The following is a 49,352-nucleotide window of genomic DNA, read 5'->3' as shown; positions in this document are numbered from 1 at the left end:
AGAGCACGCTCCTCCACCCGCCGCATCAGCCGCACCGTCCAATCCATCCACGTTCTACTGACCTGCGACTATTCAGGATGAAAGAGGTTCACTGAGGCAGGGCGGAATTCGCCTCCTCCACTCTCGGCTTCCGGGCCTGCTGCGGCAGGAGATCACCGCCGACTGTGAACGCGCCTACGGAAAGCCGGGCCTGGACGAACAGCCTGTCGTGCGGCCCGCGTCGATTCTGGTGGCGACCCAGATTGTGGAGCAGTCTCTCGACTTCGACTTCGACCTCGTGGTGAGCGACCTCGCTCCACTGGCCCTGCTGCTACAACGCGCGGGCCGCGGACGGCGTCACACCCGCGGAGCGACCGGACGGCCCCGTTGGGCACTCCCGGAGGACCGGCCCACTCTGGTCGTTCTGGAACCCGCTGGGCCGGACGGGGCCACTGAGCCCCCACGGTCCTGGGGAGATGTCTACGATCACTCGCTGCTGCTGCGCTCCGCCGCCTTGCTTCGGGGAAGGGCAGGGCAAGGGATCGCTGTTCCCGGGGACGTGCAGGACCTCGTAGACGCTGTGTACGAACAGGACTTCGCCGACCGGTTGGAGGAAGCCGGCCAGGTGGAGGCCGAAGCAGCCGCACGTCGACTGCAGGCGCTCGATCAACGCCGAGCGGGTGCTCGGTTAGCGGAGGAGACGCTCGCAGCGATGACAGGAATCAGCCCACCGTATGCCGTACGCGGTGATCTGTCCCGACTCAGTCGGGGCACCGCGGAGGTCACTGCGGACCTGCTCACCACCCGGCTCGGTGCGGATACCGGACGCCTGCTCCTCCTGTTCACCCAGGAGGGGGGCGGCGTCACGCTCGATGAGGAAGGACGACTTCCCATGCCCGGCAAGGGCGCACCGGACCGCACGGCGGTGCGACGGATCGTCGCCCGCACCGTGCCGATCCCCGGCAGCTGGCTGCCCCCGGCTGACGACCCGTCCGACCTTCCTCCGGCCTGGCGCAGGCACACCCATCTGCGCGACCTCGTCCTTCTGCCCATGACCCGGACACAGCACGATGCCGAGGACGCTTCCTGGCATGGCCAACTCGACGGCAGACACATCCAGTTCACACGTGCGACCGGAGTTGAACGAATCTGACCGAGTCCAACGAAGCGCTTGTGCTCTCCCATGCACTCTTGGATCCTTGAAGCGCACCTACTCCCCCGGACTGTAGGGGGCCGGGAGAGTAGGCCGCATCAGCCCGCTTGCGCGGGCACGAGGGGATTGCCGGCGGCGGGCTGTCCCACGCACTCGGTTCACCCCTGCTCACGCAGGGCCCTCGTCGCCATTGTGCCAACCCGACCACCACAGGAGCGTGATCTTCACGGTGTCCGCCTTTCCTCTTGACGAAGCGCCGTGGCTACCGGTCCTGTGGACGCAGGCCGCACGAGCGGCCGGCGAGGACCTGCCGCCGCTCGTCGGCCTGCGCACCCTGCTGGCGCGCAGCCACGAGATCAGCGCACTCGCCATCACTGAGCCACCCGCCCACTCAGCAGTCCTGCGCCCGCTGTACGCGCTCGCCGGGAGGGTCTGCGGGCTGGACGAGGACGCGGACGCTTCAGGCGTGGACTGGTCCGATCGCCGCCTGGAGATCCTGGATGCGGGCCGAATGCCCGCCGACGGCATCACCGCCTACTTCGACTCGTGGGCGCACCGGATGGATCTGTTCGGCGAGCGGCCCTGGATGCAGGATCCGCGCCTTGCGGGACAGTGCGATCTGACGCGCTCGGCTGGGGTCAACAAGCTTGTGGCGACCCGGCCTTCCGGGAACAACCATGCCTGGTTCACCCACGTCCAGGACAGCGAGCCCGATCCCGTCCCAGCCGGCGAAGCCGCCCTGAGCCTGCTGACCTGGCACTACTACGGCCCTTCCGGACGAGGCTCCGCCCGCACCGTAGGCGGAACCTCCAGCGCGAACATGAAGGCCGGCCCGCTGCGCGGCGCACTCTCCTACCACCCCCAGGGCTCCACCCTCTTCGAAACTCTCCTGGCGGGCCTACTGCGCCCGGAGCCACAGGTGCGCCGTACAAGAGACCGCTGCATGTGGGAGTGGGAGGAGCTGGCCGACCCGGACGCGCCGCCGCCCGCCGTACAGGGGCCCTGCTCGCGGCTGACCGCCGTCTCCCAGCACGCCTTGCTCCTGATCCCCGACCCGGGCGATCGGAAGGTCGTAACGGATGCCCTCATCACCTGGGCCTACCGTGACGGGCGTCTGCCGCGCGACGATCCGTTCTTGATCTGGCAGATCAGCCAGCAGGGCAATCCCTATCCCCGGCCCGCGGATTCCGGACGTGCTCTGTGGCGGGACATCGACAGCCTGCTGCTCCGTAATCCGGGTGGCGCTGCCCAGGCCCGACGTCCTGAGGTCGTCTCGCACGCCCAGGAGGTCTCCGACGCGCTGGCGAGGCCGCTGGCAGTTCGTGCCTTCGGTTTCGAGCAGGACGGACAGGCCAAGGACCGGCAGTTCGTAACCGGTCTGACTCCGCCAGTCCTTGACCGGTCAGAAGAAAGGAACGCAGCCACCGCACCGGCGGTTGGCCGGCTCCGGCGCACCGGTGAACTGTATGGCCGGCGCGTGGAGTACGCGGTGCGCCGTGCCTGCCAGCTCTACACCCGTGAATCCAGGGCGAAGGAAGCCGACAGCTGGACCGAGCGGGCCGCCGCCCTGTACTGGCCGGAGGCCGAAAGGGAATTCTGGTCGCAGTTCGAAGCCCTTGACACCACGGGCGCCCTCCTCGTCGAGGCGGGACTCGACCGCGACGCCGTCCGGCGTGCCTTTCTGCGGATCGCGGAACGTGCCTACGCGAGCGTCACCGAACTCGTCTGCCACACACAGCGGGGTGCACGTGCCGTCGCCGACGCCCGTACAGAACTCTACGGCGGCAACCGACGCCCCCGCTCCTGAATCAACCCCTTACCGACAGCCTCACCTGCGCCCACACGCAGCGGCCGTCCAAGGAGGAACCGCCCTATGACCACCACTGCCCCACCGACCGACCGCCTCGCCCTATACCGAAAGTACGTCGCAGAGATCACCGCGCGATGCGGCACGGATCCCGGCGTACGGGTCGCCCTGCGCAAGGGACTGCGCCGCGGGCTGGACGACGTCAGTTCCCTGCACCGGATCGTCGCCCCCTGGCTGCCTCAGCAGCGCTCGGAAGCCGAAGAGCGTGCCTTCTACGCCGTGGCCGCGATGATCTCCGACCGCCCTCGCCACTCCTTTACCATCCTCACCAGCGATGACGAATCGGAGCCCGATGGGCAAGACCGAACGGCCACCGCCGAGAACGAACCCGCCAGATCAGCGCCAGAGAACGAGGTACAAGCTCCTGCACACGGGCAGTCGGCGCAGGTCCGGACACGCAGGGACAGCCTGGGGGCCTCGTTCGCCCGCGCCGTTGCGGCACGGGCCGGGCAGGCAGGGGTACGTCAGGACACGGCCGAGGCCCGCCTGAACCTTCTGACCCGGCAAAGTCTGGACGGACTCCACCGACATCTGCCCGGCAGCGTCCGCTTGCTACGCAGCCACGACATCGACATCGACTTCGCCGTCCTCCTCCGTGACCTCGCGGTCTGGCCCCAGTACTCCAAGGCCATCTCCCGGCGCTGGCTCCAGGACTTCTACCGCATCCACAACGCCGCCATCGAAGCCGCTGCGAAGCGCCGCGACAGCGAGGACGACGAGACCGGCGACTCCAACTGACCTTTTACAGAACCGTTTTCATGCTGGCCGCAGAGGCCGGCACTCATCCACTGCACGGAGGACCTCCCATGCCTGTACGCGCCCGATTCCTCGACATCCACATCATCCAGTCCGTGCCCTTCGCGAACCTCAACCGCGACGACACCAACTCCGTCAAGACGGTCCTGTACGGCGCGAAGCTGCGCACGCGGGTCAGCAGCCAGTCGTGGAAGCGGGCGGCACGCGTCGAATTCGAGAAGATCACGGGTAACAGCACTCTGCGCACCCGGCGCATCGGTGAGGCCGTCACCCGTGAACTCGCCGGCCGTGGATGGCCGCAAGAGCTCGCCGAGCGTGCGGGCGCCCACATCGCCGCCTCGATCGGCAAGTTCGAGGTCGAGGAAGAGGGAGAAGGTAAGCAAAGGGCCCTGGTGCCCAACCATGTGGTCACCAACGCGATGATCTACGTTCCCCAGGCCGCCGTGGGCGAACTCGCTGACTACGCCGAGGAACACCGCGAGGCCCTGGAAGCGGCCAAGGACATCACCAAGAAGGGTGATGCCAAGGCCTCGGCCCTGCCCAAAGCCGGTATCGACGCGATCCTGCGCAGCCGCAATGACGTGATCAACCTCTTCGGGCGCATGCTCGCCGAGATCGACCGGGCCGGTGTCGACGGCGCGGTCCAGGTGGCTCATGCCATGACCACGCACGAGGCCGACGCCGACCTCGATTACTTCACCGCGGTCGACGACCTCACATCCACCTGGCAGGACGCCACCGGCAGCGCCCACATGGGTCATGCGGAGTTCAGCGCCGGCACCTTCTACCGCTACGCCACCATCGACCTCGATGAACTCACCCGCAACCTCGCCGGCACCGAGGCCAACGCCGACGTCCACGAAGTACTCACCAGCTTCCTGACCGCGTTCACTCTCTCCGTGCCGCAGGCCAAGAAGAACTCCACCGCCCCCCACACCCTGCCGCACCTCGTCCACTTCTCGGTGCGCGGCGACAGGCCGGTCTCCTTCGCCGCTGCCTTCGAAAAGCCCGTCCAGCCCGGCCCCCATGGCGGCAACGGCGCCCCTGCCGTCACCGCCCTCGCCGAGTACGCAGCCGCAGCCGCTTCCTTCCTCGGCACCAGCCACCTCATCTCTCGCAGCTGGACCAGCCCAGAACTGAAGGACCTCCCCGACGCCCTCGGCCAGCGCTTCGACGGACTCGAAGCCCTCATCGCCGAGACCATCGGCCACACCCGGACCACCGGCGACGAGGACGGCGTCGCGTGACCACCCCCCGTCCGGCCCAGGTGCCGGGCCTCCTACTCCGGCTCACCGGGCCTCTGCAGTCCTGGGGTGAACACAGCCACTTCAACGACCGCGACACCCTGCCCTTCCCCAGCCGCTCGGCCCTCACCGGCCTCCTCGCCGCCGCGCTGGGCCGCCAACGCCACCACAGCCTCGACGACCTCAACCTATCGATCACCGTCCGCGCCGACCGCCCCGGCAACCACCTGCGCGACTTCCACACCGTGGGAGGCGGCCTCGCCGGCGACCGAACAGTCGTCACCGCCGACGGCAAGCGACGCGACAGCGACACCTCCACCCTCACCAGCACCCGCTGGTACCTCCAGGACGCCGCCTTCACCGTGGCTCTCACCCTGCCCGACCACGCCCAGCCCCCCACCGCCTGGGCCAACGCCCTCCAGTTCCCGCGCTGGCCCCTCTACCTCGGCCGCCGCTCCTGCCCCCCGGCCGGCCCTCTCCTCCTCGGCCGCAGCACCGACGCCCTCCACGACCTCTTCCACCTCCCCCTCGCACTACCCGCACCCCGCACTGCGGCCACCCACGGCAATGACAGCGAACACGGCACGATCCCGGTGCTGTTCCTCTCCGACCAACCCCTCATCGGCCTGTCCGTGCCGACCAATCACACCGGCAGCGACAGCGATGCGGGACAGGAGCACTCCACCGTCCTGGACGTCCCCGTGGACTTCGCCAGCCGACACCGGCGCTACCGCGTCCGCCCTCTCTACCGGCGCACCCTCGCCCTGCCCACTTCCCACTGCGCGGGATACGGCACCGATCAGCTGGCCAAGCTGGCCGCCTACACGTCCCCCACCTTCACACCGGCCGCCCATCTCGCTCCGGAAGGAAGCATCCAGTGACGCTCTACCTCACCCGGCTCGCCCCTCACCCCACCTCCCGCCTGGCCCAGCAAGAACTGGGTGCAAGCAGCCACCACGCCTCCCTGCACCGCCGCGTGATGTCTCTCTTCCCCGACGGCATCCCCGAACAGGCCCGAACCCATTTCGGCGTCCTGTTCCGCGTCGAGGACACCCCGCGCGGCTGCCACCTCCTTGTGCAGTCCAACGAGCCCCCCGCCCCCGACCGCCTCCCCGCCGGGTACGGCACCCTCACCACGCGCCCCCTCGACACCCTCCTCGACGCCCTGAAACCCGGCCTCACCCTGCACTACCGCTGCACCGCCTCCCCCGTGCGCAAGCCCGGCGCCACCACACGCGCCCACTACAACCTGCCCGCCGCCGTCCCCCTCAACGGCCCCGCCGCAGACGAGTGGTGGCAGCGCCAGGCCGACAAGGCCGGGCTCAAACTCCTCACCCTGCACTCCCAGCCCGTCGATGCGGCCCGTGATCGGCAAACCCCCGACGGCACCGCCCCGGCCGACCGCACCAAGAACAGCAACCGCATCCACCACCACCGCGTCCGCTTCGACGGCACCGCCACCATCATCAACCCCGATGTACTGCGCACCGCCGTCCACAGCGGCATCGGACGCGGCAAGGCCTACGGCTGCGGACTCCTCAGCATCGCCCCCGCCCCGGACCCCGCATGACCCGAACCACCGCACCGGCTCCCGACCACAACGGCGGGGGCCGTCGCCGTCTGGCCGCCCCCACCGTCGCCATGCTGCCCCGCGTCATCGACAGCCTCTCCTTCCTCTACCTCGACGTCGTCCGCGTCCACCAAGACGACACCGGCGTCTGCGCAGAGATCACCACCCAACAACGCGGCAACGAAACCGTCTATCTCCCCACCGCCTCCCTGGCCTGCGTCCTCCTCGGCCCCGGCACCTCCATCACCGCGCCCGCCCTGGCCACCTTCGCCCGCCACGGCACCACCGTCCTGATCACCGGCATGGCCGGCGTGCGCTGCTACGCCGCCACCGTCCCCGGCACTCTCAGCACCACCTGGCTCGAACACCAAGCCCGAGCCTGGGCCGACGAGACCCGCCGCCTCGCCATCGCCACCGCCATGTACGAACACCGCTTCGGCCCAGGCCAGGCCCCGCCTGGCGCCACCCTGCAACAGCTCCGCGGGCTCGAAGGGCAACGTGTCAAAGCCCTCTACAAACTCCTCGCCCGCCAGCACCGCATCGGACGCTTCCGCCGCTCCTACGACCCCGACTCCTGGGACACCCAGGACCCCGTCAACCTGGCCCTGTCCGCCGCCAACACCTGCCTGTACGGCATCGTCCACGCCGCCATCGTCGCCCTCGGCTGCTCACCCGCCCTCGGCTTCGTCCACAGCGGCAACCAGCAAGCATTCGTCTACGACATCGCCGACCTCTACAAAGCCGAACTCACCATCCCCCTGGCGTTCTCCCTGAACGCCTCCACCCAGCCCGAATCAGAAGCCCGCCGCTCCTTCCGCGACGGCCTCCGCCTTTTCCGCCTCATGCCCCGTATCGTCCGCGACCTCCAAACCCTCCTCGCACCCGACGATGACCGCCCCGACCCCGGCGAAGATCTCGACGAACAACTCGTCGACCTCTGGGATCCGGTCACAGGCCCTCTCCCCGGCGGCACCAACCACGCCCCCTCCTGACCCACGCGAGGAGTATGCAGAGCTATGCCTGCCATGACCGTCATCTCCGCCACCGCAGTCCCCAACCACCTCCGTGGCGCCCTCACCCGCTGGCTCCTCGAAGTCACCCCCACCCTTTACATCGGCACCATTTCAGCCCGCGTCCGCACCGAACTCTGGGACAACCTCACCGCCTGCCTCACCGAGGGAAGCGCCGTCCTGGCCTACCCCGCAGCAAACGAACAAGGCTTCACCCTCCACACCGCCGGTCCCCAACACCGCGACCCCGTCGACTTCGACGGCCTCACCCTCATCGCCTTCCAACGCCTCCCATCAAGTCAAGAGAACGCAAAGCCCGCATAGAACCGCAGGTCGCGAAGGGGTCCGCTCCGCGCAGGCGGAGGTGAACCGTCCAGCGCCGAACAGCTCCTCGTCCTCCGCCTGTCCGCTCCGCGCAGGCGGAGGTGAACCGGTGTCGACTACGACTCCGATGCCCGCGACTACGTCCGCTCCGCGCAGGCGGAGGTGAACCGTGCCCGTAGTACTTCAGGCAGTCGGCGGTGGAGTCCGCTCCGCGCAGGCGGAGGTGAACCGTCGTAGTCGTGGGGCTGCTCCCCAGTCCGCGTGTCCGCTCCGCGCAGGCGGAGGTGAACCGGAGGATGTTCCGCCGTCGTGGCCGACGTTCGCGTCCGCTCCGCGCAGGCGGAGGTGAACCGTCTCCATCGCCCTGGCCACCTCCGTGATGGCCGTCCGCTCCGCGCAGGCGGAGGTGAACCGCCCGGCGATGAGACCGACCGGTCCGCGCACTGGTCCGCTCCGCGCAGGCGGAGGTGAACCGCCGGCCTTCTCGATGGTGTACATGCCGTCGGTGTCCGCTCCGCGCAGGCGGAGGTGAACCGCTGACCGCCCGCTTCGACGACACCACCGCCACCTCCGCTCCGCGCAGGCGGAGGTGAACCGCTTCACGACGCCGCCCCCTTGGTGTCGGGCTTGTCCGCTCCGCGCAGGCGGAGGTGAACCGCTGGTCACTGATACGGGCCGTGGCACTGTCCAGTCCGCTCCGCGCAGGCGGAGGTGAACCGTGTTCGGCCGGCCCGACGAGCAGGCCCCCGGCGCCCGCTCCGCGCAGGCGGAGGTGAACCGGCCTGCCGGCGCAGCAGCTTCAGCTGGGCGGCGTCCGCTCCGCGCAGGCGGAGGTGAACCGTACGCGGCCATCGCCGTCGTCCCCGCGGACCCGTCCGCTCCGCGCAGACGGAGGTGAACCGGCTCCGGCGATGGCCCGCTCGTCCAGGGCGCGATCGCTCCGCGCAGGCGGAGGTGAACCGCCGTGGACGACGAACTGCGGGCCCGGGTGTCGGTCCGCTCCGCGCAGGCGGAGGTGAACCGGTTGCTCGTCCTGAGCAGCTCGTTGTTGCGACGTCCGCTCCGCGCAAGCGGAGGTGAACCGACCGACCAGATCTTCCAGTCCGTGCAGTCCGCTGTCCGCTCCGCGCAGGCGGAGGTGAACCACCCTCGCCGTCATCAGAGCCTCCGGGGCACGGTCGCAACCGGCAGTCCCCGCTCCTAAGAAAGAACCGCTTCCATCAACATCAGATTCCGCCCCTCCCCAAAACGACCATGTGCAAGCCGCTCTCCAGGCAGCCATGTCCGCTGGTCAGCCACCCGGATTGTGTCTAGCCCGGCAGATCACAAGCTGCCGGATTCGATTGCCCTACCACTAGATCGCAGCCTGCCCAAACTACGTACTGCTCGGAAACTCAGAGCCATGCCGTCCCCCGATCTTGAGGATCACGCATGCCCGTGCAGTTCATGAACGCCAAGCAGACCGCCGAGTACCTGAACATGTCGATCACCTGGGTGTACCGAGACGCGCCGAAACTCGGCTTGGTCCCGTACAAGTTCGGGCAGGGCCGCAGTGCAAAATTGCAGTTTAAGGTCAGCGATGTGCACGCCTGGGCACATCAGCAAAAACTGGGCTGAGCCCAAGCCGCAGGCTCCCTGGCCCCGCAGGTGGGGTCAGGGAGCCTGCGTCGTCTTTCAGGCCGCGAGCGCCATGTCCAGCAGTTGGGCTGCCTTGCCGATCGATCCTGGAAGAAGGTGCCGGTAGATCTTGAATGTGACGTCGACGCTCTTGTGCCCCATCCACTCGGCGACGTCGGTGATGGGGATGCCATTGCTCAGGCAGTTCGAGGCGTAGAAGTGCCGGTTCCCGTAGAGAACCATCCCAGCCGGGATATCCACCCCGCCTGATGCCCGGATCCGCCGCCACTGATTGTCCATCCCCCAGTGCGGATACGGCTTACGCGGGTCGGTCGGCTGGCGCAGCAGATAGCCGTCGACCGTGCCGTGCTTCTCGGCGTACCACTCGATCGTCTCCCGGATCCGCGCGGGCAAGGGTACATCGCGGTACTCCCCCGCCTTCCGGTGCTTGAGCGGCCCGTACTGGCGGGTGGAGAGGACGACCTGCTCGCTTACTCGGTAGACGTCATCAGCCACGATGTTGTTCAGGTTCACCGCGTAGGCCTCGCCGTTGCGCAGGCCGCAGCCGCTCATCAGGTCGACAACGAGAGTGAAGGCGTCATCGCCTGCCGCACGTATGCCGCGCAGTTGCTCCAGGGACGGGATCACCGTCCGTGCCGGGTCGTACTGCGGCGGCTTGACGCCTTCCAGTGGGTTGTCGAAGAAGATGCCCAGTCGCTGCGCGTCGAGGAGGACGGCGCGCAGTTTGTCGAAGGCGTTGGACTGGGTGGCAAGACCGGCGCCGTTGCGTTCCATGGTGCGGATGAAGCCGTCGACCACCTTGTGGTCGAAGGAGTTCATCCGGCGGCTGCCGAGCGCCGGGTAGAGGTGATGCTCCAGCAACGAGTCGAGATGCCGTACTGACGCAGCCGCCAGGTGCCTCTGGCCGGCCTTCCACTCCTCGGCGTACTCCTCGAACCGCATCTTCCCGTACTTCTGGATGCGTTCCGCCTTCGACTGGGAGCGTGACGTCGCCCTTTTGTGGTTGTAGACCTCCAACAGACGGGCGATGGCCTTGTCCTGGGTTCCGAAGCCCGCTTCCTCCGTCTGTTTGCCCGCCGCGTTGCGGTATCGGATCTTGTACGCGTGCGGGCACCTGGACCAGCGGGACTCAGGGTGCTCGCAGTCCTTGAAGAAGGTGCCCATACCTCGGGCGAGCGCGCGTGCCGCCATGTGGTGATGTCTCCTCGGCGTCCGATGCTGACCTTTTGCTGACGCCCGAGGGTGCGCGATACCTCTGAACTGGGAAGAACCGCCGATCACGTGGTATGTGGTGGAACTTCGTCGGGCGCACCCAGGACGACATCGCCCGGGCCCGGGAGGACTGGATGACCGGAACGGCCTTCGGGGATGTCAAGGGCTACGACGGAGCCCCACTCCCCGCCCCCGAACTGCCGCCGGTGCCACTGAAACCACGGGGCCGAGTGCGTTGAGCTGAGCTGACGGTCATCGATGTACGCACGCCCGGCGAGTACGCCTCCGGCCACCTGCCCGGCGCGCACAACATCCCCCTCGACCGCCTCGATACCGCTCTGCCCGCCCTGAAGGCCGCCGCGGACCGCGGTGACCTCCTCATCGTGTGCGCCTCCGGCACGCGCTCCGCGACGGCCTGCCGCCGTCTCGCCGACGAGGGCGTCACCGCCGCCAGCCTGAAGGCGGCACCAGCGCCTGGACCCGGCTGGGCCACGACACGCACCGCGCCGCGGGCGCCCGCGCCCACTGGGCCATGGACCGCCAACGCCCTGCGGGCGAGGCCGGCGGCATCACGCAAGGTCCGCCTCGTTGCCGGCTCCCTCGTCCTCACCGGGCTGGCCGCCGGTCTGCGGTGGGCCAAGGCCCGGGTGCTCTCCGCGGGCGTCGCCGGCGGCCTGGTCTTCTCGGCCCTGTTCGACACCTGTGGCCTGGCCAAGGTTCTCGCCAGGTTCCCCCCACGACCGGCCCGAGGGCACCGACCTGGACGAGACCCTCGCCGCCCTGGCCCGCTGAACCCTGACCGCACCCCGATGACCACGATGCGCGTGGGCACGCCCGTGGCCTTTCTCCCTCACGGCAGGTATGTCCGGCGTGTGCGGGCCCGCAGGCGGTGCGCATGGGCCGAAGGACCCGGCGGCCTGGTCCGGACGGCCGGTGGTGGGGGCTCGCGAAGGCGCGCACGCTGGGATCGACAGTCCATGAGGGGAGCCGGTGCGATGATCTCCGCAATCACCATGAACACGGCGCTCGAGCCCGCGCACCGCGAAGCGCTGATGCGTCTCGCCCGCCCGGTCTCCTTCGGGGCCGGAACCCGCCTGTTCGAGGAGGGTGGCCGCGCCGACCGGTTCTGGATCGTGCGCACGGGAACCGTGGCCCTCCACATGCGCGTACCCGGCCGCCGCCCGGCCGTCGTCGAATCACTCGGCCCCGACCAGCTGGTCGGCTGGTCCTGGCACTTCCCGCCCCATCTCTGGCACCTGGGCGCCGAGACCACCAGTCCGGTCCGGGCCTGGGAGTTCGACGCCGAGACGGTACGTACGATGTGCGCCGAAGACGCCGAGTTCGGCCGGTCGATAGCTGTGTGGGTGGGGCGCGTGGCCGCCCAGCGGCTGCACGCCACCCGCGTCCGGCTCCTCGACCTGTACGCCCCCTACGGCAGCGGTGACGTACTGTGACCGGTCCGGGTTCTCCCGCAGGGAGACCTTCGGCAGGTCGGACCTGCTGACGACACACCCAGCAGGGTGCCGTCCGGGCCGACGACCGGCAGTCGCTCGACACGGTTGCGGGGCATGAGGCGGGCGGCGCGGGCGAGGGCTGTGCCGGGCGTCACCGGCACAGCATCCTCCGGGGGACGGGGGCGGCTGCCCCTGCCGTTCAGCTGCCCGGATCCCCGCCCCGCCGGCCGGAGTCCCCGGGGTCCGGTGCGCCGGGCAGGGGCACCCGCCAGCTCAGCTTGGCGCCGGTGCCGTCGGGGCCACCGGTCACGTCGAGTCGGCCACCGAGTTGTTCCGCGCGCTCGGCCATGTTCTTCAGGCCGCTGCGCCGTCCGCCCTCGGGAATGCCGACGCCGTTGTCCTCGACGGTCAGGGACACCTCTCGCCCGTCGGCCGCCACGACGACTCGGGCCCGGTCGGCACGGGCATGCCGGGCGATGTTGGTGAGGGCTTCGGAGAGGACTGCCACGACGTGGTCGGCGATGTCCGGCGGGACATCCGTGTCGAGGAGGCCCTCGATGCGCACCCTGGGAGTAAGGCCCAGTACCGGTGTCCGTTCGCCGACGACGCGCACCACCCGCGCCCGCAGCCCCGAGTCGGCGGCTCCGGCGCGGGTGCGCAGCCCGAAGATCGCCGAGCGGATCATCTTGATGGTCTCGTCCAGGTCGTCGACGGCCCGCAGCACCCGCGCGGCGGCCTCGGGATGGTCGATGAAGCGGCCCGCGCTCTGGAGCGTCATCCCGGTCGCGAAGAGCCGCTGGATGGCGAGGTCGTGGAGGTCCCGGGCGATCCGGTCACGGTCCTGGAGCACCGCCATCCGCTCGGCGTCCAGGCGGCGTTCGGCCAGTTCCATCGCGACCGCGGCCTGTGCCCCGAAGCCGCGCAGCATCTCGGTCTCCTGCTCCGAGAACACCGGCCGACCTGACTCACGCACCACCAGCACCACGCCTCGCACACCGCCGTCCCCGGTGCCGATGGGGACGGCCACACCCGGGCCCAGCCCGTCGAAGCGCGGCGGCTCGGGAGAGATCCGCGCATCGGAGTTGACGTCCTCGGTGGCGACCGGAGCACCGGCGGAGAAGGCGAGGCCCATCAAGGTGCCGGACAGGGGCAGCACCAGGCCCTGGTGGGCGTCCGCGTCCATGCCCACGGCGATCTCGACGCTCAGGGACTCGGTGCCCTTCATGGGCGTAGCCACGGCCGCCAGGGCCGATGCCGTGATCCCGCCCGCTCGCTCGGCGATCAGCTGCAGAGGCTCGTCGTACGCACCGCCCGACATCAGGCTGTGCGTGATCTCGGCGTTCGCCCGCAGCCAGCGCTCGCGCAGCCGGGACTCCTCGTAGAGCCGGGCGTTGTCGATGGCCACGCCCGCCGCCACGGCCAGCGTGGACAGCACGGACTCGTCCTCCGCGTCGAACTGCGCTCCCCCGCGTTTCTCGGTCAGGTACAGGTTGCCGAAGACCTGGTCGCGGACCCGCACCGGAACACCGAGGAAGCTGTTCATCGGCGGATGGTGCGGCGGGAAGCCGTTGGTGGCCGGATGCTGGGAGATCTTCTCCAGCCGGAGCGGCTCGGGATGCCGGATCACCTCACCGAGAATGCCGTGCCCCTCGGGCAAGGAACCGATCTCCGCGATCTGCTCCTCCGTGACACCGACGGTGTGGAAGGCCGACAGGGTCCTGCCGTCCGGGCCGATGACACCCAGGGCGCCGTATTCGGCGTCGACGAGTGTGGTGGCCACCTCCACGACGGAGTGCAGCACCTGTTCGAGGTCCAGTTCCCGCCCGACCGAGAGCACCGCCTCCAGCAGGCTGTACACCCGCCGCTGAGCGCCCCGGGCTGCGTCGATCCGCGCCTGCAGCTCATCCAGCAGGTCGTCCAGCCGCAGTTGCGGCACTTCTGCGCGGGGCGTTCCCGGATCGACCACGCCGCTCCTCCAGCTTCCCCGGGGCGAATCCGGACTGTCGCGGTCGTCTCCCACACTAGCCGCCCCCTGGGAACACGGCCCAGTCGTCTCCTCGTGCACGGCGCGCTCACACAGTGCGGGATCGCGTCGTGCCCCGTGAGACGACTCTCGTTCGCCGGGGGCGGCGGACGGGGTGAGCAGGGCCGTCCGGCCCTAACGTTCCAGGGCCTGGAGGAGAAGCATGGAGCCATGCTTCACGAAGACGGCTTCCGCGCACTCGGTCGGCACGAGTGCCTGCGCCTGCTGGCCAAGGTGCCGGTCGGTCGCGTCGTCTACACCCTGCAGGCGCTGCCCGCGGTCCTCCCGGTCAACTTCTCCCTGGACAGCGACTCCTCCGTCCTCCTGCGCACGTCCGCGCACTCGGAACTCGTCCGCGCCGTCGACGGCGCCGTCGTGGCCTTCGAAGCGGACGACTTCGACGCACCGACCCGGTCGGGCTGGAGCGTGGTCGTCACCGGGCGGGCGACCATGGTGACCGACCCCGGCGAACAGCAGCGGCTGGAACGCACCGGCCCGCGCTCGTGGGTCGTCACGGACGCCGGCGTCTTCGTGCGCATCGAGGCCGAGATGGTCACGGGTCGTGAGATCGATCGCCGGCCGGCCCGGTGACCTGAACGCTCCCCCACCCCGTGACCGGCAGGGGGGGAACAGCCCTGGGACCTCAGTGTCCTTCCGACCTGCGCCGGTCCTGGACCTGAGTGGCGATGACGGCGGCCTGGACGCGGCGCTCCACACCGAGTTTGGCGAGCAGGCGCGAGATGTGGTTCTTCACCGTCTTCTCCGCCAGGTAGAGGCGCTGCCCGATCTGCCGGTTGGTCAGCCCCTCCCCGATCAGCGCCAGGATCTCCCGCTCCCGCTCGGTCAGGCCCGGGAGGGCGTCCCGCTCCTCCTCCTGCCGCGGGCCGCCGCGCAGCCGGGCCATCAGCCGGGTGGTGGCGCTCGCGTCGAGCAGGGACTGGCCCGCGGCCACGGTGCGTACGGCCGAGACCAGGTCCGAGCCCTGGATCTGCTTGAGGACGTAGCCGGAGGCGCCCGCCATGATGGAGTCCAGCAGTGCCTCCTCGTCGTCGAACGAGGTCAGCATCAGGCAGACCAGCTCGGGCATGTGCGAGCGCAGTTCCCGGCAGACCGTCACGCCGTCCCCGTCGGGCAGGCGGACGTCGAGCACCGCCACCCGCGGGCGCAACGCCGGCACCCGCGCCAGCGCCTGCTCCGCCGTGCCGGCCTCACCGACCACGCTGATGTCCGGCTCGTCGTCCAGCAGGTCGCGCACACCGCGCCGTACCACCTCGTGGTCGTCCAGCAGGAAGACCCGGATGGCACTGCCCGGACCACCGTCCGCCATCGCATGCTCCTTGTTCGCGGCTGTGCCGAATGCCCGCTGTGAACGCAATCGGGCTCCGTACGATCCTTACCGCATCCGAGACGAGTGCCGCGCGCCGGACGGGGACACGCCGCGCCGTCGCGGTGCCCGTCACTCGGGCAGTCGGCGCATCTCCACGAGGCTCAGTCCCAGTGACTGGCAGCGTGCCAGCAGCCCGTAGAGGTGTGCCTCGTCCACGACCGGACCGAACAGGACGGTCTGGCCGGACATCACCACATGGCCCAGCTCCGGGAACGCCTTGGCCAGCGTTTCCGACAGATGTCCCTCGACGCGGATTTCGTAGCGCACGAGTCCGTCCTCCCACGGCCACCCGACACCGGCGGACGTCACCCTTCCCCGCGATCGTGCCTCTTCACGGCCGGTCCGTACCTCACCCGGATCAGGTGACCCGCCGGCGTCGACCCGGGTCAGTGCTTCACCACGAGCTTGAAGGAGATGATCAGCAGGCCGAGGACCAGATTGACCAGGGCCGTGAGCACGACCAGCCGGCCCGGCGCGCCGGCCCGCCGCGCCGCAGCCACCGACCACCCCATCTGCCCGGCGACAGCCACGCCGAGCGCCAGCCACAGGGCGCCCGGCACGTCGAGCCCCAGGACGGGGCTGACCGCCACGGCCACCGCCGGGGGGACCGCGGCCTTGACGATCGGCCATTCGTCCCGGCACACGTGCAGGACGGTGTGCCGGTCGAGGGGGTGCTGCGCCAGTCGGGCTCCGAACAGCTGGGCGTGCACATGGGCTATCCAGAAGGCCACCCCGCTCAGCAGCAGCAGGGCGACCAGCTCCAGGCGGGGGAAGGAGCCCAGCGTGCCGGCTCCGATCAGTACGGTGGCGGCCAGCAGGGAACCGTAGACGCCGCCGGTGTAGTCGGCGCGGGCGCGGCGCTGCCGGCGCCGGTCGCGGGCGACGGTGGGGTCGAGTCTGAGCATGATGGCCGCCTTCCGACGTCGGCTCGGCCGTACCGGGACCTCCGGGGCACCCGAAGCGGGAGGCGCCGCGATCCGCGCCGGTGTGCGGCCGGTGGCCCGGTCCGCCGGCCCGCGGCAGTCCGCCGGGGGCGGGCCGTCGCCGGTGGACCATGGCGGGGATGACCGGAGCCCGCCGCGGCAGTGCGGTGTTCGGCTCGCCGAGGCAACCGTCCTACCGCCGTTCCCAGCACAGCCGGGATCCCGGCGGGGCACCTCACCCCGGGCGGGGGATGCCGCTGCCCCCGGACCGGCGCCCGGCACCGGCAGACGGCCACGGGTGGCCTTCGCTCCGCCGGGTGGCCTTCGCTCCGCCGGGTTGCTTTCGCTGGGCGTGGCGCCGGGAACGGCTGGGGCACCGGGCCGAGGGGTGCCGGTGCCGCACCTGACGGTGTTCTCAGAGGAGTCCCAGCCTGCGTGCCTGGCGCACCGCGTCCGTCCGCCGGTTCACCGCGAGCTTCCGGTGGAGGTTCTTGATGTGGGTCTTGACCGTGTTGACGGACACGAACAGGTCGGCGGCGATCTCCTCGGTGGACATCATGCGGGCGAGCCGCGCGAGTACGTCGCACTCACGTTCACTCAGCCGTTCGACCAGGACGGGTGCGGCCTCGGCTTCCGCACCGGGCTCGGTGTCACGCGGCACGAGCCATCCGGCGGCGAGTTCCCGCAGGGGCGTCCGCACCAGGAGCGGTGCCATCCACGTGCCGGCCTCCCGGAACGCCCGGCGCAGAGTGTCGCGTCGGCCGGTCAGCAGTGCCTCCGCGAGCAGCCGGTGGGTGGCGGACTCGTCACCGGCGGCGTGTGCGGCCTGCGCCCGCAGCAGCGTCGCGCGGACTCGTACCGCGGGGCCGACGTGCTGCGCGCCGGGCATCGCGTCGAGCACCTCCAGCGCCGTCGACGAGTCGCCCGCCGCGAGGCGGGCCCGCGCCACGCCCACCGCGCACACGGGCTGCTCTGCGTCCAGACCCCGCAGCACCTCCGCGGCGGCCTCCGGCCGGCCCTCGGCGAGGTGGGCGGAGGATTCGACGAGGGCGGCATGGCCCTCCACCCACGGTGACGCGACGTCGGTCGGCAGGTCCGTGACGGCCGCGGCCATCGCGGCGCGTGCCCGGCCACGGGCCAGCAGCAGACGGGCCGTCACGAGCGACCGTCCCGCGGCCGCCACCGGGTCCGGTGTCTCGCGGGCGGGCGTCCGGTCGAGCAGCGTCTGCGCCTCGTCCAGCTCGTCGCGTTCGACGGCGACCGCCGCCAGGACCAGTCCGCCGAGACCGGAGTCGGCGTCCTCGGGCAGGCTGAACCGTTCGGTCTCCGCCCTGGCGGCCGACACATGGTTCCGGGCCCTGTCCGGCCATCCGTCGAGGTAGTCGATCAGGGCCAGGTGGACCTGTGACTCCTGCCGGGGAACCGCTGTCGAGGCACCTCCGCGGTCGCCGGTCACCGTGGTCAGAGCGGCTCGCGCTTCGTCCAGCCGGCCCGCCCACAGCCGGGCGGAGCCGACATGGGTCAGGAGCAGGGCCGGCAGCTCGCGGTGCCGGTCCAGCAGGTGGACGGGGACCTCCCGCTGGAGTTCCCCGGCCGCCCGTACCGCCTGTTCCGCCCGGTGCGGAGACCCGGACAACCTGGCCGCCAGGGCCTCCAGCAGGGCGCAGCTCAGCCGGACCGCCGGGGGGTGCGTCTGCTCGGCGTCCAGGTGCTCCCTGGCGTGCCGCAGGTGGGTCAGACCCCGGTCGAGGTCGTGCCGGGACAGGTCCCGGGCGGCCTGGACGAGGTCGGTCTCCGGACCGGTCGAGTCGGACTCCATGCCGGCGAACAGCCGGGTGAGGTCCTCGGAGCGCAGTCCGGTGAACAGCTGCCCGATCGCCAGGTCGTCCACCAGCGCCCGGGAGGTGAACTCCCAGTCGCCCCCCGCCGCGCCGTGCACGACCATGTCGGGCAGGGCGCCGGACCGGCGCAGCCAGCGCGCGGCCCGCCGGTGCAGTTCCGGCTCCAGACCGGGGCTGCGCTCGCGCAGGTGGACGCGGAGGATCTCGCGGAACAGCGGGTGCAGGCGGTACCAGGAGTGGCCGAGGTCCTCGACGAACGCGTTCGCGTGATGCAGTTCCGCCAGGATGCGCGCTGCGTCCTGGCGGCCGGTCAGCGCGTCGGCGAGGTCGGCGCAGAAGCGCTCGCAGACGCTGACGCGCAGCAGCAGGTCCTGCGTGGTCCCGGGCTGCCGCTGGAGCACCTCGGCCAGCAGGAAGTCGGCGACCGTGCTGTGGCCGGCTTCGAACTCCTTCAGGTAGCGCTCCGGGTCGGGACTCTGCCGGGCGGCCAGGGCGCACAGGCGCAGGCCCGCGGCCCAGCCGCGGGTGCGGTCCACCAGGGCGCCGGCCGCAGCGAGGGACACCCGCAGCCCGTGCAGTTCCAGGAGCGTGACGGCTTCCCGGGGGGTGAAGGCCAGCTCGGCGTCCCTGATCTCGGCGAGTTCGCCGGAGGCCCGGTAGCGGTGGAGCGGCAGCAGCGGTTCCGTGCGGGTGACCAGGACCAGGCCGAAACCCGGCCCGGCGTGCTCCCGGACGAACGCCAGTTGTTCCGAGACCTCGGGCGCGGCCTTGTCGTACTCGTCGATCACCATGGTCACGCCGGTGCCGGCGCTGCTCAGCCGTGCCGCCAGCCGGGTCAGCAGGGTCCGGTCCACCTGCCGCGCGTCGGAGGGGAATCCGACGTCGGCGGGCATCGGCACCGCCGTGCTGTGCAGGGCCTCGATCAGGTTGGCCCAGAACATGCCCGGCTCGTGCACCGCGTCGTCGACGGTCAGCCAGGCGACCGGCCGCTCGCGGTGCGCGGCGCAGTCGGCGACGAACAGGGTCTTGCCGGCCCCGGCGGCTCCGTTGACCATCACCAGCGGTGCCGGCAACGCGTGCTCCAGGTGTTCGGCGAGCCGTTCGCGACGCAGGAACGTCACGGGTCTCGCGGGCAGGACGAAGCGGGTCCGCAGAAACGGATCGCCCAGCGGATCGATGTCCCGGCCCGCCGGGTGTGCGGGAGTCTCGTCGTCGGGGGTCACGGCTCTCACCACCCGCAGGATCGTGACGGCTGTCCACCAACCCCCACATGGTGTCAGCCGGGGCACTGGCTCGCATGGGGCCGGACGGCCCCCGTCCGGGCCGTTCGTCCCCGGGCCCGGCGCCCGCGGGGCCTGGGCGGAGGGGCGCCCCGCATACGGCGCGGGGCGCCCCCCGGACCGTATGCGGGCGCCCCCGGACCCGGTGCGGGGCGCCCGGTCCCCGGCGTCACCCCCGGTGGGTGATGCGCCGGCGGCGGCCGACGCGAAACCTGAAGGGGTACCGGTGGGACCGGTGCCGTGCCCCAGGGCATGTGCGCGAGTCGGAGGACGTAGTGAACGCATACCCGCCCATCGCCGATCACGGCATGATCGGCGACCTGCAGACAGCCGCCCTGGTCTCCTCCGGCGGACGGATCGACTGGTGGTGCACACCCCGCTTCGACTCACCCAGCCTGTTCGCGTCCCTGCTGGACAGCGAACGCGGCGGCCACTGCCACCTCGGCGTGGACCTCCCGTCGGGCAGCGGTACGACGGTCCGCCAGCTCTACCTGTCCGACACTGCCATTCTGGTCACCCGCTTCATGGCGCCCGAGGGCGTCGGCGAGGTGGCCGACTTCATGCCGCCCCTCGACTCCCCGGCGCCGCAGGACCGGCACAGCCTGATACGGGTCGCGCGCGTGGTCCGCGGCACGATGCCCTTCAGCTTCGCCTGCCGGCCGCGCTTCGACTACGGCCGCGCCCCGCACGTCCTGGCCCCGGCCGGCGAGCACGCGGCGGTCTTCCGCGGCCCGGGTACGGACCTGCACGTGCAGTCCACCACCGGTTTCGCCCTGCGGCCGGACGGCGACGACGTCGTCTCGCGGTTCACCCTGAGTGCCGGAGAGGCGGCCGCCGTCGTGCTGACCAGCACGACGGGCGGCGGTTCCGCGCCACCGCCCCCTTCGCTGGAGGGGATCACCGACGACCTGGAGGCGTGCCGCTCCTTCTGGCTGTCCTGGCTGCGGTCGTGCACCTACCACGGGCGCTGGCAGGACATGGTGAACCGTTCGGCGATCACCCTCAAGCTGCTCACCTACGCGCCGACCGGGGCCCCGATCGCCGCAGCCACCATGGGGCTGCCGGAACAGATCGGCGGTGAACGCAACTGGGACTACCGGTACACCTGGGTCCGGGACGGGTCGCTGTCCGTCCGGGCGCTGATCGACCTGGGGTTCCACGAGGAGGCGCACGCCTTCCGGCGTTGGCTGCGGGACCGCATCGAGGTCCGGGAGACCGTCCGGGAGGACCCGCTGCAGATCATGTACCGCGTCGACGGCGACCCCTACCTCACGGAGGAGGTCCTGGACCACTTCGAGGGGTACCGGGGATCGCATCCGGTGCGGGCCGGCAACGCGGCGGCCGACCAGCTGCAACTCGACATCTACGGCGAGGCGTCGGACGCCCTGATCGTGGGCGGGGACGTCGGCGCCATCCGCGGCTGGCAGGCGCTGAGCGACGTCCTGGACTGGCTGGCCGACCACTGGGACCAGCCGGACGAGGGCATCTGGGAGACGCGCGGCGGCCGGCAGGACTTCACCTACAGCCGGCTGATGACCTGGGTGGCGTTCGACCGCGGTATCCGCGCGGCCCGCACCTTCTCCCGGCCGGGCGACACGGCGCGCTGGACCGCAGCGCGCGACGCGGTGTTCCGGCAGATCGTGGAGCGGGGCTGGCACGAGAAGCGTCAGGCCTTCGTCCAGCACTACGACACCGACGTCCTGGACGCCTCCCTGCTGCTCATGCCCCGGGTCGGCTTCCTGTCGCCGCGGGACCCGGACTGGCTCAGCACCCTCGACGCCATGGACGGGGAACTGGTCAGCGACAGCCTGGTCTACCGCTACGACCCCGCGGCCTCCCCCGACGGCCTGCGCGGGTCCGAGGGCACCTTCAACCTGTGCAGCTTCTTCTATGTGGAGGCGCTGGCCCGCAGCGGCAGACTCGCGCAGGCCCGGTACGCCTTCGACAAGATGCTCACCTACGCCAACCCGGTCGGCCTGTTCGCCGAGGAGATCGGCCCCTCGGGTGAGCAACTGGGCAACTTCCCGCAGGCGTTCACCCATCTCGCCCTGGTGACCGCCGCCATGGCGCTGGACGAGGAGCTGGCGGGGGCGGCGGCCGGCGGCCGCAGGGACGGAGGACGGCACCGCCCGGCGATCCGTGATCTCAGGGTGCCCGCCGAGAGCACTCCCGCGAGTCCGGGCAGTGGCTGAGCAGGCGGCGCGCCAGGGAGCGGCCGGTCCTCGACGGGCCCTGGCCGCGCTGGCCCTCGCCCAGTTCATCTGCAGCTTCGCCGGCTCCAACATGAACGTGATGATCAACGACATCAGCGAGGACCTGGACACCACCGTCCAGGGCGTGCAGGTGGTCATCACCGTCTTCCTGGTCGTGATGGCGGCGCTCATGATCCCCGGCGGGAAACTGACCGACCGCTACGGCCGCAAACGCTGCTTCCTCACGGGCCTGGCGGTCTACGCGATCGGCGCCCTGCTGAGCGCGGCGGCCCCCGGCCTGGGCGTCCTGATCCTCGGCAACTCGATCCTCGAGGGCATCGGCACCGCCCTGCTCATCCCGCCGGTGTACATCCTCACGACCCTGCTCTACCCGGACGGCACGGCACGGGCCCGCGCCTTCGGCATCATCATGGCGATGGGCGGCGTGGGCGCCGCCACCGGCCCCCTCATCGGCGGCCTGATCACGACCGGCATCAGCTGGCGCGCGGCCTTCGTGTTCCAGGCCCTGGTCATCGCGGTGATCATCGTCCTCAGCCGCCGTGTCGGCGATCCGCTGCCGCCGGATCCGGGCCGCTCGTTCGACGTCGTCGGCGCGGTGCTCTCCGCGGTGGGGCTCGTCCTCGTCGTCATGGGCATCCTGGCCGCGGACAACGCCCTCTGGCTCACCGTCACCCTCCTGGCCCTGGGTGCGGCTGTCCTCGCGTTGTTCTTCCACTCGGCGCGTATCAAGGAGGCCTCCGGCGGGGAGCCACTGCTGTCGGTCGGCCTGTTCCGCGACCGTGTCTCCAACCTCGGGCTGGCCACCCAGAACATCCAGTGGCTGCTGCTCATGGGCACGTCGTTCACGGTGGCGGCCTACCTCCAGACGGTGCGCCACTACGACGCCATACGGACCGGGGTCGTGTTCACGGCGGCGACACTCGGGCTCCTGGTCACGTCCCTCTCCGCCGAACGGCTGGCCGGGCGGCGTGCCCCGCGCACCCTGATCATGGCGGGCTTTTTCGTGTGCGACGTCGGCGTGGCGGCCCTGATCGCCCTGGTCGCCGCGTTCTCCACCGCCTGGGCCTTCGTCCCCGGGCTGCTGCTGATCGGACTCGGGCTGGGCCTCATGCTGACGCCGTCGGTCAACGTCGTGCAGTCGCAGTTCCCGGAGCAGTTGCAGGGGGAGATCTCCGGGCTGTCCCGCAGCGTGTCCAACCTCGGTTCGTCCTTCGGGACCGCCATCGCCGGCACCATCCTGGTCTCCGGACTGACCAAGGGCGCCTATGCGGCGGCGATGATCACCCTGGCGGTCGTCGGACTCGCCGGCCTCGCCGCTGCCGCGCGTCTTCCCCGCACACAGGGCGCCTCCCCGGCGCCGGTGCGGCGGAGTCCGGACGTGTACGGGCACCAGGGCTGACGGCCCCGGCGGCGGCCCCTCGCCGCGTGGCCTGCCCGTCACGGCGTGGGGCGCCTCCGGTGGCGGGAGACGTCCGCGCGGGCCCTCTGCCAGCGGGAACGCGTCTGCTCCACCATGGCTGCCCACTCCTGCCGGACCTCGTGCTCGGACGGCTGCCGGTGCTGCCGGATCCGGTCGAGTTCGTCCGCCGTCTCACGGCCCAGCGCGGCCGACGCGACGAGGACGAACATGGCCGAGAAGAGTGCGGAGAGCATCGCGAAGACGCCGCCGACCACGCCGTAGCGGTCCGCGTAGGAGTTGAACAGGCGCGGGAGGTACAGGGCCGCGCCCCACGAGTAGGCGGACAGCAGGACGGCTCCGGTGGCCCCGAACGGGATGAGCGCGCGCCAGGTGATCCGCCTCGCCGACAGGAGCCGGCCGGTGCAGATGAGGAACACCGCCGTCACCGGCGCCTCGCAGACAGCGGCCGGGACGCCGGCCGCCCGCCCGTCGAGGAGCGCGGAGATCCATCCGCTGACCAGGGCGTACCCGGCGAGGGTGAGGATCCACCACAGGCCGTTGCGGGAGTTGCGCACGCTCAGCGGCCGCAGTTCCCAGGTCTGCTCGAAGAGGCGCTGTGCGGCCCGCGCGAAGCTCAGCACCGAGATCATCAGGAAGAGAACGCCGAAGACACCGATGCTCGGGCTCCCGCCCTCCGCGGGCGCGAAGAGGAGGTTCACCGCGTCGGCCCCGGCGCCGCTGAGGTCGTAGCGCCTGATGATCCGTTCCGCTGCGTCGACGTGCACGAGGCCGCCCAGGACGGCGCCGACGAGGAGCGCGAGCGGGACCAGCGCCGTGAAGGCGCTGGACGCCAGAGCCATCGAGCGGTCGAACCCCACGACCCGCTGGAAGCGGTTGAGGACGCGCAGGGCGAAGGCGGGGCGCAGCCAGAACGTCAGCGTCCTCCGCAGACGCTCGCGGTCGATCCCGGCCGTCGCCCTGCCCTCCCTGAGTCGCGTGCACCACGAGGCGCCGTGAGCGTAGCCGCTGTCCGCGTGTCAGCGGCGGTGCCACCACGGTCGTTCAGCCGACCGGAGCCGTACCGTTCGTCCGGTCGTGTCGTTCGCCGGTCCGGCGCCGGGCGTCCTCACATCGCGGTGGCGCTTACCCGGCCCGAGGCGACGGCAGCGGCAAGCGCCTCCGCGTCCCGCTCGTTCTGGTCGGCGTAGGCCTGGGCGAAGTCGGCGAGGGCGCGGTCGAAGCGGTCGCTGCCGCCGAGGTAGGCGGCGATCGCGACGGGGTCGCCGGAGCGGGCGTGGGCCCGGGCGAGCCCACCCCCGCACAGGTGGGCGAAGAGGCGGAGCATGTCCGGCTCCATCGTGTCCGGCCGCGCGATGCCCTTCCAGTCCCACAGCTGGCGGACGTAGAAGTCCCGGCCGACGCCGTCGAGGCCCACCGCGTGGGTCCAGCCGAGGAAGATGTCGCTGGTGGTCTGGATGAGCCGCTGTCCGGTCACCACACGGCGGCCCTGGTTCTCGTGACCGAGGTCGGCCGTGGGCCCCGCCAGCACCGACTCCTGCGCCTCCTTGGCCTGGAGCAGCAGCGGGTCGTCGTCGCCCTTGCCGAGCAGGAGCAGGATCCAACAGCGCGTGCCGACGCTGCCGACTCCCACCACCTTGCGGGCCATGTCGACCAGCCGGTAGCGGCGCAGCAGGAACCGGCGCTCCGAGGACAGGGTTCGCGCGTACCCCTCCAGCACGTTGCGCAGGAGCTTTTCCTGCCGGTCGTCGGACGGGTCGGTCAGCAGGTCCCGGAGCGGGGTGACGAGGGGCGGATCGGGGGCGATCCGCCGTCCCTCGGACGTGACCCGGGTGAGTTTGGCGAACGCCCGGAGATGAGTGCGCGTGCGGGCCTTCGCCGTCGCCGCGGCGGTGCGGCGCCGGGCGCGCTTGCTCATCGACGAGGCGAGCAGGGCGCGTACCCGGTCGGCGTCGTCCTGGGCGTACCAGACATCCAGGGTGGGCATGGCGGCGAACTCCCGCATACGGGTGCGGTAGGCACGCACGCACGCGTGGACGGCGCCGTCCTGCTCGGCCGCGGAGAAGCCGTTGTGCCGGCCGGCGATCGCGAAGGAGGCCGCGAGGCGTTTGACGTCCCATTCGAAGGGACCGGCGAGAGTCTCGTCGAAGTCGTTGATGTCGAAGACCAGATGCCGTTCGGGCGAGGCCAGCAGGCGGAAGTTCAGCAGGTGGGCGTCCCCGCACAACTGGACCGTCAGTTCCGTGGCCGGCAGTGACCAGAGGTCCATGGCCATGAGGGCGGCGGCGCCCCGGTAGAAGCGGAACGGGGACTCCAGCATCCGGCCGTAGCGGATGGGCACCAGCTCCGGCACCCGGGTGGCCGACTGGCCCTCCAGCACCTCGACGGGATCGGGCCGCTCGCGGTCCGTCTCGAACCGTCCGTGACCGGAGCGCGGGGCACGCTCGCGGGCTGCCTTGCCGTACGCGGCCCGTTCGGCCGGCGAGAGAGCGGCGTGCGCGGTGATCGGTGTCATCATGGCGGTCCCTCCGGTTCGCTTCCGCCGTCGTCCCGCGCCGCCGCCCGGCCCTCCTGGCGCCGTACACCCGTCTGCACGGCGTAGGCGAGGATCCGCGCCGCGACACCGACCAGCGCCAGCCCGCCGGCCATCTGGAACATCGTCACCACGCGCGCGGTCTGCGAACGGGCGCTGATGTCCCCGTATCCGACGGTGGTGAACGTCGTCAGCGTGAAGTACAGGGCGTCGGTCTTGGTCAGTGGTTCGCTGAAGGAGCCGGCGGTGGACCCCTCCATCAGGTAGTACGTGCCGGCGAAGAGGACCAGGTACAGCGCCAGGGTGGCGGTCAGGGCCTCGACGGCCTTCAGGCGGGGGTGCGGGGATCGCGTGATGGTCCGCACCTCCCAGGCGAAGACGGCGGCCACGGCCAGGAGTCCGCAGACGAGGACCGCGGTGGTGCCGCCTCGTCCGGCCCGGTCCAGGGGCAGCAGGTAGTAGGCGGTGACCAGGGCGGCAGCGAGCAGACCGGCCCGCAGCAGGGCGACCGCGGCCGCCCGCCGGCCGGGGTGCGCGGACGAGGCCGGCGGGGAGGCCGTCCCCGTCCCGTCGGGCGCCCGCTTCCGGGCGGCGTATCGCTCACTCATGGCGTGCCACGTCGTGGACCTCTCGGTCTTCGGAACCTCTCGGTCCCTTTGGAACTCGTGGTTCCTTCCATGGCCCAGCCCACTGGAACGGCCCCGCGTGCGGATCACCCGCGAGGGGTGACCCGGCGCGCGGTGCCGCGCGGCAGGGTGACGAAGCGAGGACGGCGCGGGACCGCGCGTTCACCGTTTCGCCGGCAGCCCGGTGCGGGACCGCGTCGTCCGAGGACAAGTGAGGAGCCATGACCGTGCTGTGCGCTCAGACACCGCACACCGGCCCGCCGCCGGCGTGAGGTCCAGGTCCGACACCCGAGGAGTTCCCATGGCCTCGAAGACGCCCTCCGCCCCGGGCGACGGCGCAGGCCCCGGCGTGACGCTGAGCGCCGAGGAACACGCCGACTACCGGCGGATGCGCCGGGCCGCCGCCGTACGCCACCGCAAGACGCGCTACGCCGGAGCGTCCCTGCTGCTCCTCGTCGCCCTGCTGCTCTCCCCCCTCGCCGTGGTCGCCGCGTGGGTGGACGACACGGTCACCGACACCGGCCGGTACGTGCAGACCGTCGCCCCGCTGGCGAAGGAGCCGGCCGTGCAGGCGGTGGTCACCGACCGGCTGACCGCCCGCGTGGTGTCCAATGTGGACGTCGGGGCGGTGACGGCGGCGCTGAGCAAGGCGCTGGCGAACTCCGGGGCACCTCCCGCCGTGGTGGACCGGTCCTCCGCCCTGGCCGGCCCGCTGCGCGCGGCACTGACGAACACCGTGCACGGCATCGTCCAACGCGTGGTCGCGAGCGACGCCTTCGCGCAGGCGTGGGAGGGCGCCAACCGGCGCGCCCACGCGGGAGTCGTGGGCATGCTCACCGGGGACGAGAGCAGAGCCGTACGGGCCAAGGGCGACACCGTCACGCTGGACCTCGGCACCGTGGTCGACCAGGTCAAGCAGAGCCTCGCCGACCGGGGCTTCGAGAAGGCCACCGCCATTCCCACGCCCGACCGGCAGATCACCCTGTTCGAGACCGCCAAGCTCTCCAAGGCGCAGGACGCGGTGCGGCTGCTCGACGTCATGGGCGCGTGGCTGCCCGTGATCACCATCGCGTTCGCGGCCCTCGCCGTATGGACCGCCCCGGCCCACCGGACAATGCTGCTGATCACGGCGAGCGGGGTCGGCGTGATGATGGTCGTGCTGCTCGTCGGACTCGCGGTCGTGCGCCGCGTGTACCTGGGGTCCGTGCCCGACTCGGTGCTCCCGCCCGATGCCGCAGCGGTGGTGTACGACACCTTCGTCCGCTTCCTGCGCAACAGCGCCCGGACCCTGCTGGTGGTCTCCGTGATCACCGCCCTGGCCGCGTATCTGTACGGTCCGAGCCGGGTGGCGCGAAAGGTGCGCTCGCTGGCCGGGCGCGGTACCGGCACGGCGGGCCGGGCGCTGCGCGACGCCGGCCTCGACACCGGCGGCACCGGCCGCTGGCTGGACGGTCACCGTGCGTGGACCACCGGTGCGGTCATCGGGTTCGGGGCACTGGCCCTGGTGCTGTGGAACTACCCCACGGTCGGGGCCGTGGTCCTCGTCGTCGGTCTGGTCGTCGTGGTCCTCGTCGTCCTGGCAGTACTGGCCGCGGCGACGGGACGGGCCGACCGGGTGGCGGCGGCGAGCCGGGCGGACCGGTGAGCGGAGCGGGCCTCACCCGCGCCGGGTGAGGCCCCGCGCACGTCGGGTGTGCACGCTGAGATCAGCCGGGACGGCGGCGGGAAAGGCCACCCGGAACCGAGAAGAGAGATGAGTGCACCATGGAACTCGCCTACGACTACCCGCTCCTGAGCACGTTCTGGACCATGCTGTGGTTCTTCCTGTGGATCATGTGGTTCGTGCTGCTCTTCCGGATCATCGGTGACATCTTCCGCGACGACACCCTGAGCGGCTGGGGCAAGACCGGCTGGATGATCTTCGTCCTGGTGCTGCCCTTCCTCGGTGTCTTCGTCTACGTGATCGCCCGCGGCAGGAGCATGGGTCACCGCGAGATCTCCCACGCCCGCGCCCAGCAGGCGGAACTCGACTCCTACATCAGGAAGACGGCCGGTGACGGCGGTCCCCGCACGAGCACCGACGAGCTGGCCAGGCTGGCAGACCTGCGCGCCGGCGGACAGATCACGGACGAGGAGTTCCGCCGGGCCAAGGACCTCGTCCTGAGTGAGACCCGCACTCCCGTCAGCGCCGGCGCGTCCACCGCGTCCGAATCCCGCTGAGCACGGAACGGAAAGCGAGGCACAAGATGACCGCCACCCACGCGCCCCGGGCGGCGCACAGCACGAAGTACGCATGGGCCGCGGGCCTGACGACGTTCGCCGGCGTGATGCTCACGCTCGTCGGAATCCTCGACATCTTCCGCGGCATCATGGCGATCGCCGAGGACGACGTGTTCCTCACCACCCGCAACTACGTCTTCCAGTTCGACCTCACCGGATGGGGCTGGATCCATCTCGCCCTCGGCGCGGTCGCCGTCGTCATCAGCATCGGGCTGTACCGGGCGGCGACCTGGGCGAGGGTCCTCGGCGTGGCCATCGCCGGGCTCGTCATCATCGCCAACTTCCTGTCCCTGCCCTACTACCCGGTGTGGTCCGTCATCATGATCGCCATGTCCGGCTTCATCATCTGGGCCCTCTGCGTGGCCCGCAAGGAGGACTTCCGCGACGACTACGGCGACCTGCCGGGCGCCGACGGGTGAGTCCCGGCCGGGACGCGGCGCACCGGGCCGACGCAGTGCGCCAGGCCCGGGGCCTTCGGCCCGAGAGGAGGCCGGCGGTGAAGCCACCCACCCGGCCGGCGGGCCCGGCTCCTCGTGCGGGCCCGCCCGCCGCCGGCGTCCGGACCGCCGTCTGGACGGCGCGCGCCTCCCTCCTGGCGCTCCTCGGCTGCGTCCTGGTCCCTCTCGTCACCGCCGGGTTGCGCGGCGTCCTGTGGCTCCTGCTCGGGGTGGCCGGACTTGCCCTGGCCTCGGCTGGTATCTGGTGGACCCTGGCCCACACCGGTATCCTCCGCGCCGTCGGCGCGGTCCTGGCGGTGGCGGCGCCCCTGACCGTGCTGGGCCTGTACGCCGCGCACGGCATGCTCGGTCCGGCCGTCGCCTCCGCCGCCCTGCTGCTGGTCGCCGTCGCCGCGGCACGGGGCGCACTGACGCCTCGTCCCTCCTCCGCCGGGACGGCACCGGCACCGGCCGAGGCGCCGCGGTGTCCCTGGGTGCTGATGAACCCGCGCTCCGGCGGTGGCAAGGTCGGCCGCTTCGGTCTGGTCGACCGGGCGCTGGCGGCCGGCGCCTCGGTGACGCTGCTCGACGCGGGCCGGCAGGACGCGGCCGACCTGGCCCGGCGTGCCGTCGCGGAAGGCGCCGACCTGCTCGCGGTGGCGGGCGGCGACGGCACCCAGGCGCTCGTGGCCCAGGTGGCCCATGAACACGATCTGCCGTTCGTCGTCATCCCCGCGGGCACCCGCAACCATTTCGCCCTGGACCTCGGCATCGACCGGAGCGACCCGGCCGCCGCCCTGGACGCGCTGACCGACGGCGTCGAGCGCCGTGTCGACCTCGGTTTCGCGGGCCGGCGGATCTTCGTCAACAACGCGTCCTTCGGCAGCTACGCCGCGGTCGTGGGCGACTCCGCGTACCGCGACGCCAAGGTCCGCACCGCGCTGCGGGACCTGCCCGCGCTGCTCACCGGAGCCCCCTTGCTCCGCCTGAGCATGCGCGCCGGGGACCGGCACGCGGAGGGGCTGCAGGCGGTGCTGGTCAGCAACAACCCCTACCAGTACGCCGTCGGCCCGCGGGGCGGCCACCGGGGCAGCCTCGACACGGGACTGCTCGGAGCGCTGTACGTGCACGTCGACAACACGGCCCAGGCGGCGCGGGCCGTCGGCGGCGGGCACGGTTCCGGGGTGGGCCGGCTGACCGCCCCCGAGGTGGTCGTCGACGCGGACACGGCGACCGTCCCGGCCGGCATCGACGGCGAACACGTCGTCCTGCCCGCCCCGGTGACGTGCCGGATCGTCCCCGGCGGCCTGCGCGTACGCGTTCCCCGCCGCTGCGCGCCCCCGCCCGGCCGCCACGGCGCCGACTGGCCGGGGGTCCTGCGTCTCGCCGGGCTCGCTCACCGCCGTGACACCAGGCGGGCGGGCGACCCCGCCGACCACCCGGACGCGGGGGCCGGGCCGAGCCGGACCCCGGACCCGGAAACCTGACGGCGCGGATCCGAGACGCGCGCGCCGGTCCTGCCGGAACAGCGATTTCGCTCACCAGCCGCAGGGAAGCTGCCTTCCGGCTCTCGGTCGCGGCCCTCCTCACGCGCGGCGGTCAGGCGGCGCCAGGCGTCGGGGGCAGAGCCGTGGCGCCGGCGGAGACCGCCCCGTACAGCCGGTCGAGGTAGGTGCGGAGCCGGTGCGTCATGTCGACGGACTCCGGGGCGAGCGCCCACTGGAGTTGCGTGCCGTCCATGACGGCGATGACTTCGCGGGCCACGGTCGCGCAGTCGGTGTCGGGGCGGAGCTCACCCGACTCGACGGCGGCCTGGAGGGTCTCGGCGAGACGGGTCGCGAGGGTGTCGTAGCGGCGGCGGAAGAAGGCGTGTGCCGGATGGCCGGGCTCCGAGGCCTCGCCCGCCAGGACGTTGAACATCCGAGTGCGGCCCGGTCTGCGGGTGTTGAGGTCGACGAGGGCCAGCAGTCGCTGGAAGCAGTCCGCGGCGGAGTCGAAGCCGGTGGCGAAGAAGCTCTCGGCGTCCTGCTCCTCGCTGCGTTCGAGCACCGAGACCAGCAGGTCTTCCTTGCCGCGGAAGTGGTGCAGCAGCCCGCCCTGGGTGACACCGACGGACTTCGCGATCCGGGCCAGGGAGGAGGCGTGGAATCCCCACTGCGCGAAGTGGTCCACGGCCGCGTCGAGGATGCGCCGGCGGCGCTCGTCGCCGACGGCGTACGGGCCGCGGGCCTTGGAGGCTCCCGGGAGCCGGCCGCTGTTCGTTCGGTCCATGAGGTCACCGTAGTCAGGCAGTGAGCGGTGCCCCAAGTGTGTGATCCACGCCTCACAATGAAAACCTATTGGGTACTCGGTTTTCGTGGTTGCCTGGACGCGGCCGACCGGGCCGGTGGTCCACTTCCCGGCCCGGTCGGCCGTCGCCCGGCCCGGAGAGGTTCCGCTCCGGCCGGCCCACCACGCCGTCCCGCTCACGACGGCCGCCCTCTCGCCCGCGGAGCCGGTCCGCACGTCTGGGCCCCGCTTCACGCCCGACCACAGGAGCTGACACATGACCACCGATGTCCCCCGTCTCGACGTCCCCGCCCTGCTCGGCGAGTTGACCCTGGAGGAGAAGGCCGGGCTGCTCGACGGCTCGGACTTCTGGCGCACCCAGCCGGTCGAGCGGCTCGGCATCCCCTCCGTGATGCTCTCGGACGGCCCGCACGGCCTGCGCAAGCAGCCCGAGTCGGGTGACCACCTGGGACTGCTGGACAGCGTTCGGGCGACGTGCTTCCCGACCGCGGCGGGGCTCGCGTCCAGCTGGGACGTCGGTCTCCTCGGACGGATCGGTGAGGCGCTCGGGCGGGAGTGCCGGGCCGAGCGGGTCTCCGTGCTCCTCGGCCCGGGGGTCAACATGAAGCGGTCACCGCTGTGCGGCCGCAACTTCGAGTACTTCTCCGAGGATCCCCTCCTCGCGGGTGAACTCGGCGCCGCCCTCGTCAACGGGTTGCAGAGCCAGGGCGTCGGCGCGTCGGTCAAGCACTTCGCCGCCAACAACCAGGAGACCGACCGGATGACGGTCTCCGCGGAGGTCGACGAGCGCACCCTGCGCGAGATCTATCTGCCGGCGTTCGAGACGGTCGTCACCAAGGCCCAGCCCTGGACCGTCATGTCGTCCTACAACAAGGTCAACGGGACGTACGTCGCGGAGAGCCACCAGTTGCTCACCGGCATCCTGCGCGACGAATGGGGTTTCCAGGGACTGGTCGTCTCCGACTGGGGCGGGGTCAGCCGCCGCCCCCAGACCCTGGCCGCCGGCCTGGACCTGGAGATGCCCTCGTCCAGCGGCTCGGGGACCCGCAAGATCCTCGACGCGCTGGCCGCCGGAGAACTCGACGAGTCCGACGTCGACCGGGCCGTCACCCGCCTGCTCACCCTCATCGGCCGGGCGCTGCCCGCCCTCCACGCAGGCGGTACGGCGGCCCCGGCCCACGACGCGGAGGCGCACCACGCGCTGGCCCGGGAGGCGGCCACCGCGAGCGCCGTTCTCCTCAAGAACGACGACTCCCTGCTCCCCCTCGACCCCGACAGCGGCGCAGCGATCGCCGTCATCGGCGAGTTCGCCCGCACCCCCCGCTACCAGGGCGCCGGCTCCTCGCAGGTCAACCCGACGCGTGTCGACTCCGCGCTGGACGCGCTGCGCGCCGCGCTGGACGGCCGGCGCGAGGTGTCCTTCGCGCCCGGCTATGTGATCGAGTCGCAGGACGCCGACCCGGCGCTCGTCAACGAGGCCGTGCGCGCCGCTGCCGGTGCGGACGTCGCCGTACTGTTCCTCGGACTGCCCCCGTCGTACGAGTCCGAGGGCTACGACCGCCTCCACATGGACCTGCCCGCGCAGCAGATCGCGTTGCTGCACGCGGTGGCCGACGCCAACCCCCGGCTCGTCGTGGTCCTGTCCAACGGCTCCGTCGTCACCCTCGCCCCCTGGCAGGACCGGGCCGGGGCGGTGCTGGAGGCATGGCTGCCCGGTCAGGCGGGCGGCGCGGCCGTCGCGGACCTGCTGCTCGGCGCGTCGGCGCCGTCCGGCAAGCTCGCCGAGACCATCCCCGTCCGCTACGAGAACACCCCGGCCGTCGGCGCCTTCCCCGGCGAGTCCGGTCGCGTCCGCTACGCCGAGGGCCTGCTCATCGGCTACCGCTGGTACGACACCCACCGGCTGCCGGTGGCCTACCCCTTCGGGCACGGACTGTCGTACACCAGCTTCGAGTACAGCGGCCTCGTCACCACGGTCCGGGACGCGGGCGACGATCCGCTGGTCGAGGTCGCCCTCACGGTGACCAACACGGGCGACCGGACCGGCACGGAGACCGTCCAGCTGTACGTCACCGACCCGGAGGCGTCCGTGCACCGCCCGGAGCAGGAGCTGCGGGCCTTCGCGCGGGTCACCCTCGAACCGGGCGAGAGCGCCCCCGTCACCATGACGCTGCGGCGCCGGGCGTTCGCGTTCTGGCACGAGATCGCGGGCCGCTGGGTGGTCGAGAGCGGTGCGTTCGGGCTGCGCGTCGGCGCCTCGTCCCGCGACATCCGCCTGGAGGACACCGTGGAGCTCCGGGGCCGCGGGTTCGTGGCTCCGCTGGACGCGGAGTCGACGGCGGAGCAGTGGCTCGCCCATCCGGTGGCCGGTCCGTGGCTGCGCGAGGCGCTCGGCACCGAGGGGTTCGGGCAGATCCTCTTCGACCCGCACAGTGGGCCCATGATCCGCGCGATCCCGCTGGCGCGGCTGGTCCGCTTCCCCGGCTTCCCCCTGGACGACGCCCAGGTGGCCCGGGCGGTGGCGAACTACGCGGCAGCCTGAGCCGTCGGGCGAAGGGGACGACGACGTCGTCGAAGACCCGGCCCGCGTCAGCCCCCGTCGGAGGTGGGGCGGATGAGCAGGAGGGCGATGTCGTCGTGGCGGGGGGCGTTGCGTTCCGCGTGGTGGATGAGGGCGTCGGCGAGGTCGTCCAGGTCCTCTTCCCGGGCCTCTTCGAGGCGTCGGGCGAGGCTGTGGGTGGTGTCGTCGATGTCGGTGCCGGGGGTTTCCACCAGTCCGTCGGTGTACAGGACGAGAACGGCGCCCGGAGGGAGGGCGATGTCGGTGGTGGTGTAGTCGGTGTGGGGGTCGATGCCGAGCAGCAGTCCGGGTGGCAGGCGGAGGACCTCGGTGTGTCCGTCGGGACGGCGGAGCAGGGGCGGGGGGTGCCCGGCGCTGGCCAGCCGGGCGCGGTGGCCGACCACGTCGAGGTGGGTGATGAGGCAACTGGTGAACAGGCCGGGGTCGAGGTCGGTCAGGAGGCGGTTGGTGCGCGCGAGGACGTCTCCCGGGGAGGCCGCGGCGGTGGCGTGCGCGTGGACGGCGGTGCGGACCTGGCCCATCAGGGCGGCGGCGGTGGTGTCGTGCCCCTGGACGTCGCCGATGGCCGCGGTGGCGGTGTCGCCGCGGATGAGGTCGTAGAAGTCTCCGCCGATGTCCGTGCCGCGGCCGGCGGGGAGGTAGCGGGCGGCGACGTCCAGACCCTGGACGCGGGGCAGGGTCTGTGGCAGCAGGCCGGTCTGCAGGCTGTGGGCGAGGGCGTGTGTGGCGTCGTAGAGGCGGGCCCGGCCCAGGGCTTGGGCGATCAGTCCGGCCAGGGAGGTGAGGATGGCGCGTTCGGCCGGGGGAAAGGGGCGGGGCTGGTCGTAGGCGAGGACGAGGCATCCGATGGGGTGACCGGAGGCGATCAGAGGCAGGAAGGCCCAGGCGCTCCTCTCCCGGTGGCGGGGTGCATCCGGGTAGGCCCGCCGGAAGTCGGCGAAGGTGGGGAAGAAGACGGGTGCTCCGGTGCTCAGGGCGTAGGTGGTCGGGGCGGTCGCGGTGACGGGGGCGCCGTCGAACCGGCTGACGAAGTCGGTGCTGTAGCCGCGGAGGCCGATGATGTGCAGCCGGCCTCCTTCCATGGTCATCAGGACCATGCCCTGGGGGCCGAAGGCGGGCACGATCTGGTCGGCGGCGCGTTCGGCCACGTCGTGGACGCCCGCAGCCTCGGTGAGAGCGGCCGCCAGGTGCGTCAGGAGGTACAGGGCGGTCGCGCTCACCGGACCGGCATGGGACTGGGGCTGCTCCGCCGGACCGGTCGCGCACGGCTGTGCGGCAGGGGCGATGCCGGTCGTGCCCGGCTGTGCGGCGGGGGTGATGTGGACGCTGATGCCGCCCTCTCCGGGGTAGAGCTCGAAGAGCAGCGGCGTGTCCGGGGGACGCACGGCGGTGAAGGAAGCGGGCCGGCGGGAGATCAACGCCGCCCGGTAGCTGTCCTCGAAATGCGGCTGGTGCAGCCAGAGCAGCACTTCCCAGGGGCGTCTGCCCAGCAGGGAGGCGGCGCCGGCGTCCACGAGATCGGCGGCGGCGGCGTTGATGAAGGTGAGCCGGCCCTCGAGGTCGAGGGCGCAGCAGCCCACCGGAAGGCGTTCCGTGAAGCCGAGCGCGGCGACGGCCCGGGCGGGATCGGCCTGAGTGGGCTGCGGGGTGAGGAGCCGGGGCTGCTCGGGCGCCGGCAGCGCTCGCCCGTGCCGTGCGGCTTGTTCACAGACGTCCGCGGCGCGCCGGCAGCAGGTGGCGATCGTGCCGCGTTCGTGCTCGCTCAGCTGCGGGGGATGCCACATGGGCCACAGCAGCACCATGCCGCCCCACACCGTATCGCCGCCGGCCAGAGGGGCCGCGGCGAGCATGAAGTCGTACGGCAGCACGATCCCGAGCCGGGGATAGCGGCGCGCCATCTCCTCCTGGTTGCCCAGCCACACCAGACGCCGCTGCCGCATCGCATCCACGACAGGGAGCGGGGCATCCACGGGAACGCGCGTCCAGGGTGCGGCGATCTGCGGGGAGACCCCGGACACCAGGGCCAGCCGCAACACCTTCTCCCCCGGCTGCCGCATGTACAGCAGGGCCGCGGACGCGCCGGTTTCCCGCACCCCGGCGGCCACGACCTCGTCCAGGCGCTCCACGTCCGAACCGACGTCGAGGCCATGGCCGGCAGACTGCCGCATGGCTGTCACCCCGCCCCGGCGGCGGACGTCCGGGGTCCCTGGCCGCGGCGGCCGCCCACCGTCGGGGCCGGCAGCTCCGTGCCCCACCAGCCATAGCACACGTCACCCATATGCGGACAATACGCCCACTCTGTCGTGACAGCTTCCCCCACGGCAGGGCGCCGGGGCGCTGCGTCGGGCGCCGACTCCGCGGAGCGGAGGTGCCCCGGTTGAGAAGCGCCGCGGCCATGGAGCACGCTGGAGGAACGGCCGCCTGGGTGTATCACCGTGAGTGGTCGTCCCCGTCCGGAGGGAGGTCGACGTGCCGGCTGCTTCCGACGCCGACTGCCCTGCCCCCGTGCCGCAGGCATCGGCCTCGCTGGACGCGCGCGGGGTCGTCACCGCCTGGAGCGCCGGCGCCCATGAGCTGCTCGGTCATGCGCCTGCCGAGGTGATCGGCCGGGAGGCCGGGATTCTCCTGGCCGAGCCGCTGCCCGACGCCGTCCTGTCCTCCTGTGCCGACCGCAGGCCATGGAGCGACCCCCTCCTGGTGCACTGCCGGGACGGCCGGGACCTGCCGATACTGGTGCAGGCACATCCCCTGGTGAGCGGGGCCGGTGAGGAATGCTGGTTCCTCACCGGACAGCGGTTCGAGCAGTCGGCGGCGCCCGCTCCGGGCGTCGTGCCGGACGCCTCCGTCATCAGGCAATGGGCTCTGACACAGTTGCCTCTGACCATGGCGCTCTTCGTCCGGCAAGGTGTGTGCTTCGCGGTGAACGCCGCGGCGACCGTCGCCATGGGGAAGACGGAGGACGAACTTCTCGGCGTGCGCATCGGTCACTCCGGCCCCGAACAGCCGATGGCCGGTCTGGAGGGCATCGAGCAAGCCGCCGAGCGTGTGTGGCGGAACGGCGAGACGGTACGGCTGGAGGCGCACCTGCGGACGCCCGGTGAGCCCCGCCCCCACGCATGGCTGCTGACCCTCTCGCCGGTGCTGGATCCGGACGGTCGCGTGTGCGCGCTGTCGCAGACGGCCGCCGACACCACGGAGCAGTTCCGGGCCCGGCAGCGGCTGAGCGTCCTCGACGAGGCGGGACTGCGGATCGGCACCACGCTCGACCTCGGCCGCACCGCGGACGAGCTGGCGGAAGTCGGTTCCGAGGGTTTCGCCGACTTCGTCGTCGTGGATCTCCTGGAAAGCGTCCTCGGGGGCACCGGCCCGCTCCAGGCCACCGGCCGCCCGGTCCTCCGCCGTGTCGCGCAGCGCTCCGTGCTGCCGGGGTGTCCCGAGGCGGTGATCCGGCTCGGCGGCGCTCACATCTACGACGCGGCCTCCCCGCCGGGGCGGGCACTGGCCACCGGCCGGGCCTCCTGCGAGGAGGTCGACGACACCACCGTGGCCACGTGGGCGGCGGGTTGCCCGGAACGGGCCGCCCGTATCCGCGCCCACGGCACTCACTCCCTGCTCTCGGTGCCGCTGCAGGCCCGGGGCATCTGTCTGGGCCTCGCCGTCTTCTGCCGGCACCGCACACCTGATCCCTTCGACGATCAGGATCTCCGGCTGGCCGAAGACCTCGCCGCCCGGGCCGCGGTCTTCATCGACAACGCCCGCCGCTACACGCGTGAGCGCGAGATCGCGCTGACCCTTCAGCACAGCCTGATGCCCGACCGCGCGCCGCGCCAGCAGGCCGTCGAGGTCGCGTCCCGCTATCTGCCGGCCGACCCGGACGCCGGCATCGGCGGAGACTGGTTCGACGTCATTCCGCTGTCCGGGGCGAGGGTCGCCCTGGTGGCCGGGGACGTCGCGGGCCGGGGTGTGCCGGCATCCGCCACCATGGGGCGGCTGTGCACGGCGGTCCGCACGCTGGCCGACGTCGACCTGGCCCCCGACGAACTCCTGACCCAACTCGACGACCTGGTCCTGCGCCTGGACCGTTCCGACGCCGTGGACGGCCCGCCACAGGCCTCCGACGCCGGCCCCGGCGAGGTCGGAGCCACCTGTCTGTACGCCGTCTACGACCCCATCTCCCGCCGGTGCTCCGTCGCCCGGGCCGGTCATCCCGTTCCCGCGCTCATCGCCCCCGACGGCTCGGTCCAGTTCCTGGACGTACCCGCCGGACCCCCCCTGGGCGTGGGCGGACTGCCGTTCGAAGTCGCCGAGTTCGAGGTGCCGGAAGGCGGCGTCCTCGCGCTGTACACGGACGGACTCGTCGGCGGCCCGCGCGGCGGCACGGGCGACGGGTACGCCTCTCTTCGCGCCGCGCTCGCCGGACCGCACCGGTCTCTGGAGGAAGCCTGCGACACCGTGCTCCACTCGATGCTCCGCGAGCACCGTGACGACGACGTGGCTCTTCTGCTGGCCCGTACCCATGTGCTGGGCGGCGACCGGGTCGCCACCCGGGAACTGTCGCGGGATCCCGCGGCGGTCACCGAGGCCCGCGCCTTCGCCTGCCGGACGCTGGGCGCCTGGCACCTCGACGACCTGGCGTTCGCCGTCGAGTTGATCGTCAGTGAACTCGTCACCAACACCATCCGATACGCCCGGCCCCCGTGCCACCTGCGGCTGATCCGTGACGACGGCAACGTCATCTGCGAGACGAGCGACGCCAGCAGCACCGCTCCTCATCTGCGCCGCGCGCGGGTCTTCGACGAAGGCGGCCGCGGTCTGTTCATCGTCGCTCAGCTCGCCCGCCGGTGGGGTACCCGCCACACGGGCACGGGCAAGACCATCTGGGCGGAAGTGGCCTCGACCGAGCCCGCGTTCGTGAGCCTGTGAGCCTGTGAGCCGCTATCTGGGGGCGACGTCCCAGGCGAGGTCGGGGATGTAGCTGGGGGCCGCGGTGAAGCCCGTCAGCTTCCTGGCGTCGTAGGCGTACAGGCCGTCCATGCGCATCACGGAGACGAACCACGCCTGGTCGACCACGAAGCGCATGACCTTCTGGTAGAGGGCCGGCTGCTTGCCGGCGGGTGCGGCCGCGGCGGCTGCGAGCATGCGGGTGAGCTCGGGGTCGGAGGTGGCGAAGGGGTTGAAGGCGGTGGCGTGCGGGAGCATCCAGTCGAGGGAGAGCGCGTAGCTGGTCGCGCCGCCGTAGCCGAAGCCGAGCACCGGATACTTCTTGGACGTGGCGCTCGCCAGCCACTGGCCCACGCTGGTGTCGGTGGTCACGTCGGCGGTGACACCGATCTGCTTCCACTGCTGGACGACCGCCTGCGTGACCAGGTCGATGCCGAAGAAGCCCTGGGTCTCCATCTTGAGCTTGAAGCCGTGGGGGTAACCCGCTTCCGCGAGGAGCCTTTTGGCCTTGGCCGGGTCGTAGGGGTAGTGGTTGTCGTAGTCGGCCGCGAAGCCGTCGAGGCCGGGGAGGGATATCTCGCTGGTGGGGTGGCCGTGGCCCTGGACGACGGCCTTGGTGATGGCGGCCCGGTTCACGGCGTAGTTGAGAGCACGGCGTACGCGCAGGTCCTTGAGCGGCTTGGCGATGGTGCCCTCACGGTCGGCGAGGTTGACGCCCACGAAGACGTTCGGGGCACCGGTGACCTTCAGTCCGGCGGCCGTGGCGGTGCCGGCCTGGTCGGCGGTGATGGCGACGGCGTCGGCCTGTCCCGTTCTGACCGCCTGGAGCGCGGAGTTGGGGTTGGAGACGACCTTGATGACCACCTTCTTCCAGTGGACCTTCTCCTTGTCCCAGTAGTGCGGGTTGGGGGTGTAGGTGTAGTGGTCGCCGGAGGCGGTGTGCGCCGCGTCGAGGACATACGGGCCGGCGCCGAACGAATGGGTGCCCATCGCGCCGGGGGACGCCAGGCCCTTGGGGCTCACGATCGAGCCGATCATCAGCACCTGGGTCAGCAGCTGCGGCAGGATCGGGTTCGGGCTGGAGCAGTGGACGCGCACCGTCAGGGGGCCGGTGGCGGTGACCGACGCGATGGAGGACGTCCAGGAGACGTTGAGGCCGTTCTTGCGGCTGTAGTCGATCGAGGCGGCCGCCGCCCCGGCGTTCAGGGGTGTGCCGTCGGCGAACTTCAGGCCGCCGCGCAGGGTGAACTCGAAGTCCGTGTTGCCGGTGCCGACGTACCCCCACTTGGTGGCCAGTCCCGGAGCCACCTTGCCGTTCGGGCCCTGGCGCAGGACGGTGTCGTAGGCGAGGTTGACGAACCAGTTGTCGGAGCCGACGTTGGCCTTGGCGGGGTCGAGGCTCGCGGGTGCGCCGGCGGTGACGACGGTCAGGGTGTCTTTCCGGCCGCTGCCTCCTCCCGCCCCGGATCCGCCGCAGCCGGTGGCGGCGACGGCGAGCGCGGCCAGCGCCGCCAGCCCTCTGGTCAGGGTTCTTGTGTGCATGGGGCGGTTCCTCACGTGTGCGGAGCGGACTGCCGGTCGGTGCCGGCGGAGGTGAGTTCGGTGGTCCGGTGGCAGGCCGCGGCGCGGCCGTCCGGGAGGGGCAGCAGAACGGGTCGCTCGGTGCGGCACAGGTCCACGGCGTGGGGGCACCGGTGGGCGAAGACGCAGCCGGCGGGTGCGGTCGCCGTCGTCACCGGCGTACGGCCGGCCGGGCGGGCCCGCCGCATGCGCGGGTCCGGCTGCGGTACGGCGGCGAGGAGGGCCTGGGTGTAGGGGTGGACGGGACGGTCGTAGAGCGTGGCGGCGGGGCCTGTTTCCATGACCTGGCCGCGGTAGAGGACCACGATGCGATGGGAGAGGTGGCGGACGACGGGCAGGTCGTGGGCGATGAAGAGGTAGCTGAGGTCGAGTTCGCGCTGCAGCTCGGCCAGGAGGTTCATCACCTGTGCCTGGATGGAGAGGTCCAGTGCGCTGACCGGCTCGTCGCAGATGACCAGGCGTGGTTCGGGCATCAGGGCGCGGGCGATGGCGATGCGCTGGCGCTGTCCGCCGGAGAACTGGCCGGGATAGCGGTCCGCGGTGTCGGCCGGCATTCCGACGCGTTCCAGCATCGTCCGGACACGCTCCCCGGTTCCCTTCGCGCGACCGCCGCCCTGGGCGAGCAGGGTCTCGGTGAGCGTCTGCCCGATGGTGCGGGCCGGGTTGAGCGAGGAGTACGGGTCCTGGAAGACGACCTGGAGCCGGGCGCTGAGGGCACGGCGGGTACGGGACGAGGCGTGGGTGATGTCGCGGCCCTCGAAGTGGATCCGGCCGGCGTGGACGCGGTTCAGGCCGAGGACGGCGCGGCCGATGGTGGACTTGCCGGACCCGGACTCGCCCACGAGCCCGAGGGTCTCGCCGGGGGCGATGCTCAGGGACACGGTGTCCACGGCGCGCAGCGGCGGTGTGCGCCGGCCCTGGTGGAACTCGACGGTCAGGTCGTTGACGTCGAGGAGCGGTGGCTGGGTCATGAGGGCGTGCCTTCCACGAGGAGCTGCCGGTACCGAAGACACCGGGTGAGGCGGTCGGCGGCCGGCTCGGTGAGCGTGACCGGCTCTTGTCTGCACGCGTCGTCGGCCAGTGCACAGCGGGCCGCGAAGCGGCAGCCGGCCGGCCAGTCGCGGGGAGCGGGGACCGTGCCCGGGATGGTCGGCAGGGGCTCGCCTTCGCGCGCCAGGTGGGGGTTGGCGGCCAGCAGGCCCGCGGTGTACGGGTGCAGGGGCCGGGCGAACATCTCCTCGACGGTGGCCTCCTCGACGACCTGGCCCGCGTACATCACGACGGCCCGGTGGCACAGGTCGGCGACCACGCCCCAGTCGTGGGTGACGATGAGCACCGCCATGCCCGTCTCGTCCTGCAGGGTGCGCAGCAGCGTGAGGATCTCGGCCTGGACGGTGACGTCCAGAGCGGTGGTCGGTTCGTCCGCGATCAGCAGCTTGGGCCGTCCGGCGAGCGCCAGGGCGATGGCCACGCGCTGGGCCATGCCTCCGGAGAGCTGGTGCGGGTACCGCCGCGTCACGGCGTCCGGATCGGGGATGTTCACCATGTCGAGGAGTTCGGTGACCCGGTCGCGCGCCGTCGACCGGTCGCAGCGCTCGTGCCGTCGTACCGCCTCGGCGAGCTGGCTGCCCACGGCGAACGTCGGGTCGAGGGCGACCATGGGTTCCTGGGAGACGTAGGCGATGCCCGCTCCGCGTACCCGGGTGAGGGCGGTGGGTGACGTGACCAGGTCGGTTCCCTCGAACAGCACCTGGCCGCGGGTGATGCGCCCGCCGCCGGGGACGAGACCGAGGATTCCGAGTGAGGTGACGGACTTGCCGCAGCCCGATTCGCCGACCAGGCCGAGGGTCTCGCCCTCGGTGATGTCGAAGCTCACGTCCTGCACGACCGGCGTGCCGGCGATCTCGACGGAGAAGTTCCTGACCGACAGCAGCGCTTCCGGGTCCGACGGCCGGGTTCCCGCCGTGGCGGTGTCGGCCGGCTCTTGGCGGTGCGCGGTGGCCGGCTGCCCGGTCGCGGGCGCCGCCATCTTGGACACGGCCCATCCCTCGATGGCCGCGTCCCGCACCGCGTCGCCGAGCAGTCCGAGCGCCATGACGGTCAGGACGAGCGGGACGCCGGAGGGGACGAGCATCCAGGGCGCGCGATCGATGGCCTGGGAGGCGTCGGCCACCAGGCCGCCCCACGACGGGTCGGGCGGCTGGGCCCCGAGGCCCAGGAATCCGAGGCCCGCCTGGATGGTGACGACGATCGCCGCGAACAGGGCGGCCTGGACGACGACCATGCTGGTCATACGCGGCAGGATGTGGCGTCGCAGGATCTGCGGGCGGGTGAGACCGGCGACCCTGGCCGCCGCGACGTACAACTCCTCGCGGATGCCAAGGGTCTGGCTGCGCAGGATGCGGATCAGGCCCGGGCTGCCCAGGACGCCGAAGGTGATCATGGCGGCGTGCAGGTTGCCGGGGAAGACCGAGAGTACGACGAGGACGATGATGATGCCGGGCAGCGCGAACAGCACGTCGGCGGCCCGCACGGTGAGCCGGTCCACCCAGCCGCCTAGGAATCCCGACGCCAGGCCGAGGGTGACGCCGACGAGCAGGTAGACGGCCAGCGCCTCCGCGACGGCCAGCAGGGTGGAACGGCCGCCGAAGAGCAGACGGCTGAGCAGGTCCCGGCCCAGGTTGTCGGTGCCGAGCAGATGGCCCGACGCCGGCCCGGACAGGACGTGATCGAGGTCCTGGTCCAGCGGTCCGTGCGTGGTCAGGAGCGGCGCCGCGAGGGTGGCGACGGTCAGGACGACCAGCCAGCCGAGGGAGAGGGCGCCGGCCGGGCGGCTCAGGACCCGCCGGAGCAGGGGGCGTCGGTGCGACGCGGGAGCGGTGTGCGGTGTGGTCGGTTGGGTCACGCGGCACGCACCCTCGGGTCGAGCCGGCTGTAGGCGAGGTCCACCAGCAGGTTCACGAGGACCACGAGGACGGTGATGTACAGGACGGCTCCTTGGATGACGGGGATGTCGTGCTGGACGGTGGCCTGCTGGGTGAGGCTGCCGAGCCCGGGCATCGCGAACACGGTCTCCACGAAGACGGCGGCGGCCAGCAGGCTGACGAGCACCACGCCGAGCACGGTCACCAGGGGCAGGGCGGCGTTGCGCAGCACGTGCCGGTAGAGGATCGAGCGCCGGGAGAACCCGTTGGCCTGCATGACCCGGATGAAGTCCCGTCCGAACGTGTCCAGGACGGAGTCCCGGGTCTGCTTGGCGATGATGGCCACCGCGCTCAGCGACAGCGACAGGACCGGCAGGACCAGTGAACGGGCCCATCCGGCGGGGTCGTCCGCGAACGGCACGTATCCGGTCACCGGGAACCAGCGCAGTCGTACGGCGCCGACGGCGATGAGGACGAGCGCGAACCAGAAGGCAGGCACCGCCAGTCCGAGGAGGGCCAGGGCGTCCACGGCGCGGACCAGCAGACCACCGCGCCGGGCGCTGAGCAGTCCCAGCAGCAGGCCCAGGATTCCGGAGACGAGGGTGCCGGCGAGGATCAGGGACAGGGAGACGGGCAGCCGGTTGTCCAGCACGGACGTGACCGGCTCCCCGCTGAACAGCGAGGTGCCAAGGTCACCGTGGAAGACCCGGACCAGCCAGTGCCAGTACTGCACCGGCAGCGGCTGGTCCAGGCCCAACTGGGCGCGTACGGCCTCGTACTGCTCGACCGTGGCGTGCTGGCCCACGATGGTCCGGGCGGGGTCGCCGGGCACCAGGGACACCAGTACGAAGGTCAGTGCGGAGACCAGGAAGAGAAGCGGGGCCGACGACAACAGCCGTCTGACCACCAGTCGGAACGTAGCCATGCTCACCTCGTCGGAGGTCGTGCAACTCGGCGGTGAGCGCGCCGAGTCGGGATGGAGCGCCCTGAGGTGACCTCGAGGCGAGGTGCCGGGCGACGACTTGTGTTCTCCGCGGCGCGCCCGGGAGAGGGGCGGGCGGAGAGGAGTGACTCAAGGAGCTGCGGGAGGGCGGGCGCGGGAGATTTTCCGCGGTGGCCGGATTCCCGCCCCTTGCCTGTCCCGGCATGTATAGCCGAAGCTGGTTACACGTGTCGATAAGTAGGACAGGAGACGATGTGGAACTCCACGTTCGCGAGTTCGGAAAGGGCCCACGGACCGCCCTGCTGATCCATGGGGGCATGGCGGACCACCGCACCTGGCACGCCGTGGGGGCGCGGCTGGTGGACCGTGGCTACCGGGTGATCGCGCCGGACCTGCGGGGCCATGGGCTCAGCCCACGCGGCGCGTACCGGCCGGACCTGCTCGCCGATGACCTCGTGGCGAACCTTCCTCGCGGCGCGGATGTGGCCATCGGCCACTCGCTCGGCGGCCTCGCGCTCTCCCTGGCGGCCACCCGCCTGACCCCGCGCCGCGCCGTCTACAGCGACCCCGGCTTCCGTCTCGGAGCACTGCCGCCCGGTGCGACGGCGGCGATGCGGGCCATGGTCGAGAACTCCGGTCCGGAGAGTGTGCGGCAGGCGTGTCCGCGCTGGTCCGAGGCGGATGTCGCGGCGGAGCTGGCCGGGTTCGCGCTCTTCGATCCCGCCTTCCTCGACGCCGTGGATCACTTCGACGCGGACTACCTGCCTGCGGCACCGGGGTGTCCCTCGCTGGTCCAGCTCGCGGACCCCAGCCTGACCGTCGACGCCGGCACGTCCGCCGCCCTGAAGGACCGCGGCTTCGAGTCGGTCACCGTTCCGGGGGCCGGCCACTGCATCCACCGGGACGACATCGAGGGGTTCATGGCCTCGCTCCAGGGGTGGATCCGAGAGTCCTGACCTCGGCTTGTTACACGATTTAATCCGGAGGGTCGAGCCAGAACCCGGCGGAATGTCAGTCCGTGGCTTTCCGCAGCTCGGTCACGCTCTCGACGTGCCGCAGGCTCGGCTCGGCCAGCACGGCGTGGAGCTGCTGGAAGAGCTGACGTGCCGCGACCGCGTTCCAGTCGTCCGGCAGGAGCTCCTTCGGCAGGCCGGGGTCGAGGTAGGGCAGGCGCCGCCACTGGGTGAGCATGGGGGTGTAGTGGCGGAACGCCTCCGCCGGCTCGATGGCGTCCAGCGCGGTCAGCCGTGCCGCCACCGGACTGTAGGTGTCGGTGAAGGCGGCGTACTGCGCCTGGATCGCCGGGAAGTCCCACCAGGAGCTGACCGAGGTGCGCAGGTCGCTGAACGCGACGTACCGCGAGGCGAAGAGGTGCACGTAGTCGCTCAGGCCGAGCCGTTCCAGCAAGGCGCGGGCATCGTCGAGGAGGCGGCCGGGGGCGAGCCACACACCGGAGGTGATGTTCCCGAAGCCCAGCCAGGTCAGGCGGGTGCGGAGCTGGTAGCGGTGGGACCGCTCGGACTCCGGGACGGAGAAGACCGCCATCACCCAGCCGTCCGCCAGGTCCGCGGGCTCCAGGCTGCCGAAGATCCGGCGGTCGCCCTCGTCGAAGACGGGGTGGACGGCCGGGCTCAGCCGGTAGCCGTTGGTACCGCGCCGCTCGGGCTCCAGGATGCCCCGCTTCTTCAGGCGGGAGATGGCCGAGCGCACCGCCGGCCCGTCCACGTCCAGCTCGGCCATCAGGACGATCAGGTCGGCGATGGAGACCCAGCCTCCCAGACGGCGCAGGAAGGCGCCGTAGACCGTGCTGATCAACGAGCTGGGCCTGAGAGGAGTGTCCGACATGATCGCCTTCCGTGGTGTGCGGTGGCGATCCTACCCAGCACCCGCCGGGCCCCGGCGGGTGGACGGGAGCCCGGACGGCCGGTCATCGCGCGGTCGCCTCCCGGTGCGGCAGCGGCGACTCGGCGTACGCACCGGACAGCAGCCGGCCCGCTCCGGGTGCGACGGCCGGCAGACCGAGGGTGCGCAGCATCTGGTGCGCGGTGCACACGGCCGCGGAGACCACGGGCTTGCCGAGCAGTTGCTCGGCCTCCTCGATGACCCCGAGCGAGGGCATCTGCACGCAGGCCGAGAGTACGACGGCGTCCGCGTCGGTGTGTCGGAGGGCGCGGGCGATGCCGGGCAGCTTGGCGGGGTCGTGTGCGGCGACGTCCAGGTTGTCGGGGATCTCCAGCGCCTCGTAGTCGAGGACCTGGATGCCCTCGTGTGTCAGGTACTCCACCACGGTCCGGGTGAGCGGCCGCATGTACGGGGCGACGAGGGCGATCTTCCTGGCGCCGAGGGTGTGCAGGCCGTGCACGAGGGCGCCGGCGCTGGTGACGACCGGGGCGGGGGCACCGTTCTCGGTGGTGCGGGTGTGCAGGCGTTCCTCGGAGACGCGGTGGTAGCCGAGTCCCATGCTCATGATGGCGACGAGGCAGGCGTAGCCGAGGACGTCCACGCGGGCGTCGGACAGCTCTACGGCGCAGCGGTCGGAGTCCGCGTCCATGGACTTGAGCTGCTCGGGGGTGACGTGGGTCATCCGCATGCGGCTGGAGTGGAAGGTGAAGCGTTCCGGCGCGACGGCCTCGCGGGCGCGCAGGATGGCGGGGATCTCGGTCTCCATCGTGACGTTGGAGCTGGGCACGATCTGGCCGATGCGGTACGTGCGTCGGGGGGCCATGGTCTCTCCGTGGTGCTGGGGCGGCGGCGGGGGTCAGCGTGCGTCGACGACGGGGTTGGTGAGGGTGCCGATGTGCTCGATCGTGGCTTCCACGGTGTCGCCCGGGGTGAGGAACTCCGGCGGGACCATTCCGGCGCCGACGCCGGAGGGTGAGCCGGTGGCGATGACGTCACCCGGCTCCAGCGTCATGCCGGAGGAGATGTCGGCGATGAGGCGGGCGATGGGGAAGAGCATGTGGCGGGTGTTCGACTTCTGCTTGGTCACGCCGTTGACACGCAGTTCGAGGTCCAGGTCCATCGGGTCGGTGATGTCGTCCGCCGTGACGACGGCGGGGCCGAAGGGCGCGTAGGAGTCCTGGCCCTTGGAGAAGAACCACTGCCCGGAGCGGCGCTGGTCGCGGGCGCTGATGTCGTTGACGATGCTGTAGCCGAAGATGTGGTCGTAGGCGTCCGCCTCGCTGACGCGGAAGGCGGTGCGGCCGATGACGACGGCCAGTTCGCACTCCCAGTCGAGCTGCTGGGTGAGGTCGCCGTTGTGCAGGATCGGCTGTCCGGGGCCGGTGACCGCGGTGGCGGGCTTGCCGAACAGCACGGGGCGCGGGGGCAGTTCCCTGTCGGTGTCCAGGCTGCGGCTGGACTCCTCGACGTGTTCCACGTAGTTGAGGCCCACGCCGATCACCTTCCCGGGGCGCAGGGGGGCCCGCAGTTCGACCTGCTCCAGGCTGTGGACGGCCTCGGCCGGCCAGCCGGACGGGTCGCCGGCGAGCAGGCGCCGTGCGGTGTCGTGGACGTCGGCGTCCGCGCTGACGAAGGTCAGCAGGTCCTGCGGGAGGGTGGTGCCATGGTGGGCGGCCAGGGCGGCGAGGTCGATCACCCGGTCGCCGGTCTGGGCGCCGAGACGGGCGGGGGCATCGCCGGCGGTGTAGGTCACGAGGCGCATGAGGGCTCCTTGGTACGGAGGGGATCAGGGAGGGGGCCGCGGCGGCGGTTCACGTGGTGGGCTGGTGCCCGTCGTTGTCGGTGTACGCCTCTTCGCGGTGGAAGCCGAGGGAGCGCATCACGGGGAAGTCGTTGAACGAGAAGAGGCAGGCGTCCTCGCTCTCGTCGAGGTTCGCGTGTTCGTGCCAGGCCCAGGACGGGACGCAGAAGATGTCGCCCTGCTGCCAGTCGTAGCGCTTGCCGGCGACGACGGAGTGTCCCCGGCCCTTGGCCACGGTGTAGACGACCGAACCGGTGTGGCGGTGGGCCTTGGTGGCCTGGCCGGGCCGCAGCAGCTGCATGTGGGCGCCCATGGTCGGCATCACGGAGCCGCCGGTGACGGGGTTGGTGTACTCGGCGATGACTCCGTCGTACGGCGAGCCTTCCGTGGCCTTGGCGAGGCCCAGCAGCGACTCGTAGGTCGGCTCCCAGGGGTAGGCCAGGAGCGGCGAGTAGGGGCGGGTCCACTTCTCCGCCCCGTAGGGCAGCAGGTTGCCGCCGTAGGTGAGGACGGAGGAGTTGATCACCTTGCCGGGCTGCTGGTACAGCTCGGGGTGGACCTCGTAGAAGCCTGCGTCCATGGCGTTGACCAGGGGGATGTCGAGGCCGTCCTGCCAGATGACCGGGGTGTCGTCGGCGTCGTTGCCGTGTTCGTGCCAGGTGCCGTTGGGGGTGATGGCGAAGTCACGGGGGCCGACCTTCAGCTTCTGGCCGTCGACGATGGTCCAGGCGCCGGTGCCCTCGTGGACGAAGCGCAGGGCGGCGGCCTGGTGGCGGTGCGCGGTCATGGACTCCCCCGGTCCCATGACCTGCAGGCCGGTGTAGAGGAGGCCGACGGCGGCGCTGACGTCCTTGCGGCCGGGGTTGACGAGCATGACGACGCGGCGCCCCGCGTCGTCGGCCTCGACCAGGTCGAGTGCCTTGCGCACGAGGGGGCGCAGGGCGTCGTAGCGCCACAGGACGGGGACGGACTTGGGCTGCGGGTACCAGGGCTCGATGTCGTTGGCGACCGTCCACAGGGCGCCGGCGTCCAGTTCGGCGAGTTCGCCGTAGTAGGCGGTGAGTTCGGGGGTGTCGGAGACACGGGCCCGGCCCAGCTGGGTGTCGTCGTGGTCGGCGGTCATGAGTCCTCCGTAAGTTGTTAGGCGGCCCGGGAGGGCCGGGTGTGGCTTATGGGTCCTTGCCATCAGTGGCTTCGAAGGAGTGGCCGCCCGGTTCTCCGGG

39 protein-coding genes, 2 pseudogenes and 1 CRISPR repeat array are annotated in these 49,352 nt (G+C 71.6%); of the genes and pseudogenes, 22 read left to right on the top strand and 19 right to left on the bottom strand.

Annotated features, from left to right (window positions below; all coding sequences use genetic code 11):
• Positions 1-559: 559 nt before the first annotated feature.
• The 9 genes from ABZ854_RS31655 (at position 560) to ABZ854_RS31615 (ending at position 9,520) form a co-directional block, all read left to right on the top strand.
• Positions 560-1,132, top strand: coding sequence for a hypothetical protein (locus ABZ854_RS31655; protein ID WP_361217753.1), 573 nt, complete (start codon positions 560-562; stop codon positions 1,130-1,132).
• A 217-nt stretch (positions 1,133-1,349) separates the two neighbouring features.
• The gene (gene casA / locus ABZ854_RS31650; protein WP_361217751.1) at positions 1,350-2,939 is read left to right on the top strand and encodes a type I-E CRISPR-associated protein Cse1/CasA; all 1,590 of its coding nucleotides are present in this window, start codon (positions 1,350-1,352) and stop codon (positions 2,937-2,939) included.
• Between the two features lie 66 nt (positions 2,940-3,005).
• Positions 3,006-3,737: a type I-E CRISPR-associated protein Cse2/CasB gene (gene casB, locus ABZ854_RS31645; RefSeq protein WP_361217748.1), complete on the top strand. Its 732-nt coding sequence runs from the start codon at positions 3,006-3,008 to the stop codon at positions 3,735-3,737.
• Between the two features lie 68 nt (positions 3,738-3,805).
• A complete protein-coding gene (gene cas7e, locus ABZ854_RS31640) occupies positions 3,806-5,002 on the top strand; it encodes a type I-E CRISPR-associated protein Cas7/Cse4/CasC (protein WP_361217745.1) in 1,197 nt (398 codons plus the stop codon).
• Positions 4,999-5,880, top strand: coding sequence for a type I-E CRISPR-associated protein Cas5/CasD (gene cas5e / locus ABZ854_RS31635; protein WP_361217742.1), 882 nt, complete (start codon positions 4,999-5,001; stop codon positions 5,878-5,880). The genes cas7e and cas5e overlap by 4 nt, the downstream gene beginning before the upstream one ends.
• Positions 5,877-6,569 carry a type I-E CRISPR-associated protein Cas6/Cse3/CasE gene (gene cas6e / locus ABZ854_RS31630; protein ID WP_361217739.1) on the top strand — a complete coding sequence of 231 codons (693 nt, stop codon included), beginning with the start codon at positions 5,877-5,879 and terminating at the stop codon, positions 6,567-6,569. Before cas5e ends, cas6e begins: the two co-directional genes overlap by 4 nt.
• Positions 6,566-7,561: a type I-E CRISPR-associated endonuclease Cas1e gene (gene cas1e / locus ABZ854_RS31625; RefSeq protein ID WP_361217736.1), complete on the top strand. Its 996-nt coding sequence runs from the start codon at positions 6,566-6,568 to the stop codon at positions 7,559-7,561. Before cas6e ends, cas1e begins: the two co-directional genes overlap by 4 nt.
• Positions 7,562-7,585: 24 nt before the next feature.
• A complete protein-coding gene (cas2e, locus tag ABZ854_RS31620) occupies positions 7,586-7,903 on the top strand; it encodes a type I-E CRISPR-associated endoribonuclease Cas2e (RefSeq protein WP_361217734.1) in 318 nt (105 codons plus the stop codon).
• A gap of 19 nt (positions 7,904-7,922) precedes the next feature.
• A CRISPR array of direct repeats spans positions 7,923-9,049; the repeat unit is 27 nt; unit sequence CCGCTCCGCGCAGGCGGAGGTGAACCG.
• Positions 9,050-9,334: 285 nt separating this feature from the next.
• Positions 9,335-9,520 carry a hypothetical protein gene (locus ABZ854_RS31615; RefSeq protein WP_361217731.1) on the top strand — a complete coding sequence of 62 codons (186 nt, stop codon included), beginning with the start codon at positions 9,335-9,337 and terminating at the stop codon, positions 9,518-9,520.
• A gap of 57 nt (positions 9,521-9,577) precedes the next feature.
• Here the strand turns inward: ABZ854_RS31615 and ABZ854_RS31610 are convergent, their stop codons facing one another.
• Positions 9,578-10,732: a tyrosine-type recombinase/integrase gene (locus ABZ854_RS31610; RefSeq protein ID WP_361217728.1), complete on the bottom strand. Its 1,155-nt coding sequence runs from the start codon at positions 10,730-10,732 to the stop codon at positions 9,578-9,580.
• Positions 10,733-10,827: 95 nt separating this feature from the next.
• On the opposite strand from ABZ854_RS31610, the pseudogene ABZ854_RS31605 reads away from it, so the two are divergent.
• The 3 genes and pseudogenes from ABZ854_RS31605 to ABZ854_RS31595 form a co-directional block, all read left to right on the top strand.
• Positions 10,828-10,992 (top strand): annotated as a pseudogene (locus tag ABZ854_RS31605) (pirin family protein); the annotation flags it as partial.
• A gap of 6 nt (positions 10,993-10,998) precedes the next feature.
• Positions 10,999-11,545: pseudogene (locus tag ABZ854_RS31600) on the top strand (rhodanese-like domain-containing protein).
• Positions 11,546-11,748: 203 nt separating this feature from the next.
• Positions 11,749-12,207, top strand: coding sequence for a cyclic nucleotide-binding domain-containing protein (locus ABZ854_RS31595; protein WP_361217725.1), 459 nt, complete (start codon positions 11,749-11,751; stop codon positions 12,205-12,207).
• 199 nt (positions 12,208-12,406) lie between these two features.
• On the opposite strand, the gene ABZ854_RS31590 is transcribed toward ABZ854_RS31595, so the two are convergent.
• Entirely contained in the window at positions 12,407-14,173 is a 1,767-nt protein-coding gene (locus ABZ854_RS31590; protein WP_361217722.1) for a GAF domain-containing protein, read from the bottom strand.
• Between the two features lie 228 nt (positions 14,174-14,401).
• Between ABZ854_RS31590 and ABZ854_RS31585 the strand changes: the two genes are divergently transcribed.
• Positions 14,402-14,821 (top strand): pyridoxamine 5'-phosphate oxidase family protein, encoded by a 420-nt coding sequence (locus ABZ854_RS31585; RefSeq protein ID WP_361217719.1) that lies wholly within the window; start codon positions 14,402-14,404, stop codon positions 14,819-14,821.
• Positions 14,822-14,873: 52 nt separating this feature from the next.
• Here ABZ854_RS31585 and ABZ854_RS31580 read toward each other — a convergent pair whose 3' ends face one another.
• The 4 genes from ABZ854_RS31580 to ABZ854_RS31565 form a co-directional block, all read right to left on the bottom strand.
• Positions 14,874-15,557, bottom strand: coding sequence for a response regulator transcription factor (locus ABZ854_RS31580; RefSeq protein ID WP_361217717.1), 684 nt, complete (start codon positions 15,555-15,557; stop codon positions 14,874-14,876).
• Between the two features lie 129 nt (positions 15,558-15,686).
• Positions 15,687-15,884: a hypothetical protein gene (locus ABZ854_RS31575; protein WP_129305317.1), complete on the bottom strand. Its 198-nt coding sequence runs from the start codon at positions 15,882-15,884 to the stop codon at positions 15,687-15,689.
• 119 nt (positions 15,885-16,003) lie between these two features.
• Positions 16,004-16,522: a hypothetical protein gene (locus ABZ854_RS31570; RefSeq protein WP_361217714.1), complete on the bottom strand. Its 519-nt coding sequence runs from the start codon at positions 16,520-16,522 to the stop codon at positions 16,004-16,006.
• Between the two features lie 433 nt (positions 16,523-16,955).
• Positions 16,956-19,604, bottom strand: coding sequence for a LuxR C-terminal-related transcriptional regulator (locus ABZ854_RS31565; RefSeq protein WP_361217758.1), 2,649 nt, complete (start codon positions 19,602-19,604; stop codon positions 16,956-16,958).
• Positions 19,605-19,936: 332 nt separating this feature from the next.
• On the opposite strand from ABZ854_RS31565, the gene ABZ854_RS31560 reads away from it, so the two are divergent.
• Complete coding sequence (locus tag ABZ854_RS31560) at positions 19,937-21,853, top strand: glycoside hydrolase family 15 protein (RefSeq protein WP_361217711.1); 1,917 nt, start codon at positions 19,937-19,939, stop codon at positions 21,851-21,853.
• Positions 21,846-23,273 carry an MFS transporter gene (locus ABZ854_RS31555; protein WP_361217709.1) on the top strand — a complete coding sequence of 476 codons (1,428 nt, stop codon included), beginning with the start codon at positions 21,846-21,848 and terminating at the stop codon, positions 23,271-23,273. Before ABZ854_RS31560 ends, ABZ854_RS31555 begins: the two co-directional genes overlap by 8 nt.
• Before the next feature lie 38 nt (positions 23,274-23,311).
• On the opposite strand, the gene ABZ854_RS31550 is transcribed toward ABZ854_RS31555, so the two are convergent.
• The 3 genes from ABZ854_RS31550 to ABZ854_RS31540 form a co-directional block, all read right to left on the bottom strand.
• Positions 23,312-24,151, bottom strand: coding sequence for a YhjD/YihY/BrkB family envelope integrity protein (locus ABZ854_RS31550; protein WP_361217706.1), 840 nt, complete (start codon positions 24,149-24,151; stop codon positions 23,312-23,314).
• Positions 24,152-24,399: 248 nt separating this feature from the next.
• On the bottom strand, positions 24,400-25,806 hold the full coding sequence (locus tag ABZ854_RS31545; protein ID WP_361217756.1) for a DUF2252 domain-containing protein: 1,407 nt from the start codon (positions 25,804-25,806) through the stop codon (positions 24,400-24,402).
• A complete protein-coding gene (locus ABZ854_RS31540) occupies positions 25,806-26,432 on the bottom strand; it encodes a potassium channel family protein (protein ID WP_361217703.1) in 627 nt (208 codons plus the stop codon). The genes ABZ854_RS31545 and ABZ854_RS31540 overlap by 1 nt, the downstream gene beginning before the upstream one ends.
• 319 nt (positions 26,433-26,751) lie before the next feature.
• Between ABZ854_RS31540 and ABZ854_RS31535 the strand changes: the two genes are divergently transcribed.
• From ABZ854_RS31535 to ABZ854_RS31520, 4 genes are all read left to right on the top strand, one after another.
• Entirely contained in the window at positions 26,752-28,095 is a 1,344-nt protein-coding gene (locus ABZ854_RS31535) for a hypothetical protein (RefSeq protein ID WP_361217700.1), read from the top strand.
• A gap of 119 nt (positions 28,096-28,214) precedes the next feature.
• Entirely contained in the window at positions 28,215-28,670 is a 456-nt protein-coding gene (locus ABZ854_RS31530) for an SHOCT domain-containing protein (RefSeq protein WP_361217698.1), read from the top strand.
• 26 nt (positions 28,671-28,696) lie between these two features.
• Positions 28,697-29,149: a hypothetical protein gene (locus tag ABZ854_RS31525; RefSeq protein WP_361217695.1), complete on the top strand. Its 453-nt coding sequence runs from the start codon at positions 28,697-28,699 to the stop codon at positions 29,147-29,149.
• 77 nt (positions 29,150-29,226) lie between these two features.
• Positions 29,227-30,654: a diacylglycerol kinase family protein gene (locus ABZ854_RS31520; RefSeq protein WP_361217694.1), complete on the top strand. Its 1,428-nt coding sequence runs from the start codon at positions 29,227-29,229 to the stop codon at positions 30,652-30,654.
• 112 nt (positions 30,655-30,766) lie between these two features.
• Here ABZ854_RS31520 and ABZ854_RS31515 read toward each other — a convergent pair whose 3' ends face one another.
• The gene (locus tag ABZ854_RS31515) at positions 30,767-31,438 is read right to left on the bottom strand and encodes a TetR/AcrR family transcriptional regulator (RefSeq protein ID WP_361217691.1); all 672 of its coding nucleotides are present in this window, start codon (positions 31,436-31,438) and stop codon (positions 30,767-30,769) included.
• A 274-nt stretch (positions 31,439-31,712) separates the two neighbouring features.
• Here ABZ854_RS31515 and ABZ854_RS31510 point away from each other — a divergent pair, with 274 nt between their 5' ends.
• The gene (locus ABZ854_RS31510; RefSeq protein ID WP_361217689.1) at positions 31,713-33,998 is read left to right on the top strand and encodes a glycoside hydrolase family 3 C-terminal domain-containing protein; all 2,286 of its coding nucleotides are present in this window, start codon (positions 31,713-31,715) and stop codon (positions 33,996-33,998) included.
• 47 nt (positions 33,999-34,045) lie between these two features.
• On the opposite strand, the gene ABZ854_RS31505 is transcribed toward ABZ854_RS31510, so the two are convergent.
• A complete protein-coding gene (locus tag ABZ854_RS31505) occupies positions 34,046-36,205 on the bottom strand; it encodes a SpoIIE family protein phosphatase (protein WP_361217686.1) in 2,160 nt (719 codons plus the stop codon).
• Positions 36,206-36,506: 301 nt separating this feature from the next.
• Between ABZ854_RS31505 and ABZ854_RS31500 the strand changes: the two genes are divergently transcribed.
• Positions 36,507-38,960 (top strand): SpoIIE family protein phosphatase, encoded by a 2,454-nt coding sequence (locus ABZ854_RS31500; RefSeq protein ID WP_361217684.1) that lies wholly within the window; start codon positions 36,507-36,509, stop codon positions 38,958-38,960.
• Between the two features lie 12 nt (positions 38,961-38,972).
• Here ABZ854_RS31500 and ABZ854_RS31495 read toward each other — a convergent pair whose 3' ends face one another.
• From ABZ854_RS31495 to ABZ854_RS31480, 4 genes are read right to left on the bottom strand one after another with little or no spacing between them, the layout of a single operon-like run.
• Positions 38,973-40,520, bottom strand: a complete 1,548-nt coding sequence (locus tag ABZ854_RS31495) for an ABC transporter substrate-binding protein (RefSeq protein WP_361217681.1) — start codon at positions 40,518-40,520, stop codon at positions 38,973-38,975.
• A gap of 11 nt (positions 40,521-40,531) precedes the next feature.
• Positions 40,532-41,530 (bottom strand): ABC transporter ATP-binding protein, encoded by a 999-nt coding sequence (locus tag ABZ854_RS31490; protein WP_361217679.1) that lies wholly within the window; start codon positions 41,528-41,530, stop codon positions 40,532-40,534.
• Positions 41,527-43,464 (bottom strand): dipeptide/oligopeptide/nickel ABC transporter permease/ATP-binding protein, encoded by a 1,938-nt coding sequence (locus ABZ854_RS31485; protein WP_361217676.1) that lies wholly within the window; start codon positions 43,462-43,464, stop codon positions 41,527-41,529. The genes ABZ854_RS31490 and ABZ854_RS31485 overlap by 4 nt, the downstream gene beginning before the upstream one ends.
• Positions 43,461-44,408: an ABC transporter permease gene (locus ABZ854_RS31480; protein ID WP_361217673.1), complete on the bottom strand. Its 948-nt coding sequence runs from the start codon at positions 44,406-44,408 to the stop codon at positions 43,461-43,463. Before ABZ854_RS31480 ends, ABZ854_RS31485 begins: the two co-directional genes overlap by 4 nt.
• A gap of 272 nt (positions 44,409-44,680) precedes the next feature.
• Between ABZ854_RS31480 and ABZ854_RS31475 the strand changes: the two genes are divergently transcribed.
• Positions 44,681-45,382 (top strand): alpha/beta hydrolase, encoded by a 702-nt coding sequence (locus ABZ854_RS31475; RefSeq protein ID WP_361217671.1) that lies wholly within the window; start codon positions 44,681-44,683, stop codon positions 45,380-45,382.
• Positions 45,383-45,437: 55 nt separating this feature from the next.
• Here the strand turns inward: ABZ854_RS31475 and ABZ854_RS31470 are convergent, their stop codons facing one another.
• From ABZ854_RS31470 to ABZ854_RS31455, 4 genes are all read right to left on the bottom strand, one after another.
• A complete protein-coding gene (locus tag ABZ854_RS31470) occupies positions 45,438-46,271 on the bottom strand; it encodes a PaaX family transcriptional regulator C-terminal domain-containing protein (protein WP_361217669.1) in 834 nt (277 codons plus the stop codon).
• An 82-nt stretch (positions 46,272-46,353) separates the two neighbouring features.
• Positions 46,354-47,151 carry an Asp/Glu racemase gene (locus ABZ854_RS31465; protein ID WP_361217666.1) on the bottom strand — a complete coding sequence of 266 codons (798 nt, stop codon included), beginning with the start codon at positions 47,149-47,151 and terminating at the stop codon, positions 46,354-46,356.
• Between the two features lie 33 nt (positions 47,152-47,184).
• Positions 47,185-48,090: a fumarylacetoacetate hydrolase family protein gene (locus ABZ854_RS31460; RefSeq protein ID WP_361217663.1), complete on the bottom strand. Its 906-nt coding sequence runs from the start codon at positions 48,088-48,090 to the stop codon at positions 47,185-47,187.
• Between the two features lie 49 nt (positions 48,091-48,139).
• Complete coding sequence (locus tag ABZ854_RS31455) at positions 48,140-49,252, bottom strand: cupin domain-containing protein (protein ID WP_361217660.1); 1,113 nt, start codon at positions 49,250-49,252, stop codon at positions 48,140-48,142.
• Positions 49,253-49,352 lie beyond the last annotated feature (100 nt).

The organism is Streptomyces sp. NPDC047028 (genome assembly GCF_040644095.1).
Lineage (GTDB): Bacteria > Actinomycetota > Actinomycetes > Streptomycetales > Streptomycetaceae > Streptomyces.
The sequence above is the reverse complement of the archived record's forward strand: the minus strand, read 5'-3'. Positions and strand labels throughout refer to the sequence as shown.

Excerpts from the sequence above, each read along its gene's own strand:
- ABZ854_RS31470 (WP_361217669.1), bottom strand. The coding sequence starts at position 46,271 with ATGTCGGACACTCCTCTCAGGCCCAGCTCGTTGATCAGCACGGTCTAC.
- ABZ854_RS31585 (WP_361217719.1), top strand. The coding sequence starts at position 14,402 with ATGCTTCACGAAGACGGCTTCCGCGCACTCGGTCGGCACGAGTGCCTG.
- ABZ854_RS31510 (WP_361217689.1), top strand. The coding sequence starts at position 31,713 with ATGACCACCGATGTCCCCCGTCTCGACGTCCCCGCCCTGCTCGGCGAG.
- ABZ854_RS31480 (WP_361217673.1), bottom strand. The coding sequence starts at position 44,408 with ATGGCTACGTTCCGACTGGTGGTCAGACGGCTGTTGTCGTCGGCCCCG.
- ABZ854_RS31465 (WP_361217666.1), bottom strand. The coding sequence starts at position 47,151 with ATGGCCCCCCGACGCACGTACCGCATCGGCCAGATCGTGCCCAGCTCC.
- ABZ854_RS31540 (WP_361217703.1), bottom strand. The coding sequence starts at position 26,432 with ATGAGTGAGCGATACGCCGCCCGGAAGCGGGCGCCCGACGGGACGGGG.
- ABZ854_RS31455 (WP_361217660.1), bottom strand. The coding sequence starts at position 49,252 with ATGACCGCCGACCACGACGACACCCAGCTGGGCCGGGCCCGTGTCTCC.
- ABZ854_RS31610 (WP_361217728.1), bottom strand. The coding sequence starts at position 10,732 with ATGGCGGCACGCGCGCTCGCCCGAGGTATGGGCACCTTCTTCAAGGAC.
- ABZ854_RS31570 (WP_361217714.1), bottom strand. The coding sequence starts at position 16,522 with ATGCTCAGACTCGACCCCACCGTCGCCCGCGACCGGCGCCGGCAGCGC.
- ABZ854_RS31515 (WP_361217691.1), bottom strand. The coding sequence starts at position 31,438 with ATGGACCGAACGAACAGCGGCCGGCTCCCGGGAGCCTCCAAGGCCCGC.
- cas1e (WP_361217736.1), top strand. The coding sequence starts at position 6,566 with ATGACCCGAACCACCGCACCGGCTCCCGACCACAACGGCGGGGGCCGT.
- ABZ854_RS31615 (WP_361217731.1), top strand. The coding sequence starts at position 9,335 with ATGCCCGTGCAGTTCATGAACGCCAAGCAGACCGCCGAGTACCTGAAC.
- ABZ854_RS31535 (WP_361217700.1), top strand. The coding sequence starts at position 26,752 with ATGGCCTCGAAGACGCCCTCCGCCCCGGGCGACGGCGCAGGCCCCGGC.
- ABZ854_RS31495 (WP_361217681.1), bottom strand. The coding sequence starts at position 40,520 with ATGCACACAAGAACCCTGACCAGAGGGCTGGCGGCGCTGGCCGCGCTC.
- cas2e (WP_361217734.1), top strand. The coding sequence starts at position 7,586 with ATGCCTGCCATGACCGTCATCTCCGCCACCGCAGTCCCCAACCACCTC.
- ABZ854_RS31530 (WP_361217698.1), top strand. The coding sequence starts at position 28,215 with ATGGAACTCGCCTACGACTACCCGCTCCTGAGCACGTTCTGGACCATG.
- ABZ854_RS31545 (WP_361217756.1), bottom strand. The coding sequence starts at position 25,806 with ATGACACCGATCACCGCGCACGCCGCTCTCTCGCCGGCCGAACGGGCC.
- ABZ854_RS31595 (WP_361217725.1), top strand. The coding sequence starts at position 11,749 with ATGATCTCCGCAATCACCATGAACACGGCGCTCGAGCCCGCGCACCGC.
- ABZ854_RS31580 (WP_361217717.1), bottom strand. The coding sequence starts at position 15,557 with ATGGCGGACGGTGGTCCGGGCAGTGCCATCCGGGTCTTCCTGCTGGAC.
- cas7e (WP_361217745.1), top strand. The coding sequence starts at position 3,806 with ATGCCTGTACGCGCCCGATTCCTCGACATCCACATCATCCAGTCCGTG.
- casB (WP_361217748.1), top strand. The coding sequence starts at position 3,006 with ATGACCACCACTGCCCCACCGACCGACCGCCTCGCCCTATACCGAAAG.
- ABZ854_RS31460 (WP_361217663.1), bottom strand. The coding sequence starts at position 48,090 with ATGCGCCTCGTGACCTACACCGCCGGCGATGCCCCCGCCCGTCTCGGC.
- ABZ854_RS31505 (WP_361217686.1), bottom strand. The coding sequence starts at position 36,205 with ATGCGGCAGTCTGCCGGCCATGGCCTCGACGTCGGTTCGGACGTGGAG.
- ABZ854_RS31490 (WP_361217679.1), bottom strand. The coding sequence starts at position 41,530 with ATGACCCAGCCACCGCTCCTCGACGTCAACGACCTGACCGTCGAGTTC.
- ABZ854_RS31525 (WP_361217695.1), top strand. The coding sequence starts at position 28,697 with ATGACCGCCACCCACGCGCCCCGGGCGGCGCACAGCACGAAGTACGCA.